Annotated in this window: 53 protein-coding genes and 1 tRNA gene (2 of these 54 running past the window's edge); 34 read left to right on the top strand and 20 right to left on the bottom strand. The window is 62.2% G+C overall.

Annotated elements, in window-relative coordinates; genetic code table 11:
* The 7 genes from A9D13_RS11635 to A9D13_RS11605 form a co-directional block, all read right to left on the bottom strand.
* Positions 1 to 313 carry the beginning of an NAD(P)(+) transhydrogenase (Re/Si-specific) subunit beta gene (locus A9D13_RS11635; protein WP_082922309.1) on the bottom strand. The gene continues 1208 nt to the left of window position 1, outside the view, so only the first 313 of its 1521 coding nucleotides appear in the window; its start codon is at positions 311 to 313; its stop codon lies beyond the left edge, outside the window.
* Entirely contained in the window at positions 310 to 624 is a 315-nt protein-coding gene (locus A9D13_RS11630; protein WP_066773658.1) for an NAD(P) transhydrogenase subunit alpha part 2, read from the bottom strand. Before A9D13_RS11630 ends, A9D13_RS11635 begins: the two co-directional genes overlap by 4 nt.
* 14 nt (positions 625 to 638) lie before the next feature.
* Positions 639 to 1793 (bottom strand): NAD(P) transhydrogenase subunit alpha, encoded by a 1155-nt coding sequence (locus A9D13_RS11625; protein WP_066773656.1) that lies wholly within the window; start codon positions 1791 to 1793, stop codon positions 639 to 641.
* Between the two features lie 82 nt (positions 1794 to 1875).
* A complete protein-coding gene (locus A9D13_RS11620) occupies positions 1876 to 2511 on the bottom strand; it encodes a CoA transferase subunit B (protein ID WP_066773655.1) in 636 nt (211 codons plus the stop codon).
* Position 2512: 1 nt separating this feature from the next.
* Entirely contained in the window at positions 2513 to 3220 is a 708-nt protein-coding gene (locus A9D13_RS11615; RefSeq protein WP_066773653.1) for a CoA transferase subunit A, read from the bottom strand.
* A 205-nt stretch (positions 3221 to 3425) separates the two neighbouring features.
* On the bottom strand, positions 3426 to 3953 hold the full coding sequence (gene mobA, locus A9D13_RS11610) for a molybdenum cofactor guanylyltransferase (RefSeq protein ID WP_082922308.1): 528 nt from the start codon (positions 3951 to 3953) through the stop codon (positions 3426 to 3428).
* A complete protein-coding gene (locus A9D13_RS11605; RefSeq protein ID WP_156522016.1) occupies positions 3953 to 6040 on the bottom strand; it encodes a transglycosylase domain-containing protein in 2088 nt (695 codons plus the stop codon). The genes mobA and A9D13_RS11605 overlap by 1 nt, the downstream gene beginning before the upstream one ends.
* A 160-nt stretch (positions 6041 to 6200) precedes the next feature.
* On the opposite strand from A9D13_RS11605, the gene A9D13_RS11600 reads away from it, so the two are divergent.
* A complete protein-coding gene (locus A9D13_RS11600) occupies positions 6201 to 8609 on the top strand; it encodes a DUF305 domain-containing protein (RefSeq protein WP_308420363.1) in 2409 nt (802 codons plus the stop codon).
* Between the two features lie 50 nt (positions 8610 to 8659).
* On the opposite strand, the gene A9D13_RS11595 is transcribed toward A9D13_RS11600, so the two are convergent.
* Positions 8660 to 9553 carry a LysR family transcriptional regulator gene (locus A9D13_RS11595; RefSeq protein ID WP_066773646.1) on the bottom strand — a complete coding sequence of 298 codons (894 nt, stop codon included), beginning with the start codon at positions 9551 to 9553 and terminating at the stop codon, positions 8660 to 8662.
* A 148-nt stretch (positions 9554 to 9701) separates the two neighbouring features.
* Here A9D13_RS11595 and A9D13_RS11590 point away from each other — a divergent pair, with 148 nt between their 5' ends.
* On the top strand, positions 9702 to 10607 hold the full coding sequence (locus tag A9D13_RS11590) for a transporter (RefSeq protein WP_156522015.1): 906 nt from the start codon (positions 9702 to 9704) through the stop codon (positions 10605 to 10607).
* Positions 10608 to 10631: 24 nt separating this feature from the next.
* Entirely contained in the window at positions 10632 to 12344 is a 1713-nt protein-coding gene (locus tag A9D13_RS11585) for a GMC family oxidoreductase (RefSeq protein ID WP_066773643.1), read from the top strand.
* Positions 12345 to 12349: 5 nt separating this feature from the next.
* On the opposite strand, the gene A9D13_RS11580 is transcribed toward A9D13_RS11585, so the two are convergent.
* Positions 12350 to 13243, bottom strand: coding sequence for a LysR family transcriptional regulator (locus A9D13_RS11580; protein WP_066773642.1), 894 nt, complete (start codon positions 13241 to 13243; stop codon positions 12350 to 12352).
* Positions 13244 to 13370: 127 nt separating this feature from the next.
* Here A9D13_RS11580 and A9D13_RS11575 point away from each other — a divergent pair, with 127 nt between their 5' ends.
* The 6 genes from A9D13_RS11575 (at position 13371) to A9D13_RS11550 (ending at position 20279) form a co-directional block, all read left to right on the top strand.
* Positions 13371 to 14813 carry an aldehyde dehydrogenase family protein gene (locus A9D13_RS11575; protein ID WP_066774094.1) on the top strand — a complete coding sequence of 481 codons (1443 nt, stop codon included), beginning with the start codon at positions 13371 to 13373 and terminating at the stop codon, positions 14811 to 14813.
* 44 nt (positions 14814 to 14857) lie between these two features.
* Positions 14858 to 15604 (top strand): SDR family oxidoreductase, encoded by a 747-nt coding sequence (locus tag A9D13_RS11570; RefSeq protein ID WP_066773638.1) that lies wholly within the window; start codon positions 14858 to 14860, stop codon positions 15602 to 15604.
* Between the two features lie 14 nt (positions 15605 to 15618).
* Positions 15619 to 16725, top strand: a complete 1107-nt coding sequence (locus A9D13_RS11565; protein WP_066773636.1) for an NAD(P)-dependent alcohol dehydrogenase — start codon at positions 15619 to 15621, stop codon at positions 16723 to 16725.
* Between the two features lie 23 nt (positions 16726 to 16748).
* A complete protein-coding gene (locus A9D13_RS11560; RefSeq protein WP_066773631.1) occupies positions 16749 to 18200 on the top strand; it encodes an aldehyde dehydrogenase family protein in 1452 nt (483 codons plus the stop codon).
* Positions 18201 to 18270: 70 nt separating this feature from the next.
* Positions 18271 to 19428: a CaiB/BaiF CoA transferase family protein gene (locus tag A9D13_RS11555; RefSeq protein ID WP_216635500.1), complete on the top strand. Its 1158-nt coding sequence runs from the start codon at positions 18271 to 18273 to the stop codon at positions 19426 to 19428.
* A 14-nt stretch (positions 19429 to 19442) separates the two neighbouring features.
* Complete coding sequence (locus tag A9D13_RS11550; protein WP_066773627.1) at positions 19443 to 20279, top strand: HpcH/HpaI aldolase/citrate lyase family protein; 837 nt, start codon at positions 19443 to 19445, stop codon at positions 20277 to 20279.
* Positions 20280 to 20294: 15 nt separating this feature from the next.
* Here A9D13_RS11550 and A9D13_RS11545 read toward each other — a convergent pair whose 3' ends face one another.
* Positions 20295 to 21668, bottom strand: a complete 1374-nt coding sequence (locus tag A9D13_RS11545; protein WP_066774092.1) for a nicotinate phosphoribosyltransferase — start codon at positions 21666 to 21668, stop codon at positions 20295 to 20297.
* A gap of 138 nt (positions 21669 to 21806) precedes the next feature.
* On the opposite strand from A9D13_RS11545, the gene pyrC reads away from it, so the two are divergent.
* Complete coding sequence (gene pyrC / locus A9D13_RS11540) at positions 21807 to 22847, top strand: dihydroorotase (protein ID WP_066773625.1); 1041 nt, start codon at positions 21807 to 21809, stop codon at positions 22845 to 22847.
* Between the two features lie 170 nt (positions 22848 to 23017).
* On the top strand, positions 23018 to 24355 hold the full coding sequence (locus A9D13_RS11535; protein WP_066773624.1) for an amidohydrolase: 1338 nt from the start codon (positions 23018 to 23020) through the stop codon (positions 24353 to 24355).
* A 74-nt stretch (positions 24356 to 24429) separates the two neighbouring features.
* On the opposite strand, the gene A9D13_RS11530 is transcribed toward A9D13_RS11535, so the two are convergent.
* Positions 24430 to 26874: a zinc-dependent metalloprotease gene (locus A9D13_RS11530; RefSeq protein ID WP_066773622.1), complete on the bottom strand. Its 2445-nt coding sequence runs from the start codon at positions 26872 to 26874 to the stop codon at positions 24430 to 24432.
* A gap of 493 nt (positions 26875 to 27367) precedes the next feature.
* Between A9D13_RS11530 and A9D13_RS20125 the strand changes: the two genes are divergently transcribed.
* From A9D13_RS20125 to A9D13_RS11495, 8 genes are all read left to right on the top strand, one after another.
* Positions 27368 to 27565 carry an SUMF1/EgtB/PvdO family nonheme iron enzyme gene (locus A9D13_RS20125; protein WP_082922305.1) on the top strand — a complete coding sequence of 66 codons (198 nt, stop codon included), beginning with the start codon at positions 27368 to 27370 and terminating at the stop codon, positions 27563 to 27565.
* Between the two features lie 462 nt (positions 27566 to 28027).
* A complete protein-coding gene (locus A9D13_RS11525) occupies positions 28028 to 28312 on the top strand; it encodes a hypothetical protein (RefSeq protein WP_066773620.1) in 285 nt (94 codons plus the stop codon).
* Positions 28309 to 28749, top strand: coding sequence for a periplasmic heavy metal sensor (locus A9D13_RS11520; RefSeq protein WP_229665241.1), 441 nt, complete (start codon positions 28309 to 28311; stop codon positions 28747 to 28749). The genes A9D13_RS11525 and A9D13_RS11520 overlap by 4 nt, the downstream gene beginning before the upstream one ends.
* A 7-nt stretch (positions 28750 to 28756) precedes the next feature.
* On the top strand, positions 28757 to 29350 hold the full coding sequence (locus tag A9D13_RS11515; protein WP_066773618.1) for an RNA polymerase sigma factor: 594 nt from the start codon (positions 28757 to 28759) through the stop codon (positions 29348 to 29350).
* A gap of 33 nt (positions 29351 to 29383) precedes the next feature.
* Entirely contained in the window at positions 29384 to 31219 is a 1836-nt protein-coding gene (locus tag A9D13_RS11510; RefSeq protein WP_082922303.1) for a copper resistance system multicopper oxidase, read from the top strand.
* Positions 31219 to 32229: a copper resistance protein B gene (locus A9D13_RS11505; protein ID WP_066773616.1), complete on the top strand. Its 1011-nt coding sequence runs from the start codon at positions 31219 to 31221 to the stop codon at positions 32227 to 32229. The genes A9D13_RS11510 and A9D13_RS11505 overlap by 1 nt, the downstream gene beginning before the upstream one ends.
* A gap of 586 nt (positions 32230 to 32815) precedes the next feature.
* Positions 32816 to 32959, top strand: coding sequence for a hypothetical protein (locus tag A9D13_RS20510; RefSeq protein WP_156522013.1), 144 nt, complete (start codon positions 32816 to 32818; stop codon positions 32957 to 32959).
* Positions 32960 to 33219: 260 nt separating this feature from the next.
* Positions 33220 to 34362, top strand: a complete 1143-nt coding sequence (locus A9D13_RS11495) for a tyrosine-type recombinase/integrase (RefSeq protein ID WP_066773612.1) — start codon at positions 33220 to 33222, stop codon at positions 34360 to 34362.
* A 33-nt stretch (positions 34363 to 34395) separates the two neighbouring features.
* Here A9D13_RS11495 and arsB read toward each other — a convergent pair whose 3' ends face one another.
* The 6 genes from arsB to A9D13_RS11465 form a co-directional block, all read right to left on the bottom strand.
* Positions 34396 to 35466, bottom strand: a complete 1071-nt coding sequence (arsB, locus tag A9D13_RS11490; RefSeq protein ID WP_066773610.1) for an ACR3 family arsenite efflux transporter — start codon at positions 35464 to 35466, stop codon at positions 34396 to 34398.
* Positions 35466 to 35963 (bottom strand): arsenate reductase ArsC, encoded by a 498-nt coding sequence (locus A9D13_RS11485; protein WP_066773608.1) that lies wholly within the window; start codon positions 35961 to 35963, stop codon positions 35466 to 35468. Before A9D13_RS11485 ends, arsB begins: the two co-directional genes overlap by 1 nt.
* An 8-nt stretch (positions 35964 to 35971) precedes the next feature.
* Positions 35972 to 36442, bottom strand: coding sequence for an ArsI/CadI family heavy metal resistance metalloenzyme (locus A9D13_RS11480; RefSeq protein WP_066773607.1), 471 nt, complete (start codon positions 36440 to 36442; stop codon positions 35972 to 35974).
* Positions 36442 to 36780, bottom strand: coding sequence for an ArsR/SmtB family transcription factor (locus A9D13_RS11475; protein WP_066773606.1), 339 nt, complete (start codon positions 36778 to 36780; stop codon positions 36442 to 36444). Before A9D13_RS11475 ends, A9D13_RS11480 begins: the two co-directional genes overlap by 1 nt.
* Positions 36781 to 36887: 107 nt before the next feature.
* The gene (locus A9D13_RS11470; protein WP_066773605.1) at positions 36888 to 37082 is read right to left on the bottom strand and encodes a helix-turn-helix domain-containing protein; all 195 of its coding nucleotides are present in this window, start codon (positions 37080 to 37082) and stop codon (positions 36888 to 36890) included.
* Complete coding sequence (locus A9D13_RS11465; protein WP_009802104.1) at positions 37079 to 37285, bottom strand: helix-turn-helix transcriptional regulator; 207 nt, start codon at positions 37283 to 37285, stop codon at positions 37079 to 37081. Before A9D13_RS11465 ends, A9D13_RS11470 begins: the two co-directional genes overlap by 4 nt.
* Positions 37286 to 37694: 409 nt before the next feature.
* Here A9D13_RS11465 and A9D13_RS11460 point away from each other — a divergent pair, with 409 nt between their 5' ends.
* The 5 genes from A9D13_RS11460 to A9D13_RS11435 all read left to right on the top strand — a co-directional run bounded on the left by A9D13_RS11460 (position 37695) and on the right by A9D13_RS11435 (position 45474).
* On the top strand, positions 37695 to 38483 hold the full coding sequence (locus A9D13_RS11460) for a type IV toxin-antitoxin system AbiEi family antitoxin (protein WP_082922302.1): 789 nt from the start codon (positions 37695 to 37697) through the stop codon (positions 38481 to 38483).
* 3 nt (positions 38484 to 38486) lie between these two features.
* On the top strand, positions 38487 to 39404 hold the full coding sequence (locus A9D13_RS11455) for a nucleotidyl transferase AbiEii/AbiGii toxin family protein (RefSeq protein ID WP_066773603.1): 918 nt from the start codon (positions 38487 to 38489) through the stop codon (positions 39402 to 39404).
* 62 nt (positions 39405 to 39466) lie between these two features.
* The gene (locus tag A9D13_RS11445) at positions 39467 to 41995 is read left to right on the top strand and encodes a tellurite resistance TerB family protein (RefSeq protein WP_082922301.1); all 2529 of its coding nucleotides are present in this window, start codon (positions 39467 to 39469) and stop codon (positions 41993 to 41995) included.
* 3 nt (positions 41996 to 41998) lie between these two features.
* Entirely contained in the window at positions 41999 to 43303 is a 1305-nt protein-coding gene (locus tag A9D13_RS11440) for an ATP-binding protein (RefSeq protein WP_066773598.1), read from the top strand.
* Complete coding sequence (locus tag A9D13_RS11435) at positions 43300 to 45474, top strand: DEAD/DEAH box helicase (RefSeq protein WP_066773596.1); 2175 nt, start codon at positions 43300 to 43302, stop codon at positions 45472 to 45474. Before A9D13_RS11440 ends, A9D13_RS11435 begins: the two co-directional genes overlap by 4 nt.
* Positions 45475 to 45502: 28 nt before the next feature.
* Here the strand turns inward: A9D13_RS11435 and A9D13_RS11430 are convergent, their stop codons facing one another.
* Positions 45503 to 45736, bottom strand: a complete 234-nt coding sequence (locus A9D13_RS11430) for a conjugal transfer protein TraD (RefSeq protein ID WP_066774085.1) — start codon at positions 45734 to 45736, stop codon at positions 45503 to 45505.
* Positions 45737 to 45758: 22 nt separating this feature from the next.
* On the bottom strand, positions 45759 to 46064 hold the full coding sequence (locus tag A9D13_RS11425) for a conjugal transfer protein TraD (RefSeq protein ID WP_066773594.1): 306 nt from the start codon (positions 46062 to 46064) through the stop codon (positions 45759 to 45761).
* Positions 46065 to 46237: 173 nt separating this feature from the next.
* On the opposite strand from A9D13_RS11425, the gene traA reads away from it, so the two are divergent.
* From traA to A9D13_RS21115, 7 genes are all read left to right on the top strand, one after another.
* On the top strand, positions 46238 to 49123 hold the full coding sequence (gene traA, locus A9D13_RS11420; RefSeq protein WP_066773592.1) for a Ti-type conjugative transfer relaxase TraA: 2886 nt from the start codon (positions 46238 to 46240) through the stop codon (positions 49121 to 49123).
* A gap of 10 nt (positions 49124 to 49133) precedes the next feature.
* Complete coding sequence (locus A9D13_RS11415; RefSeq protein ID WP_066773590.1) at positions 49134 to 49913, top strand: DUF6118 family protein; 780 nt, start codon at positions 49134 to 49136, stop codon at positions 49911 to 49913.
* Positions 49914 to 50456: 543 nt separating this feature from the next.
* Positions 50457 to 50693: a hypothetical protein gene (locus tag A9D13_RS11410; RefSeq protein ID WP_066773588.1), complete on the top strand. Its 237-nt coding sequence runs from the start codon at positions 50457 to 50459 to the stop codon at positions 50691 to 50693.
* A 92-nt stretch (positions 50694 to 50785) separates the two neighbouring features.
* Positions 50786 to 52060: a Na+/H+ antiporter NhaA gene (nhaA, locus tag A9D13_RS11405; protein ID WP_216635499.1), complete on the top strand. Its 1275-nt coding sequence runs from the start codon at positions 50786 to 50788 to the stop codon at positions 52058 to 52060.
* Positions 52061 to 52325: 265 nt separating this feature from the next.
* The gene (locus A9D13_RS11400; RefSeq protein ID WP_066773584.1) at positions 52326 to 52580 is read left to right on the top strand and encodes a hypothetical protein; all 255 of its coding nucleotides are present in this window, start codon (positions 52326 to 52328) and stop codon (positions 52578 to 52580) included.
* A gap of 68 nt (positions 52581 to 52648) precedes the next feature.
* Positions 52649 to 52849, top strand: a complete 201-nt coding sequence (locus A9D13_RS11395; protein ID WP_066773581.1) for a hypothetical protein — start codon at positions 52649 to 52651, stop codon at positions 52847 to 52849.
* A 185-nt stretch (positions 52850 to 53034) separates the two neighbouring features.
* Entirely contained in the window at positions 53035 to 53664 is a 630-nt protein-coding gene (locus A9D13_RS21115; RefSeq protein ID WP_082922300.1) for a DUF2061 domain-containing protein, read from the top strand.
* 148 nt (positions 53665 to 53812) lie between these two features.
* Here the strand turns inward: A9D13_RS21115 and A9D13_RS11385 are convergent.
* Positions 53813 to 53889: transfer RNA gene (locus tag A9D13_RS11385), tRNA-Arg, on the bottom strand.
* Positions 53890 to 54066: 177 nt separating this feature from the next.
* Here A9D13_RS11385 and A9D13_RS11380 point away from each other — a divergent pair.
* The 3 genes in view from A9D13_RS11380 to A9D13_RS11370 are tightly spaced (each overlapping or abutting the next) and all read left to right on the top strand, a layout consistent with a single transcriptional unit that may run on beyond the window.
* Complete coding sequence (locus tag A9D13_RS11380) at positions 54067 to 55518, top strand: TolC family protein (protein WP_172808152.1); 1452 nt, start codon at positions 54067 to 54069, stop codon at positions 55516 to 55518.
* Positions 55515 to 57296: a type I secretion system permease/ATPase gene (locus A9D13_RS11375; RefSeq protein WP_066773578.1), complete on the top strand. Its 1782-nt coding sequence runs from the start codon at positions 55515 to 55517 to the stop codon at positions 57294 to 57296. The genes A9D13_RS11380 and A9D13_RS11375 overlap by 4 nt, the downstream gene beginning before the upstream one ends.
* Positions 57293 to 57671: the beginning of an HlyD family type I secretion periplasmic adaptor subunit gene (locus tag A9D13_RS11370; RefSeq protein WP_066773576.1), read on the top strand. 920 nt of this gene lie beyond the right edge of the window; the window shows 379 of its 1299 coding nt (coding positions 1–379); its start codon is at positions 57293 to 57295; its stop codon lies off the right edge, out of view. The genes A9D13_RS11375 and A9D13_RS11370 overlap by 4 nt, the downstream gene beginning before the upstream one ends.

Genomic DNA, 57671 nt, shown 5'->3' with positions numbered 1-57671 from the left:
GCGCGATGACAAAACCGATGGTTCCGCCGATGGCGATGGCAATCGCGATCTCGATGATGCTGGCGTTGAAATGGGTGATGAGCGTGGTGATGACCGCGATCAGCATGCCGACCATGCCATAGCGGTTGCCCGCCCGGCTGGTCGCCGGACTGGAAAGCCCGCGCAGGGCGAGGATGAAGCATACGCCCGCGATCAGATAGGCAAGCGCAACCCACGGGTTCACGCCATGCGCTTCTGCGACATTGGCTGGCTCGGCAAAGCTGTAGCTACCATCTGGCGTCAGCACTGCGGCGGTCAGGAAACGGGTGATCATGCCTCGTCTCCTTCGCTCTTCTTGGGAGCGCGCGGCTCTTTCTTCTTGTACATCGCCAGCATGCGTTCGGTGACGGCAAAGCCGCCGAAGATGTTGACGCTGGCCAGCACCACTGCGACGAGGCCGAGCCATTTCGCGGTTTGCGCACCGGTGGATGCCGCCGCGATCAGTGCGCCGACGATGATGACCGACGAAATCGCATTGGTCACCGCCATCAGCGGCGTGTGAAGGGCCGGGGTGACCGACCAGACGACGTAATAACCCACGAAACAGGCCATTACGAAGATCGACAGGATCGAAATGAAGTCCATGGCTGTGTCCCCCCTCAGCCCAGAAGCCGTTCGTGGACGACCTTGCCGTCCTGCGTCAGCCTGATGGCCGTGCCGATTTCCTCGTCGAGCACGATCTCGCCCTTCTCCTTGTCCCAGAATGCCGAGACGAAGTTGAAGAGATTGCGCGCGAACAGGGCCGATGCGTCGGCGGCCAGATGCGCGGGCGTGTTCGAAAAGCCGATGATCTTCACGCCATGCTTTTCGACGATGACGTCGGGCTCGCTACCCTCGACATTGCCGCCTGCGGCGACGGCAAGGTCATAGATCACGCTGCCCGGTTTCATCGTGGCGATCTGCGCATCGCTGATAAGGCGCGGCGCAGGCCGGCCCGGGATCAGAGCGGTGGTGATCACGATGTCCTGCTTGGCGATATGGCTCGATACCAGCTCCGCCTGCGCGGCCTTGTATTCATCGCTCATCTCGGTGGCATAGCCGCCGCTGCCTTCGCCTTCGATGCCAGCGACCTTCTCGACGAAGATGGGCTTCGCACCCAGCGACTTGATCTGCTCCTTCGTCGCCGAACGCACGTCGGTCGCGGAAACCTGCGCGCCCAGACGGCGCGCGGTGGCGATCGCCTGCAGCCCGGCAACGCCCACGCCCATGACGAAACAGCGCGCGGCCTGCACGGTACCCGCTGCCGTCATCATCATCGGAAAGGCGCGGCCATAGGTATTGGCCGCGGCCAGCACCGCCTTGTAACCGGCAAGGTTCGACTGGCTGGACAGCACGTCCATCGACTGGGCACGGGTGATGCGCGGCATCAGCTCCATCGCCAATGCTTCATACCCTGCGGCAGCGTAAGCATCGGTGCGCGCCCGGTCGCGGAACGGATCGAACACGGCAGCAACCTTCGCGCCGGGCTTTGCGCCCGACAAAAGCGCCACATCGGGCGCGGCCACGCCGAAAATCCAGTCCGCGCCCGCCACGGTCGAGGCGAGATCGCCCACGACAGCGCCAGCCGCTTCATATTCGCTGTCAGGGATAGAGGCGGTAACGCCCGCCCCGCTTTCCACTCGTACCGTCGCGCCAAGACCGATCAGCTTCTTCGCTGTCTCCGGGCTCATCGCGACGCGTGTTTCGCCTGCCGCACGCTCCATCAGCGCGGCAATCACCGGTCCCGCAACCTGCGGGTCCCCACCTCCGTCCATGGGCATCCCCTCCCTCTCAATTCATGGGCGTTCACTATCTTTGTGCCCATGAGCCAGCTTCTAAGCCAGCCTATATTTTCTTTCAGCTGTCATAATGGGCAGTCGTCTTTTCTTTCACTTCCTCGGCCGTGACACCGGGCGCAAGTTCAACGAGCCTGAACGGGCTGTCGTGATCGGGCCGCTGGAACACGGCGAGATCGGTGATGATCATGTCGACCACGTTCTTGCCCGTCAGCGGCAAGGTGCATTCGGGGATGAACTTGGGATCGCCGTGCTTCGACGTGTGCTCCATCACCACGATGATCTTCTTGACGCCCGCGACAAGGTCCATCGCGCCGCCCATGCCCTTGATCATCTTGCCCGGGATCATCCAGTTGGCGATGTCGCCGTTCTGGTCGACCTCCATCGCGCCCAGCACGGTGAGGTCGATGTGCCCGCCGCGGATCATGCCGAAGCTGGTGGCGCTGTCGAAATAGGAACTCTTGTCGAGTTCGCTGATCGTCTGCTTGCCTGCGTTGATAAGGTCGGCATCCTCCTCGCCCTCATAGGGGAAGGGGCCGATGCCCAGCATGCCGTTTTCGGATTGCAGCGTCACTTCGACGCCGTCGGGAATGAAATTCGCCACCAGCGTCGGAATGCCGATGCCGAGGTTCACGTAGAAACCGTCTTCAAGTTCCTTGGCGGCGCGGGCCGCCATCTCGTCGCGGGTCCAAGGCATTTTATGCGGCGTCCTTCTTGCGGGTAGTCACGAATTCGATGCGCTTGTCATAGGGCGATCCCAGGATCATGCGCTGTACGAAGACACCGGGAAGGTGGATGCAATCGGGATCGAGCGATCCGGTCGGCACGATTTCTTCCACCTCGACCACGCAGACCTTGCCGCAGGTGGCGGCAGGCACGTTGAAATTGCGGGCGGTCTTGCGGAACACGACATTGCCGCTTTCATCCGCCTTCCACGCCTTTACCAGCGCGAGATCGGCGAAGATGCCCTCTTCGAGGATGTAGTCCTTGCCACTGAACTGCTTCACTTCCTTGCCCTCGGCCACCTGCGTGCCGACGCCGGTCGCGGTGTAGAAGCCGGGGATACCCGCACCGCCTGCGCGCATGCGTTCGGCCAAAGTGCCCTGCGGGCAGAACTCGACCTCCAGCTCGCCCGAGAGGAATTGCCGTTCGAACTCCTTGTTCTCACCGACGTAGGAGGAGATCATCTTCTTCACCTGCCGCGTGCGCAGCAGCATGCCGATCCCTTCGCCGTCGATGCCCGCATTGTTGGAAGCGAAGGTCAGGTCCTTCACGCCGCTTTCGCGCACGGCCGTCAAAAGCCGTTCGGGAATGCCGCAAAGGCCGAAACCCCCGCTCGCGATCAGGAGTCCATCCTTGAGCAGCCCATCAAGTGCTGCGGCGGCATCGGGGTAGAGTTTCTTCATGCGTGTGTCGGCCCTGCTCCAGCTCGGTGCACCGGGAAAGGGGCGGCTATGGGTGGCTGCCCGGTCGCGATGCATCCTCTTGCGTTCGATCTGTTCTGTTGATGGCGCCGTTTGCCGACGCCTTGGGCGAGCGAGTGCCCGCCATTGGCCCCTTTGTGGCGCATTCGGGGGCCGCTTCGCAAGGCAAAACCGGCGTTTTCGCGATTCAAGTTGAAAACCGGTTCATGTCTTGCGGCCGGTTGATATTGACGAGACCGGGCGGATCGGTAACCCGACGCGCGCCAATCAGATCGAGCGCGCCAACGATCCTGCGCCCGCCCCCGGCGATGTAATCTTCCACCGTCGCCAGCGACTCCACGGGCCAGAAAGCAATCAGGTGCTGGTCGGCAAAGGCTGCTGCGCCCGCGCCTGCCAGCATTGCCCGCAGATCTGCGGGCAGGGGCAACACGTCGACCGGCACTGTGATGACTGCGTCGAAGCCTCGCTCCGCCGCCAGATGCAGCGCCGCATTGATCCCGCCCATGGGCCCCAGCCCCGGTTCGGGCCGGTCGTCGACCCGCTCCATCGCGTTCCAGTCCCGGCCGCACAGGACCATGGCGTCGACCTGCGGGCCAAGCGCGGTCACCGCGTGTTCGATCAGTGGCTTGCCGTCATGCAAGGCCAGCGCCTTGTCGGCTCCGAAGCGCCGCCCCTTGCCCCCGGCGATCACCGCGCCCAGCAGTCGCAGCGCCATTATTCCCCCGCCCCGGCAGCGGCAGGTGCCGCCGGCTGGGGCGTGGTCGGCGGGTTCGGCGTGGCCGGATTGCCACGCGGCGGCGCGGGTTGGGCCGGAGGCGCAGGCTGGCCCGGCTGATCGACCGGGGGCAGTTCGCCTTCGCCCGGTTCGGGATCGGCGGGGTCTGCGAACACCCCGTCGGGCGGCGCTGGCAGGTCGAGATCGAGCGGCGGCAATTCGCCGGGCTCTCGCGCCAGCGGGTCGTCGCCGTCGATCGCGACAATGCCCATATCCTCTTCATCCGCCGACGCAGCAGGGGCAGGGCCGTCCGACGCGCGCCGCAGATCCTCAGCCCGGACCGGCAGCGGCAATTCCCCCAGCGTCACGCCGCGCATGAAGCTTTTCCATATCTGCGCCGGAAGCCCGCCGCCATGATTGCCCGGCACCGGCTTGTTATCGTCACGCCCGACCCAGACGGCAGTGACCAGATCGCCCGAAAACCCGATGAAAAGCGCATCGCGCCCTTCCTGCGACGTGCCGGTCTTGCCGAAGGTCGTTGTGTTCAGAAGCGCCGCACGCCCGGTCCCGCGATTGGCCGCATTCCAGAGCAGGTCGAGCATGGGGGCCCATTCGGTTTCAGGGTCGAGGCTGTTGGTGGGCGTCACCCCCTCACCTTCGACCCCATAGACCGTGACCGGATAGCGCCCCCCGGCAAAGGCGGCATAGGCGCCCGCCATCTCTTTCAGCGTGATGGATGCCGTGCCGAGCGCGAGGCTTGCGTCTTCCGGCAAGTCTCCCTCCACCCCCAGGTCGCGGGCGGTGTCGCGCACATCGTCAAGCCCTGCGCGGTCGGCGATGCGGATCGCGGCGGTGTTGCTGGAGATGGCGAAGGCCTGCCGCAGGGTCATGCGCCCGCGATAGCCCGAATAGGCGTTTTTGGGTTGCCACGAGCCGATGCGCACCGGCGCGTCGGTCACGATGTCGGAAGGCTTGGCCCCCTCGCGAATGGCGGCGAAATAATCGAACAGCTTGAACGTGGAGCCGGGCTGTCTTTCGGCCTGCGTGGCGCGGTTGAAGGCCTCGGGCGTATACTCCTTGCCGCCCACCATCGCCGCGACGCGCCCGTCCGCACGGATCGCGATCAGCGCGACCTGCGCATTGCCAAGGCCTGCGCGGGCGATGGCGCGTTCGGCGCGGGCCTGGATCTCGGGCTCCAGCGTGGTCTGGACCGTGCCTTCATATCCTTCGGGCAGGTCGGCGGCGAGCCAGTCGACAAACCAGCCTGCCTGATCGACTTCGCGCTCTTCCTCGCCCAGCCTGATTTCAGGGTCGGAGACCGCCTCGGCTTCGTCGGCCGTGATAAAGCCCGCATCCGCCATCGCGCCCAGCACGACGCCCATGCGTTCGACCGAAGCGGCGTAATCCACTGTCGGGGCGAGGCGCGAGGGCGCCTTCACCATGCCCGCCAGCATCGCCGCCTCGCCCAGCGACAGCTCTTCGGGCGTTTTCGAAAAATAGTGATGGGCCGCAGCGACCAGCCCGGTCTGCCCTTCACCGAAATAACAGTTTTCAAGATAGCGCGAGAGGATCGTGTCCTTGTCGGTCCAGCCCTCGACCCAGTCGGCGATCAGCATTTCCTTCGCCTTGCGGGTCAGCGTGCGGTCCTGCGTGAAGAATGCGTTCTTCACATATTGCTGGGTGATGGTGGACCCACCCTCGACCACGCCGCCGGCCTGCAGATTATTGAACATGGCGCGGGCCAGACCGCGGAAATCCACGCCGCCATGGTCATAGAAACGCCGGTCCTCGATCGCGAGGAACGCCTGCCGCACATGGGGCGGCAACGCGGCGGCATCGACCTCGGCCACGGGCCGTTCGCCGCGATGGGCGAGCTTTGAGCCGTCGGCGGCGAGGAAATTGATCCCCGCCTCACCCGGCGGTGCGCCGACTTTCCACGGCGGCGCGACCCAGACTTCCCACAGGAGCAGCACGATGAGCCCCGCTGCCGGAATGGTCAGCCATTTGGGCTGCGCGCGCAGCCAGTCCCACGCGCGGGCAGGAAGCGATCTCGTGCCGTAACCGGCGTTCAGGGATGTGGCGGTCATGCGCAGGATAACGCGCGAATGGAGGACGGCTTCATGGGAAAGAGGTTTCACAGCAAAAATTGGCAGCAGGCAAGCAGATGCGTCGAATGGCGCTTGACGCGGGACGGGCGGACCTCTTTGATCCGGTACCGAATGTAACCAGTTTCCGTTGGGGGATCACTTGAAGACCACACGCCTTTGCACTGCCGCTGTTTCGCTTGCCGCCCTGGCATTGACCATGCCCGCTTTCGCACAGGATGTGCCGCTGGTGCTTCCCGGCGCGCCGGGTGAGGCATCGACGACCCTGCCCGCATCCGAAGCAATCAAGGTGGCCGAAGCCAGCTATTCCCCCGATGACGTGAAGTTCATGGCCGACATGATCCACCACCATTATCAGGCGGTGGAGATGGTCGCGCTGGTCAAGGCGCGCACCAACAACAAGGACGTGCTGAACCTCGCCAGCCGGATCGAGGCCAGCCAGAACGACGAAATCGGCTTCATGCAGGGCTGGCTGAAGGAACGCGGCGAGCACGCGCCCGATCCTGCTGCGCATGCAGGCATGAACCATGCAAATATGGATCATGCCGCCATGGGGCACGACATGTCGGGCATGAAGCTGATGGCGGGCATGGCGACACCTGCGCAGATGCAGAAACTGGCCGCATCGAAAGGCACCGATTTCGACCGTGAATTCCTGACCCTGATGATCGCGCACCATAATGGCGCGCTGACCATGGTCGACAATCTGCTGGACCAGTCGGGTTCGGCCTATGACCCGGTGCTGTTTGACTTCACCAATGACGTGAAGAACGAGCAGAAGGCCGAGATCGAATCCATGGCGCTTGTGCTGGCGGGCCTGACCAATGATCCGCGCGCGCGTCTGGCCGCGGGCTTCCGCGATGCGGGCGAAGCGGCGATGAACATGGAGCTGGTCGCCGCCCTGCCGAAACCCGCCGGATTCTTCGACCCCGCCAACCCCGTCGGCCTGCCGCCCAAGAAGAAGGATGCCGACGGCAATCCCACCGACAGCTATGGCACGCGTGGGCCCCACCTCAATTTCATGAACAGCGACATGGCGTTTTCAGGCGACATGATGATCGCGGGCAATTTCCACGGCTTCAACATCTACCGGCTGGGCGAAAAGGGCGTGCCGCAGCTCGTCAGCTCCACCGTCTGCCCCGGCGGGCAGGGCGATGTTTCCATCGTCGGCGACACGCTGATCATGTCGGTCGAGCAGAAGCGCGGGCGCGTGGATTGCGGGCTTCAGGGCATCGACAGCGACGTGAGCGAGGACCGCATGGTCGGCCTTCGCATCTTCGACATTTCCGATCCCGCCCTGCCGAAACAGGTGGGCATCGTGCAGACCTGCCGCGGGTCGCACACCCATTCGGTGGTTTCGGGGCCGGACAAGGACAACAAGATCATCGTCTATGTCTCGGGCACCGCAGGCGTGCGCAGCGACAAGGAGATGAAGGGCTGCGTCGCCGGGCTTCCGGGTGACGAGGATACGGCCCTCTTCTCCATCGACGTGGTCGAGATCCCATTGGACGACCCGTCGAAGGCGCGCATCGTCGATTCCCCGCGCGTCTTTGCCGATGACAAGACCGGCCAGATCGCCGGGCTGTGGCGCGGCGGCGGGCATGGCGATGACAGCCAAGAAACCAGCCGCACCGACCAGTGCCACGACATCACCGTCTTCCCGACGCTGAAACTGGCGGCGGGCGCCTGTTCGGGCAATGGCATCATCCTCGACATCAGCGACCCGCGCGCGCCCAAGCGCATCGACGCCGTCACCGACAAGGGCTTTGCCTATTGGCATTCGGCCACGTTCAACAATGACGGGACCAAGGTCGTCTTCACCGACGAATGGGGCGGCGGCGGGCGTCCGCGTTGCCAGGTCTTCGACCCGAAGGACTGGGGCGCCGATGCGGTCTATGACATCAAGGATGGCAAGCTCGTCTACCAGAGCCACTACAAGCTGCCCGCCGCGCAGGGGGACAAGGAAAACTGCGTCGCGCATAATGGCTCAATCGTGCCGGTGCCGGGCCGCGATCTGTTCGTGCAGGCATGGTATCAGGGCGGCGTTTCCATCATGGATTTCACCGACAGCGCCAATCCGCAGGAAATCGCCTATTTCGACCGCGGCCCCATCGATGCCGACCGCATGGTGCTGGGCGGCTATTGGTCGACCTATTTCTACAAGGGCCACATCTATGGCACCGCCATCGTGCGCGGACTGGACGTACTCGACCTGAAGCCGAGCGAATATCTCTCGGAGAACGAGATTGCCGCTGCCTCGCTGGCGCAGGAGGAAGACGGCACCTTCAATCCGCAGCAGCAATATCCGGTGGCATGGCCCGACAGCCCGGTCGTGGCGCTGGCCTATGTCGACCAGCTGCGCCGCGCAGGCGCGGTTCCGGCGGCAACGCTCGATCCGCTGGCGTCGGCGCTTGAGGCGATGAAGGCGGGCAATGGCGACAAGCGCGCCCTGAAGGCGGCGGCAGCGCCGGTGGGCAAGATCGAAGTCGCGGCGCCCGATGCCGAGCGTAAGCAGGCGCTGATGGCGATGGTTGCCGCGCTGACCGCCTGATCCGCGCCGAGAAGGGGGGGGGGCGTTGCCGCGCTTCCCCCCTTTTCGGTTCAGTCCGCCTCGGCAAGCTCATGCAGGTGACGCGCCAGCGCATGGGCCGGCGATGTCGTAGGCGTATCGCGCGAGAGGCACAGCAGCATCCGGCGCGTCGCCCAGTCGTCCGACAGCGGCACCACGTCGAGCTTCATCGAAGCGGCAAAGCCGCGCGCCGCGATCAGCGGCAATATGCCATAGCCAAACCCTGCCTCCACCATGCGGCATACGCCATCGAAGCTGCGCACCTGCATGCGCAGGCGCAGCGCGATCTCGGCCCGCGCGGCCTGTTCGACCAGCAGGCGCGTCAGCGCCGTATTGCTGACGAGCCCTACGAAATCCTTATCCTGCACTTCGGCGAAACCGATCCTCTCGCGCCCCTCCAGCCTGCCGCGCGGGGCCAGAAGCGCCAGCCGGTCGCTGCGATAGGGCAGGGTCTCGTGATCGCCGGTCGGCGTATCGCCGATGACAATGGCCAGATCCGCGCGCCCCTCGTCCAGCGCGGCGATCGCCTCTGAACTGACGTTCTCCTCCATGTCGATGCGCACATCGGGGCGCAGTGCATTGAACTGGGCCAGATCGCGCGGCAGGAACTGGATGATCGCGCTGGGATTGGTCTGCACGCGGATCGTGCCGCGCATGCCGCCTGCAAAATCGGCCATTTCTCCCTCTATCACCCGCGCCTGGTCCAGGAGCAGGCGCGCCCGTTCAAGCAGCGCCGTCCCCGCAGGCGTAAGCGTCAGCCCCTGACGCGAGCGCCTAAACAGCTTTACCCCCATGCGCTCTTCCATCAGCGCGATGCGCCGCGACACGGCGGCAAGCGCGAGATTGGCCTGCTCCGCCGCGCCCGACAGCGTGCCGGTTTCAGCCGCGCGCACGAAAAGGCGCAAGGTGACAAGGTCTCTCAACATATCGTTGCCCCATAGCCCAATTTCACAAATTGCGAAATGAAGCTTGCCCAATTGTCGATATACGCAGCCGATTTGCCCGCCAATAACAAAATGCAAGCCGTGCCCCCGAAGAGGCAGCACGAAAAACATTTACATGGAGAGGTGACCTGTGCCCCTGAAGCAATCCGTCTATCGTTTCGCCAAGCGTGCAATGACTTGCGCTGCACTGACTGCCGGCACCATCGGCCTGTCGAGTGCTGCCAATGCGCAGGCGATCGACGCGGGCGACTATGTCCCCGCACCCGATGGCACGCAGCTGGGCCTCGTCTACCTCCAATACTCGAATGCCGGTTCGATCTACGCCAATGGCGAAAAGGTCGATGACGATGCCGAGCTGGAATCGATCGTCTCGATCTTCCGCTATGTCGGCTTTACCAAGGTTGCGGGCATGACCCTCGACTACCAGGTCCTGCAGCCTTTCGCCCATGTGAAGGCGGGCGGCTCGATCGCGGCCCTTGGTGAAACGACCGGCTTTGGCGACACGATCCTCGTCTCCACCCTCTGGGTGCACGAAAACCCGAATACGAAGACCTATATCGGCGTCACGCCCTATCTCTTCATCCCTACCGGCGAATATAGCGCGGACGAAGCGCTGAACGTGGGCGAGAACCGCTGGAAGGGTTCGTTGCAGGCCGTCATCAGCCAGGGCTTCGGCGATCATTTCGTGGCCGAGCTGGCCGGCGATGTCATGACCTTCGGCAAGAACGGCAAATACGGCCCGACCCGCGACACGATGAAGCAGGACACCATGTACCGCGTGCAGGGCTTTGCCCGCTACCTCATCGACGACAAGAACGAGATCAACGCGCGGCTGATGTATGTCGATGGCGGCGAAACCCGCATCAACGGCGTCACGCAGGGCAACAAGACGCAGACGACGTCGGTTCTGGGCACCTATCGCCGCACGCTGTCGCCCAAGTGGCAGGTCATGGCGCAGGCCGGCACCGATCTCGATGTCGAGAACGGCTTCCGCGAAGGCTTCCGCGGCCAGATCCGCCTGCTCCGCATCTTCTGATTTCGCATTTCTTGGGAGAGAAACATGCACAACATCCTCGATACGAAGCGCATCAACGAAGCGCTGCGCGACCACGCGGCAGGCAAGACCGACCGCCGCAGCTTCATCAGCCGCGCGATGGCGGCGGGCGCGGCTTTCGCCATGGCCGACGCGCTGTGGCTGGCAGGCGGCAAGGCCTGGGCGCAGTCAACGCGTGAAACCACCGCGCCCAAGGCTGCGGATTATATCGTGATCGGTGCCGGTTCCGCCGGTGCCACGCTGGCAGGTGAGCTTGCCAAGCGTACCGATGCCTCGGTGCTGGTGCTCGAAGGCGGTCTGTCGGACAACTCTCCCCTGATAACCGACCCCGCGCGCTGGCCCGAGGCTTTGGCCTCCCCCTTCACCAAGCATTACAACACCACCCCGCAGGCCCACGCGCAGGACCGCGTGGTCCCCTATCCGCGCGGCGAAGGCCTGGGTGGCTGCTCCTCGGTCAACTGCATGATCTACTGCCGCGGCGCAGAAGCGGATTATAATGACTGGGCCTATGACGGCGCCACGGGTTGGGAGTGGGACAAGGTCCTGCCCGACTACAAGGAACTCGAAGACTGGGAAGGCGGCGCGAGCGAGCTTCGCGGCGCAGGCGGCCCGCTTCACGTCACGCGCCCCGATCCGGCCAAGGGCCACGAAGGCGCTGTCGCCTTCATGGAGGGCGCGACCTCGCTGGGCTATCCCGAGACCAAGGACTTCAACGGCGGCCAGCTCGAAGGTCCGGCGTGGGTCAACATGACCGTCCACGCTGGCAACCGCCAGAACACCGCAGTCGCCTTCCTTCGCCCCGCGATCGAACAGGGCGCAAAGCTGCAGGTGCTGACCGAAGCGCCGGTCATGCGCCTCATCGTTGAGAACGGTCGCTGCACCGGCGTTCAGTACCTCCACAACGGCCAGCCGGTCACGGTGAAGGCGAGCAAGGAAGTCATCCTGTCCGCAGGCGCGCTGATCACGCCGAAACTGCTCACCATTTCGGGCATTGGCGAGGCTGCGCATCTCAAATCGCTGGGCATCGCGCCTCTCGTCGATCTGCCGGGCGTTGGCCAGAACCTGCAGGACCACGTGCTGGGCGCAGGCGTCAACTTTGAATCGAAGCACCCGGTGCCGCCGACGAACTACAATCATTCGGAAGTCTATTTCTGGTGGAAGTCGGACCCCTCGCTCACCGTGCCCGATATCAACGCGCTATACGTCAGCGTGCCTTTCGCCACGACCGAGCTGAACCTCCAGCAGACCAATGGCTATGCTATCCTGTGCGGCGTGATGCGCCCGAAATCGCGCGGCGCGGTCACGGTCACATCGTCCGACCCGCGGGTCGCGCCGCTGATCGACCCCAACTACCTGGCGGCCGAGCAGGACATGGTCGCGCTGAAGGCCGCGACCGAGCTGGCGCGCGAGATCGGCAATTCGGCGGCCTATAACGACATCCGCAAGGCCGAACTGCTACCCGGCGCGATGGCGGAAAGCCCGGAAAGCTACCGCGATTTCCTGCAGAAATCGGTGTCGACCTATTTCCACCCGGTCGGCACGGCGAAGATGGGCACCGATGCGATGTCGGTCGTCGATCCTGCCCTCAAGGTCTATGGCGTGGAAGGTCTGCGCGTGGCCGACGCCTCGGTCATGCCCTCGATCACCACGGGCAACACCAATGCCCCCTCGATCATGATCGGCTATCGCGCCGCGAAGATGATCGCCGGCGACATCTGATGGCGCTACTCGCCGACGGAGACGCAGCCCATGAAGTTGCGCACCGTCGGCGAGAGCGGCCCCGCCCTGCGGTGCGCCACCACCAGTTGCGCCTTGGGCCCGTCGCCCTTGATCCGTTTATAAACGACACCATGCGCGTGGAGCTGGTTCATCGAGGCCGGGACCAGCGCCACGCCCACCCCCGCCGCGACGAGATTGACCGTCGACGCCATCTGCGGCGCTTCCTGCGAGATGCGCGGCGAAAATCCTGCATTGCGGCAGGCCGCGATCATGGAATCGTAAAGCAACCTGCCATTGCTGCGCGGATAGAGAATGAACGGATCTCCCGCCAGATCGACGAGATTGACGCGCTTCGTCTCGGGCCCTGCCAGCCGATGCTTGGGCGGCAATGCGACCAGCAGCTCCTCGTCCGGCAGGCGTTTCACGATCAGGCCATCGGTTTCCCCCAAGGCCGGGCGCAGGAAGGCGATGTCGAGCGCGCCATCGGCCATCGCCCTCAGCAGCCGGGTCGTGTCCTGCTCGATCAGCCGGATCGAGAGTTCGGGATAAAGTTCGCGGAAGCGGCCAATGATGCGCGGCACGATCGGGTTGTACGAAGCCGAGCTGGTGAACCCGATCGCGAATTCGCCAATCTCACCCTTGGCTGCGCGCTGGGCTGCCGCCGCCGCCTGCTCCGCCGCCGCGACCGATGCCTGCGCCAGCGGCATGAACGCCTCGCCAGCTTCGGTCAGTTCCACGCCGCGCGTCATGCGGTGGAACAGCTGCACGCCCAGTTCCTTTTCCAGCGCCTTGATCTGCTGCGAAAGCGGCGGCTGGCCGATCCCCAGCTTCGCCGCGGCGCGGGTGAAATGCAGTTCCTCGGCAATGGCGAGGGCATAGCGCAGGTGGCGCAGTTCCATGACCGGTTATCCATATCTCAAACTAATCGAAAATGCCTGTTGCCTATATTGGATTGAATGACAACCCGCCGCTAGCCTGCTTGCAGACCAACAAGCCGCGAGAGTCGGCAGGAGGATGATTTTGAAAGTGGATTTCACCCGCAATTTCATTGCAGGCGCCTGGGTCGAGCCCAAGACCGCCACGATGCTCCCGGTGATCGAACCCGCGACCGGCAAGCAATTCGGCGAGATTCCCGACAGCACGCCCGATGACGTGGACATGGCGGTCAAGGCCGCGCGCAAGGCATTTGACGAAGGTGCCTGGGGCCGCACCACCGCGACCGAGCGGGGCCGCATGCTGACCCGCCTTGGCGACCTGATCCTTGCCAATGCCGCCGAACTTTCCGCGATCGAGGCGAAGGACACCGGCAAGCCCAAGAGCGTGGCCGATGCCGATATTGTCGCGCTGGCCCGCTATTTCGAATTCTATGGCGGCGCGGCCGACAAGCATCACGGCGAGACGATCCCTTATCTCACCGGCTATCACGTCGATGTCATCCACGAACCGCATGGCGTGACTGGCCACATCCTGCCGTGGAATTACCCTGCGCAGATGTTCGGCCGCACGCTCGCCCCTTCGCTGGCTGTCGGCAATGCCACCGTCCTGAAACCTGCCGAGGACGCATCGGCCAGCGCCCTGCGCCTTGCCGAGCTGGCATCCGAAGCCGGTTTCCCCGAAGGCGCGATCAATATCGTGACGGGCCGCGGCGCGGTTGCGGGCGCGGCCCTGGCTTCGCATCCGGGCGTGGACTTCATGTCCTTCACCGGTTCGCCGGAAGTGGGCCAGATCATCCAGAAACTGTGCGCCGATCACTACATCACCTGCACGCTGGAACTGGGCGGCAAGTCGCCGCATGTATTGTTCGCCGATGCCGATTTCGACGCGGCGATCCCCACCATCGTCAAGGCGATCATCCAGAATTCGGGCCAGACCTGTTCGGCCGGTAGCCGCCTGCTGGTCGAGCGCAGCGCCTATGATGAATTCGTCGCCCGCCTTGCCGAGGCCTTTGGCAAGGTCACCGTCGGCGCGCCGGCGATGGACAAGGATTGCGGCCCGATCATCACCGCGAAACAGCAGAAGCGCGTGCAGAGCTTCCTCGACAAGGCGCGTGAGGATGGCATCCCCGTGCTGGCCGAAGGCAGGCTGGCCGACGGCATTGCCGAAGACGGCTTCTATGTGAAGCCGACCCTGCTTGGCCCCGTGCCGCGCGATAATGTCATCGCGCGTGAAGAAGTGTTCGGCCCGGTCCTGACCGTGCTGCCCTTCGATGACGAGGCCGATGCGGTGAAGCTGGCCAATGACACCGATTACGGCCTTGTCGCCGCGGTGTGGACGCGTGATGGCGGCCGCCAGATGCGCCTGATGAAGGCGATCCGCGCAGGGCAGGTGTTCATCAACTGCTATGGCGCGGGCGCGGGCATCGAGCTGCCCTTCGGCGGCGCGGGCAAGAGCGGCCACGGACGCGAAAAGGGCTTTGCCGCCCTTCACGATTTCTCAAAGACCAAGACCGCGGTGTTCAACCACGGCTGATCCCCCTCCCTCCCTCAAGACCCCAATTACCCCCGGAGAGCATAATGGAACTGAATGGCAAGGTGGCCCTGATTACCGGCGCGGCCAGCGGCTTTGGCGAAGCGATGGCGCATCGCTTTGCAGAGCGCGGCGCGAAAGTGGTGATCGTCGACCTCGACCTCGAAAAGGGCGAAAAGGTCGCGGCTGACATTGGCGGCGGAAAAGCGATCGCCGTACGCGCCGACGTATCGAAGCGCGCCGACATCGACGCGGTGGTCGCCAAGGCGATCGAAACTTTCGGCGTGCCCGACATCGTCATCAACAACGCGGGCTATACCCACAAGAACCAGGCCGCGCTGGAAGTCGATGAAGAGACCTTCGACCGCGTGCTGTCGGTCAATATCAAGGGCATCTACCAGATGGTGCAGGCCGTCGTTCCGGCGATGCGCGACAATGGCGGCGGCGTGATGCTGAACGTCGGTTCCGTCTCGGGCATCCGTCCGCGTCCCGGCCTGTCGTGGTATGCAGGGTCCAAGGGCGCGACCAATGTGCTGTCAAAGGCGCTGGCGGTCGAATTCGCGCCGATGAACATCCGCGTCAACGCCATTGCCCCCGTCATGGGCGTGACCGGCATGCTGGAGGATTTCATGGGCATGCCCGACACGCCGGAAAACCGCGCGAAATACATGGAATCGATCCCACTGGGCCGTCTGTGCCAGCCCGATGACGTGGCCGAGGCCGCGCTTTACCTTGCCACTGCCGACTACATCACCGGCGTCGAATTGCCGGTCGATGGCGGCCGCTCGGTCTGATCGGAGGGACGCTCATGTCATATGAAGGAAAGGCCGCGATCGTCCGCGGCAAGGGCCAGGAACTCTCGGTCGAACCGGTGAAATATTCCGGACCGCAGGCCGACGAAGTCATCGTGCGGATCACCGCCACCGGCGTGTGCCACACCGACATGGTCGTGCGCGACCAGGGCTATCCGGTGCCGCTCCCCCTCGTGCTGGGCCATGAAGGCGCAGGCGTGATCGAGGAAGTGGGCGCGAATGTCACCACGCTTGAAAAGGGCGATCACGTCGTGCTCGCCTTTGGCTATTGCGGGCGCTGCGACAATTGCAAATCCGGACTGCCGGGTTACTGCGCGGAATTCTACGACCGCAATTTCAAGGGCGCGCGCATGGATGGCAGCCAGGCCATCTGCGATTGCCACGGCCATAACCTTGGCAGCGCGTTTTTTTCGCAGTCGAGCTTTGGCACCTTCGCCGTCGCGACCGAAAGGAACGCGATCAAGATCCGCAAGGACGTACCGCTGGAACTGATGGGCCCGCTGGGCTGCGGCATTTCCACCGGCGCTGGCGCGGTGCTGAACGCGCTTAAGCCGCATGCCGGTTCGTCCATCGCCGTGTTCGGCGCAGGCTCGGTCGGGCTTTCCGCCGTGATGGCGGCCGCCGCCGTCGGCTGCACCACCATCGCTGTCGTCGACCTGCATGACGAACGCCTTGAACTCGCCAGGGAACTGGGCGCGACCCACGTGATCAATGGCGGCAAGACTGACGCGGTCGAGGAAATCCAGAAGCTGTCGGGCACCGGCGGCGTTGATTTCTCCCTTGAATGCACGGGCGTGCCCAAGGTGCTGGAACAGGCGGTGGGTGCGCTGAAGATCCCCGGCACTTGCGGGCTGATCGGCGCGGCGGACCTGGGCGTCGGCGCGAACCTCGACATGAACACGCTGCTGTTCGGGCGCACCGTGCGCGGCATTATCGAGGGCGATAGCGTCCCGCAGGTCTTCATCCCGCAGCTGATCGAATTGTGGCGCGCAGGGAAGTTCCCCTTCGACAAGCTGACCAGGTTCTACGCGCTGGAAGACATCAACAAGGCCATTGCCGACAGCGAGAGCGGCGCAGTGCTCAAGCCCATCGTGCGGCCCTGAACGACATAATTGGGAGAATATCCATGACCACCGAAAACATCGACCGCGTAAGCGTCGATTTCACCGGCCCCTACAAGCTTTCCATCGGCGGCAGGCTGGTCGAGACGAACCAGACCTTCGATGTCTTCAACCCCGCCACCAATGAAGTGCTGGCGCAAGCCCCCGAAGGCAGCGCGGAGCAGATGGAAGAAGCCATCGCCGCCGCCAAGGCCGCCTTCCCCGCATGGGCCGCGATGGACGCGGACGAGCGCGGCGCGCTGATCGAGACCTATGCCGACGCGCTGGAAGCACACAAGGACGAGCTGATCACGCTCCTCACGCTCGAACAGGGCAAGCCGCGCCATTCGATGGCGACCGGCGAAGTGGAAGCCGCGATTTTCTGGGTCCGCGAAGTGGCCAAGCGCCGCCTGCCGGTCGAGGTGATCGAGGACACCGACGATCACGTCGTCGAGATTCATCACACCCCGCTGGGCGTTGTCGGCGCGATCACGCCGTGGAACTTCCCGGTCCTGCTGGGCCTGTGGAAGGTCGCCCCCTGCCTCGTCACCGGCAATACCATGGTGATGAAGCCCTCGCCCTATACCCCGCTCACCACGCTGCGTTTCGGTGAAATCGCGCAGCAGATCTTCCCGGCGGGCGTTCTGAACATCGTGTCGGGCGGCAATGAACTCGGCGCGCAGATGACCGAGCATCCCGCGATTGCAAAGATCAGCTTCACCGGCTCGACCGCGACCGGCAAGAAGGTGATGGCGTCGGGTTCGTCCAACCTCAAGCGCATCACGCTGGAACTGGGCGGCAATGACGCCGCCATCGTGCTGGCCGATGCCGACTGGGAGCCGATCGTCGAGACGCTGTTCTGGGCCGCCTTCGGCAATTCGGGCCAGTGGTGCATCGCGTCGAAGCGCGTCTATGTCCACTCCTCGATCCACGCCGATTTCGTGAAGGCGTTCGTCGAATATGCGAAAAGCGTGAAGGTCGGCGACGGCATGGACCCGGAAACCGGGCTTGGCCCGATCCAGAACAAGATGCAGTACGAAAAGCTGCAGAGCCTGTTCGATGACGTAAAGGCCAATGGCTACAAGGTTCCGCTGGGCGGCACCATCGACACCAGCCTTGCGGGCAATTTCGTGCCCGTCACCATCGTCGACAACCCGCCCGAGGACAGCCGCATCGTCAAGGAAGAGCCGTTCGGCCCGATCCTGCCGATCATCGCCTTCGACGATGTCGAGGAAGTCATCGCCAAGGCGAATGACAGCGAATTCGGCCTTGCCGGCAGCGTCTGGGGCCGCGACCGCGATGCCGCCATTGCGGTGGCCAAGCGTCTGGAAACCGGCACCGTCTGGGTGAACGAGATCCACATCCACGGCATCGACATCCCCTTCGGCGGGCACAAGCAGTCGGGCATGGGCGTGGAGAACGGCGCGGAAGGCCTCGCCGAGTTCACCAACACCAAGACCTATATGTTCCACAAGTGAGTTACCGGCTTGTCGCCCCGCCAATACTGGGACGGCGGGGCGGCATTTGCCGGGCACATGAAATCATAGAATGACGAGGGAGAACGGGATCATGCGCCCGCTCGAAGGGATCACTGTTGTCAGCCTTGAACACGCCATCGCCGCGCCTTTCGCGACGCGCCAGCTGGCGGATCTTGGCGCGCGGGTCATCAAGGTCGAACGCCCCGGCAAGGGCGATTTCGCCCGCGGTTATGACGAACGGGTCAATGGCCTCGCTTCGCATTTCGTCTGGACCAACCGGTCGAAGGAAAGCGTCGCGCTGGACCTGAAAAGCGAGCAGGGACAGGAAGCCCTGCGCCGCCTTGTCGCCAGGGCCGACGTGCTGGTCCAGAACCTTGCGCCCGGCGCGGTGGGCCGCATGGGCTTCGATTACGACACGCTGGCGAAAGAGCACCCCGGCCTGATCTGCTGCGATATTTCTGGCTTCGGGCAGGATGGGCCCGACCGCGACCGCAAGGCCTATGACCTTTTGATCCAGGCCGAATCCGGTTTCCTCTCGATCACCGGCACGCAAGATCAGGTGGTAAAGGCGGGCTGCTCCATCGCCGATATCGCGGCGGGCATGTATGCCTATACCAATATCCTTGCCGCCATTATCGAGCGCGGGAAGACCGGCAAGGGCCGCCGCATCGACGTGTCCATGCTGGAAGCCATGGCCGAATGGATGGGCTTCCCCCTCTATTACGCCTATGAAGGCGCATCGCAGCCGCCCCGCAGCGGCGCGTTTCACGCCACGATCTATCCCTATGGCCCCTTCCCCACCAGCGATGGCGAGGTGATGTTCGGCATCCAGAACGAACGCGAATGGGCAAGCTTTTGCCAAACCGTGCTGAACCGCCCGGAGCTTGCCGAGGACCCACGCTTTTCGCCCAATTCCGCCCGATCCGCCAATCGTGAGGAACTGGCCGCCATTTTGGCTGAAACGCTCGACCACATGACCAGCGACGATCTGGTCAGGGCGCTGGACGAAGCCAGGATCGCCAACGCCAAGGTCAATGACATGGCGGGCCTATGGCACCACGGCCAGCTGCAGGCGCGCGACCGCTGGCGCGAGGTGCAGACGCAGGCTGGCGTCATCGCCGCATTGCTGCCGCCGGGGCAAAACGATGCACGGATGGACCCGATCCCCTCGCCCGGAGAGCATACGGACGCTATCCTCGCCGAGATCGGCCTCAAGGCAGAGGCATGAGGAGAGGTTAGTTCATGGCAGACAGACAGAGCGTCGCCGCGCGCATCGCGGCAGCGCGCCATTTCCTGTTCGTACCGGGCAATCGCCCCGAACGTTTCGACAAGGCCGTGTCCAGCGGCGCAGACGTCGCGATCTTCGATCTTGAAGACGCGGTTCCCCCCGATGCGAAGGACGAGGCGCGCGGACATGTCCGCGCCTGGCTCGACGCATCGACGCCTGCCGAAAACGGCAGCGCGATGCTGCGTATCAATCCCCCGGGCACGCCTTGGTTCGCGCAGGACCTTGAGCTGGCAAATCACCCCAATCTGGCTGGGGTGATGCTGCCAAAGGCAGCCGCCGGCTCGGTCCTGTGCGAATGCGCTGCCATTGCGCCCATCGTCGCGCTGCTGGAAACGGCAGAGGGCATTGCGACCATGCATGAAGTCGCCGCGACCGACGGGGTGGAGCGGCTTGCCTTCGGCACCATCGACCTCGCGCTCGACATCGACATGGCGGCCAGCGACCGGCAGCTCGATCCGCTGCGCCTGCAACTTGCCATCGCCAGCCGCGCGGCAGGGATCGCGCCGCCGATCGATGGCGTGACCCCCGATTTCCGCAATCCCGAAGCGAATGAGGAAGCCATGCGCGCCGCCCGGACCATGGGTTTCCGCGCCAAGATGGTGATCCACCCGGCACAGCTTGCCCCGGTGGAAGCAGCCCTGCGCCCGTCGGAAGAGGAAATCACCCGCGCCCGCCGCATCGTCGAGGCGGACAAGGCCGCAGGCGGCAGCGCCGTGGCGCTGGATGGCGCGATGGTCGACCGCCCCATCGTCGAGCGGGCCTATCGCCTTCTGGCCGACGCCGAACGCTGATCAGCGCGGCGTGCGTCAGCCATTGGCGCGCGCCCGCACCTCGTCAAAACTGTGGCGAACCAGTAATTCGCCGTCGCGCCATACCGGCTGCAGCAGATCGTCGGCAGGGTCGCTTTCATCCGCCCTGACGGCGGTCATGCGGCCATCCTTCATCACCACCGCCTGCACGCCCGCCTTGCTGCCCTTCGTCGGATCGGTCGCGGGGCGTTTCGATACGTCGTGCCATTGGCCGCCCGCGTCCTGCATCGCATTGGCTTTCAATGCGAACCGCAAGGAATCGCGATTGACCTTTTGCAGCAGCCCGCCGCCCATGCCGAACGCGATATTGTCGATGGCATAGCCTGCCGCGATCAGTTCCTCGACCAGCTGGGCGATGGTGGCAGGCGTCATCCCGTCGCCCTGAATCACGCGGACATGCGGGTCCAATACACGATAACCCTTCGCGTTCACGCTGCCGCCGAAGTGGCGCCACAGATCCTCGATCACGCGGATCGGGACATCGACCGGATCGCCGCTGTCGGGCCGCGCGACCAAAGTGCCTTCATGCGCCAGCACCCTGTCCTTTAATTCCCCGCCCCAAATCGCATTCACCGCGTGGGTCAGGTCATAGCTGTCGGACACCACGGCGACGATGCCGCCAAAGGTCTCGATCATATTGGCATAGGCTTGCGTCTCGCGCTCGCGGCCCCAGCTCGTAATCGTGCTGTGTTCGGCAGCGGGGATCGAAAAGCCCGGCATCTCCGCCCCGTAATAGCGGCGCGCCGCCATGATCCCCTCCAGCGTGTCGGTCCCGCTGAAATTCACCAGATGCGCCATGCCGCCAAGGGCTGCGCTCTCCCCGCTCGACACGCCCCGCGCGCCGAAATCGTGGAGCTTGAAGGGGAGCTGCGCGTCCGGCTCCTCGCTGGTCTTTTGCAGGCCAGAGGCGATCACCTGCCGCACCTCGCGGCTGATGGTGGCGACCGTCGTCGGATACCACACCGCGCGCAGCAGGGCGGTTTCGACAAAGGTCGTCAGCCAGGGCATGCGCGGATCGGTATTGCGGATTTGCAGCATGGGCACGCCGGTCGGGACCAAGGTCCCTTCGGGCAGCGCCGTGATCTCCAGCGGCAGGAACCCGCCGTGATCGGTGACGATCGCCTCCCAGCCCGCGCGGTTGAACGGCACGCCATGCGCGCTGAGGATCGCTTCGGCCTCATCAATGTCGGCGCGGGTCACCGGCTTGCCGAGATAGTCGATCAGAAACGGCTGCAGCCCGAAGAACACCGCCTCTTCCGCGATGCCGCCTTTGCGCGCCTCGGCATAGGCGCTGATAATCCGCGCTTCGGGCGGATATTGCAGGAAATGGCTGTGCTTGTAGCTGTCGGTGGCAAGGATAAGGTTCGTCATGGCCGCCATTCCTCACGAATTGACCGGGCTTGCAAGGGGGAGCGAGGCAATTGCCGAACTCTCGGCCCTTGGCATCGCGCCGTCGCCCCCGCTGCAAAGCATGTCGACGCCCGCGCGGCAAATGGCTAGGGGAAGCGCATGACCGACGCGATCACCATCCGCCGCCCCGACGACTGGCATGTTCACCTGCGCGATGGCGCGATGCTGGAAGCGGTTGCGCATTATACCGCGCGCCAGTTCGGCCGGGCGATCATCATGCCCAATCTCACCCCTCCGGTCACGACGGTCGCAGCGGCAGAGGCCTATCGCCAGCGGATCATGGATGCTGTCCCCGAAGGCATCGACTTCACCCCGCTCATGACCTGCTACCTCACCGACAGCATCGACCCGGCCGAAATCGCGCGCGGCCACGCGGCGGACGTCTTCACCGCGGCGAAACTCTACCCCGCCAATGCCACGACCAATTCGGCGCACGGCGTGACCGACATCCGCAAGCTGACCGGCGTGCTGGAAACGATGCAGGAAATCGGCATGCCGCTCCTCATCCATGGCGAGGTGACCGATGGCGATGTCGACATCTTCGACCGTGAGGCGGTGTTCATCGAACGCACGCTGGCCCCGCTGGTGCGCGATTATCCGGCGCTGAAGGTGGTGCTCGAACATATCACCACCGCCGACGCGGTCGAATTCGTGAACGATGCCAGCGACAATGTCGCGGCCACGATCACCCCGCAGCACATGATCATCAACCGCAACGCGCTGCTGGTCGGCGGCATGCGTCCGCATAATTTCTGCCTGCCCGTCGCCAAGCGCGAGCAGCACCGGCTTGCCGTGCGCAAGGCAGGCATTTCGGGGTCGGCCAAGTTCTTCCTCGGCACCGACAGCGCGCCGCACGAGATATCCGCCAAGGAAAGCGCCTGCGGCTGCGCGGGCATTTTCAACGCGCCCTACGCCATCGAAACCTATGCGCAGGTGTTCGAGGATGAAGGCGCGCTCGACAAGCTGGAGGCCTTTGCATCGCTGAATGGCCCGGCGTTCTATGGCCTGCCAGTGAACGAGGCGACGATCACGCTGGAACGCGCCGAAAATCCCGTTCCCGCCACACTGGGCGAAGGCGAAACCCGCGTCGTCCCGTTCCACGCTGGGGAAACACTTCGCTGGAAGCTGGCCGCGGCCTGACCAGAGATAATGTGCGGTCAGTGCAGGAAACCGAGCATTCCTGCAAAATTGGCCTGAACATTGCCGTTTTCCGTCATGCTTTGCTGCTGACGCAGCATATTTCGATGGCTAAGCTGCCCCCGGATCATGGGTAGCTTGCAACGGGCGGTCGTGCCCGGGGGGACATCGAGATGAAGACGCGACGGCTGGTACCACTGCTGGCAACGATTCTGGCGGCTCAGCCCGTTCAGGCCGCCCCATCGGATCGCGACCCCAAGGCCGAGCTGACCGCGATCGACACGATCTTCGATGGCAACTTCCCGGCGATCAAATCGCTATACGAGGATATTCACCAGCACCCCGAAGTCGGCTTTCGCGAAGAACGCACCGCCGCTCTGCTTGCCGAACATATGCGCCAGCTGGGATTTACCGTGACCGAAAAAATCGGCGGCACCGGGATCGTCGCGATCTATGAAAATGGCGATGGACCGACCGTGCTGGTGCGGACCGAACTTGACGGGCTGCCGATGGAGGAGAAGACCGGGCTGTCCTATGCCAGCCGATATACGCAGGACGTGGACGGCAAGGCGACGCCGACCATGCATGCGTGCGGCCATGACATTCACATGGCATGGTGGGTTTCGACCGCACAGACCCTGTTGGCGATGAAAGACGAATGGCGCGGCACGCTGATGTTCATCGGCCAGCCCGCCGAAGAGATCCTGAGCGGGGCGTCGGCCATGCTGGACGACGGGCTGTTCACGCGCTTTCCCAAGCCCGATTACGGCTTTGCCGCGCATGTGATGCCGGGGCCGGTCGGGCTTGTCACCTTCAAGGAGGGGGTCAGCACTTCTGCCGCCGATAATCTGAAGATCACCTTCCACGGCAAGGGTGCGCATGGTTCCATGCCCTCTGCCAGCATCGACCCCATCGTGATGGGCGCGCATTTCGTCAGCGACGTGCAATCGATCAGGGGCCGCGAAGTCGATCCCGGCGCGTTCGGGGTGATAACCGTGGGCAGCTTCCAGTCGGGTTTTGCGCCCAATATCATCCCCGACAGTTCCCAGCTCCTGCTCACGCTGCGCTCACACGATCCCGATGTGCGTCAGCAATTGCTGGACGGAGTGAAACGCACCGCCATGGCCGCCGCCGCAATGGCCAAGGCACCGGAACCGACCATCGAGTATTTGAACGGAGCATCCGCGGTTTCGAACGATGTCGCGCTGACCGGTGCGATTGCGGCTGTGCTGAAACAGGCAAAGGGTGACGGCGTGGTGCTGGAACCCGAATACAAGCCCGCCGGATCGGCGAGCGAGGATTACTCGGAGGTCGTTGCGGCCGGTGTCCCATCGGTCTTCATGGGGATCGGCGGCATCCCGCCCGAAACGCTTGCGAAATACAAGGCCGAGGGCAAGCCGGTCCCGGTCAACCATTCCCCCTTCTTCGCGCCCGATCCCGAAGGCGCGATCCGCAGCGGGACCGAGGCGCTGACGCTGGCGGTTCTGTCAGTTGCAGGAATCGAACCCTGATCTGACTGCCCGGCGGGCGGGAAATCCGGTTCCGGCCGCGCGGAGGGACGCGCGGCCGGGTAAAGCGCAGGAGATCAGAGCGGCGGTCCGGGCGGTCCGGGATAGCGCGAACGCGGCTCCTGGCCCCATACGGGCATGATCTTCTCTGGCGCTTCGGGTGACTGGAGGTAACGGTCGATCTGCCGCGCCGATTCCCGATAAAACGCAGCGGTCAGAGCATCGGGCGCCTTGCGGCCCGAAAGTTGCTTTGCCAGCTGGTCCAGCCGGTCGAGCACGAAATAGCGCGCGGCGGGCGATGTATCCTCGTCCGCGCCCAGCTTCATCATGGCGAGCATGGCGACATTCTGCGTCACGCGCAGCAGCGCCTGATCCTGCGCCGAGCCCGACGGTTTCACGTCCCAGCTATGCGCGATGACGGTGTCGACCATCTGGGGGAAGGTCAGCGTGTCGGGCTTTCGCGCCGCCAGCGCCATCATGCGAGAGGCGCGGTCCCCGTCGAACAGTGGTTCCAGCACCTGCGCTGCCAGAATACGCGCGGCCTTCAGCTGGTCGAAAACCGCATCGTCCGACATGTCTTCATGGTTGTCATCGGGGTCTGTCACCAGCTGCGCCAGCAAATCCTCGGGCATGGCAAGATGGGAGGGGGCGATGATATCCATCAGCTGGCCAAGGATCTCGCGCTGGGTCGCGGCGGGAACGAACTCGGTCGGGGTCAGGCCATTCTCCTTGTCCTTGACCACGATGTTCTGGAACTGCCCGCCGATGTAACGCAGACCGTATTCGATCGCGTATTGCTCATGCAGGTAGATCATCCACAAGCGCATATCGCGCAGATTGCCATATGGCTCCCCGGACTTGAGCATGGCGGGACCAAAGCTGGACAGCGCGATGTCGCGCACCGCGCCCATGTTCTCAAGCTCCGCGACCGGGTCCAGCCCGTCGACATACCATGCATAGCGCGGGTCGCTGCTGGGCGTGTACAACACGCCCCTGGCCCGCATGTCGGCGATGATCGCGTCGAGCCCCGCTTCCTCCTGCCCCGCCGCAAAGGGAGTGTAGGCATATTCGACCATGTAGTCGTCATAGGCCCCGACCGAGGTCATGAAGCTTTGCGAAAGATCGAGCTTGCCGTCCTTTACCGTCACGCGCGGGACCGGATATTCCATCACGCTGGAACGATCGTTCATATTCGCGTTCCAGTTGTGCCCGAAGCCCAGTGTATGCCCCAGCTCATGCGCGGTCAGCACCGCCTGGCGCAGCAGCACCATGTCGCGCTGCCCCTTGGGCATGGCGGCGAACCCGTCTGCGTCCAGCAACAGGCTGGGATCGGCGACGGTCAGCCCGCTGCCATCGGCAGGCAGGCCGCCGCTATAGGCATCGAAATAATTGGCGATGGTGCGGATGCGATAGGTGTCCATGTGGGTCTTCGAGCCCAGCACCTCTCCGGTGCGCGGATCGATGAAGGCCCCGCTGGAAGAAAAGCCGCGCTGGTCGCGCTGAATCCACAGCACATAGGCATAGCGGATATCCATCGGGTCCATGTCGGCGGGCGCGTCGCGCGCCTCGATCGCATTGATGAAACCGGCCTTTTCGAAAGACTTGTTCCACCACAGCAGCCCTTCCTTCATCGCGTGGCGGATCGGATCGGGAATGGCGGGGTCGAAATAATAGACGATCGGCTCCACCGGCTCGCTCATCGCGGCGCCGGGGTTCTTCTTTTCCAGCCGCCAGCGGCGGATCCAGTTGGTGACAGGGGAATCGTCGAAGTCCTTGGAGAAATCCTTGAACTCGATCGAACCCACGCCGATGCGCGCATCGGCCTCACGCGGGGTATAGCCGGTGGGCGCCTTCAGGAAGGAATGGTGGACGCGCATGGTGAAGATGTCGGGCGCGGGCATGACTTCCGACAGGGCCTTGCCGGGGGCAGAGGAAGTGAAGGTCGCGACCGTTTCGATCTCGGTATTTTCCGGGAATGCCTTCATCCGTTTCGGGTAAAAGGCGCTTTTCGCCGGGTCGAAACGGAAATCGCCCTGCTTCGAACGCTTCAACCGGCGCGATACATAGCCCGCGTCGCGCATGAACAAGGGCGTGCCGTCGACGACGACCTTGCCGCCTGCATCCGAAACGACCGGCAGCACGGCCAGTACCGAGCTGGGAAAGGAATCGCGCACCCCGTCTTTCAGGGCCTGACTGCCGCCGGTGGCGCGGTAATCCATGTTCATCTGGTTCACCAGCACCCGGTCGCCCGATCGTTCGAAATGAACGACCGCGGTATAGATGACACCCCGGTCGAAACCGGCCTGCACCGACCCCGGATTGGTCGCGGCCGAAACGTAATAGAGCACGTCCTCGTCAAAGGCCGGGATTTCGAGGAGGACCTTGCCGTCCGCCGCATCCCAGTAAAACGGGACATAGCCGTCCGTTTTCGGCAATCCGGCAATCATGCCGGATGGCGCGGCCAGCGCCGGTGCCGGGCCAGGCGCGGTAAACGCCAGCGCCGCGCCGCCTGCATACAGCAATGCCCTGCCAAGACCCCGATGACCGCAACGCCCAATTCGTCCCATGCAAACCGCCCCAAGTTTTCGATGCTGGATGCAGCAACTATATGAAAAGGAGGGCGGCGAATCCGATCAAATTTGAGCATGGACGCACAAGGCCTTGACGCATTGCGTCAATAACTTCGGATTTTGATACAATTTTCGCCATTGGCCGTTTTAGGCGAGCCGCCATTTCGCAGGGCTGCGGTTTCCGCCGACCAAACGCGCCATTCCGCCCCGGCTGCAAAGATTATCGGCGGGCGAGGAAAATTAGCGCAAGCATGACAATACTCTGTCGCCATGCTGCGCGATGGGCTCTTTTGTACACTGCGTTCGATCCATTCGGTCATTTTCTCGACTTCAATCCTGCCCTGTTCCCCGTCAGCACCAGTGGCACAGAATTGTGGTTGTGATTTAAGGAGGATTTGGGCTTCGTCGTAGTGACGAAGGAACGAAGTTAAAGCCCAAATCCTCCTTGAAAAAATCGCCTGCCAAGGCCCGTGCTGAGCGGCTGGTGAATGACATCCTTCGGCAGACCAGAAGGGTGACCAAGGGCGGCTCGCATCTTTGTGCCGAAAATTACTGCCAGAGATACCGACCTGCCGCACGGCAGGGTCAGCCTTTTGACAGCTCTACCAGCCATATCGGTTTCAGATGCGTGGTAAGAGGATAGGGCCAGGTCGTGACCTTGCTTTAAGCGATAAGATCAGCCGTTCGTGTCCGAAGTGCATATGGGCAACGAAAGACCTCACCATAATGCGCGTTCGACGCGGATCCGCCCATCTGTCGACGGATCATCGAACCATGCTTGATCTCGCAGGCCTGCGACCTTGCCGCGTCGTTTCCGGCGGGATGCGGGTGAACGGCGCCCCCTGCGCGGGAGCCGCCTGCGCCCGCGCCAGCTGCGCAGGCTCCGCGATAATCGTTGCCGCGGCCATGGCCAGCGCCATCATCCTGTTCATCCGTGACAATCCTTTCAGGAGGAAAGGGTATGCCTGGAAAGCCACCCCGGCATCCGGTCCGGTTTGACTTGTGCATCGCGCCATTTACGCTCGCCCCCCGGCACCTCTCACGAATTTTTTGAGGGGCTTGGGCTTCGCTGGCGTAAGACGGGGTAAAGGCGGATCTGAACATCATGCACGACGACAAGCGACTGGATATGGCCCTGAGCGGCGTGGGCGACGCGCAAACCCCGACCATGCCCGACGGGTTCATGGACGGCGTGTGGATGCGCGTCGGCCAGATGGAAGAGGCATCGGCAGCCCGCCGCCGCCTTGCGTTGATGGGCGGGATGACGGTCATCGGCCTTGGCGCGGGCTTTGGCACCATCCATGCGCCCGCCTACGCCGAAATGGCCGATGTGCGTCTGGTCGACGGCGCGGATTTCTCGCCCGCTGCCTTATTGAACGTCGAACCGTGAAGTTTGGCCCGCTCCAGCTTTTGATGGCGCTCGTGCTCGCGATCGCGGCGGGCTGCCTTGGCGCCTTTGCCGCGAGCGAATGGCGCGAGCCGGCAAAGGCCCAGACCCTGCACGCCTATGTGCAGGAGGAATTCGACCTTGATGCCGAGCAGCAGGCCCGGCTTGACGCGCTGCACGCCGACTTCGCGGTAGAGCGCAAGCAGATGGAACTGGCGCTGCGCGCGGCCAACAGCCGCCTTGCCGCGGCCATGGACGAAGAAAAGGAATATGGGCCGAAGGTCGCCATGGCCATCGACGAGGTGCATGCCAGTATGGGCGATTTGCAAAAGGCGACGGTGCGTCACGTATTTGCCATGCGCGCGCTTTTACATGCCGACCAGCAGCGCCTGTTCGACCGGCGCGTCGCCGCTTCCCTCACCAGCGAACCGGACGAATGAGCCGCCTGTGCAAGCGGGCCAGGCCACGGACGAAAGTGATCTTGCAAGGAAGGTCGTAGCAGGCAGCAGGCCTGCCTTCGACCGGCTGGTCGCGCCGCATGTGCCGCGCCTCCTCGTACTGGCAAGGCGCATGCTGGCCTCTGCCGAGGATGCCGAGGATGCCGTGCAGGGCGCGCTGGCATCCGTATGGCTGGCGCGGGCGCGGCTCGACCCTGACCGGCCGATCGCCGCTTTTCTCACCACCGTAACGCTGAACCGCTGCCGCGACCGCCTGCGCCGGCGCAAGGCATCGGCGCTGATCCGCCTGAACTTTTCCGACGCAGCGGACGCCGATGCAGCGGACTTTGCCAATCCAGCCGACAGGGCCCCGAGCGACCGGCCCAGCGCCGATGTCGAACTGGCCGACCGCGAAATGCTGGCAAGGGTCCGCAAGGAGATCGAGCGCCTGCCGGTCAAACTGCGCGAGGCGCTGGTGCTGGTCACCATGGACGGTCGCAGCCAGCGCGAGGCGGCGCAGCTTTTGGGCGTTTCGGAAAAGACGATCGAGACCCGCGTCTATCGCGCGCGCAAGCGATTGCGGGAAAGAACCGATTTTTCCTGAGGGACATTGCCGCCCGCTGCGTAAGCAGGGGGCATGAGCACGATTGCAACACGCGAAACCCTCCCCCTCGACCGCCGTAAGTTCCTGATGCGCAGTGCCGGTGCTGCCAGCCTGATCGGCACGGGCCTTGCCATGCCCGCATGGGCGCGCGGGGTGCATGGCGGCGGCGCGATGGCGCGCAAGGGCAGCGATATTCTTTCGGGCAAGCAGCTGACGATGAAAGTCGCCGACAGCGCCTTTGCGACCGGTGGCCGCACCGGCCCCGCCGTCACGGTGAACGGCACCCTCCCCGGCCCGCTCCTCAGGCTGACCGAAGGGCAGAACCTTGTCGTCGACCTGCTCAACAACAGTTCCATGGCGACGTCGATCCACTGGCACGGGTTGCTGGTACCTTTCCAGATGGACGGGGTGCCCGGCGTGTCGATGGCCGCGGTGGAGCCGGGGGAGAGCTTCCGCTACGAATTCCCGATCCGGCAGGCGGGCACCTATTGGTGGCATGCGCATACGCTGCAGGAACCGATGGGCCATTACGGGCCGATCATCATCGACCCCGCTGGCGGTGATCCGCACCGGGTCGACCGTGACTATGTGGTCATGCTGACCGACTGGTCGCCGCTGGATCCACATGCGCTGATCAAGAAGCTGAAAGTGGGCGAAGCGCCTTTCAACTTCCAGAAGACCACCGCGACCGACGATTACCCGCTATCGGGAGCCGACCGGCGGATGTGGGCGAAAATGCGGATGATGCCGACCGACATCTCTGACGTGTCGGCCCCGCTCTACAGCTATCTGATCAACGGCCACGGACCGAAAGACGATCTGCGCTTTGCCTTCAACCCGGGGGAGCGGGTCCGTCTGCGCTTTATCAACGGTTCGGCCATGACCTTTTTCAATGTCCGCATCCCCGGCCTTGCCATGCATGTCGTCGCTGCCGACGGGCAGGACGTGCGCCCGGTCGAGGTCGATGAATTCCAGATCGGCAATGCCGAAACCTATGACGTGATCGTCGAACCGACGGGCGCCGATGCCTTTGCCATCGTGGCCGAGGCGATGGACCGTTCGGGCATGGGCGTCGCCATGCTGGCAAGCAGCGAAGGCGCTCGCGCCGCTGTCCCTCCCCTGCGCGATCCGCCGCTGCTGACGATGGCCGACATGGGGATGAGCCACGGTTCATCGGGCCCTGAAATGGACCACGGGGCAATGGACCACGGGGCAACGGATCACGGGGCGATGGACCACGGCGCAATGGCGGGCATGGATCATTCGACCGGCACCGAATCCTCTGGGATGGACATGGGTTCGATGTCGATGCGCGACACCTCGCTTCTGCCGCCGGATGTGAAGGTGGGGCCCGGGATCGACATGGTGTCGATGAACCCGGTTGACCGCATGGGCGATCCGGGGATCGGCCTTGGCGATATCGAGCACCGTGTCCTCAACTACCGGCAACTGGTCGCGGCGCGCATGAACACCGACATGCGCCGCCCGACACGGATGAAGGAGATCCACCTGACCGGCAATATGGAGCGGTACATGTGGTCCTTCGACGGCAAGAAATTCTCTGCCGTGACCGACGATCCGCTCCGCTTTGCCTTTAACGAGCGGGTGCGGGTGAAGCTGGTGAACGACACGATGATGGCGCACCCCATTCATCTCCACGGCCATTTCTTCGAGCTGGTGAACGATGCGCCGCATGGGCATCAGCCGCTGAAGCACACGCTCATCGTCCAGCCCGGCGGCAGCGCCCAATTCGACCTGACGGCCAATGAACCGGGCGACTGGGCGTTTCACTGCCACCTTATCTACCACATGCATAACGGGATGTTTCAGGTCGTCACCGTCCGCCCGCTGGACGCAGGAGCGGACTGATGCGCAAGACGATCCCGATCGGCGCCGCCCTGCTGCTGGCCAGCGCCCCCGCCGCCGCCGCTGCGCAGGACCACGATCATGCGGCGCCTGCCCCTGCTGCCGACGACACCTGCCCCATGCCCGACCACGCCGCGATGGGCGAAGGCGCAATGGACCACGGGGCGATGGATCACGGTGACATGAGCGCATGTAGGTCCGAGGCGGACGAGCAGCTGATGGACCACTCGGGGATGAATCATTCAACCATGGCCGGCGAAGCGCCGATCCCGCAGACCCCTCCCCCGCCCGAAGCGTTCGAAGGCCCCGCCCATGCCGCCGACGCCATCGTCGGGGCCGAGAAGATGGCAGCCTCGCGCGCGGCGGTAGCCCGCGAGGTGAGCGGGATGAACCTGCTGTGGATCCAGGGCGAGCGCGCCGAATATCGCGCGCGGGAAGGGTCCGACGGCTACCTCTGGGACATCCAGGGCTATTACGGCGGCGACATCGACAAGCTCTGGGTCAAGAGCGAGGGCGAAGGCAATTTCGGCGAAAAGCCGGAATCGGCTGAAGTGCAGGCGCTATGGAGCCACGCGATCGGCCCGTGGTGGGACCTTCAGGCCGGCATCCGGCAGGACCTGACGGGACCGGAGCGCACCCATGCGGTAATCGGCCTGCAGGGTCTTGCCCCTTACCTGTTCGAAGTCGATGCCGCCGCCTTCATCTCGACCAGGGGCGATGTGACCGCCCGGATCGAGGCGGAGCTGGATCAGCGCATAACCCAGCGCCTGATCCTGCAACCGCGCGCCGAGATCGGACTGTCCGCGCAGGATATTCCCGAACTCGGCGTCGGTGCCGGTCTCGACACGGTAGAGGCGGGGCTGCGGCTGCGCTATGAAATCACGCGCCAGTTCGCGCCCTATGTCGGGATCGAGCAGGAATGGAAAATCGGCCATGGCGCAGATTACGCCCGCGCCGCAGGCGAAGACCCAAGCGCGACCAATTACGTGGCCGGGATCCGGTTCTGGTTCTAGGCTCAACACCCTTCGATTGGCATGCGCCACGGCTGACCGTTGAGCAGATCTTTCCCATTAGAATTTTAGTTGGCAAAGGATTTTCAACGCTAAGCGAACCCCAGGAATTAACGCGGCAAGCTTTGCGCGCAGGCGGCCTGAACGGTCGTGAGCAAGTGCAGACAGATATGCTAGCTCATGATTATCTGCAGAATTGAGCTCCCGTTGCAATTTTCCGAAGCGCCATGCGCTCGCTCATAGATTTCCAATACACGCTGCAAATCGCTCGAAGTGGCCGACCGACATATCGTCGAGAGTCTTCGCGCATCCATATTTCATGGCAAACCGAGACGACAACTCCGGCCACACGACGGTCGAGACAAGGTCATAGAGCGGTGTCAACACGACATCATCACCCGCCTTGTCAGCAGACTGAAGTTCTTGGCATGCGCATCGGCAATGCCATTGATCAAATTGAAGAGCGCTACATGGATCAGCTTCAACACCCCAGCCTTTGGATCTGACGCGGCGTGCCGGCTTTCCGCAGGAAGGCCAAAGCGCCGCCAAGCTGATCAGGCGAAGCGTATCTGCGCTAGCTCGTGCCGAAATGGGAGCATCGAACTGGATCGAGGGTGGCATCATGCTGGGCCATTTTCAGCCCGATATTTCTGATCGATATGCGCCCTATTCCGCAGCCTATCTGGTGAACGCGCTGACCTTTACACAGCGCCTCATCGACCGGATCGAATAGATGGTTCCCGGAGCCTTCACCGGAGCATCACCGGAAACTCCAGCGGCTGATGATCAAGAATCAGCGTAAGCCCTTGAAAAATATGGCGCACCCGACAATGCTAAAACTTCTGTCGCAGGCAGTGTCGGGACGTCCCTAACCACTCTGTAAAATCAGGGATTTGTCTTCTACCGTGTTCACGGTTGATCGCCCCCGTTTGCCCGTATTTCGTGTCCCATGTGGGGTCGAAAGTTGGAACAATTTTATGGTGTGTATAACCTATGGCACTGACAGCATTGAAGGTGAAGAACGCCAAGCCCGGTCGCTACGTTGATGGCCGTGGTTTGTGCCTCTTCGTGAAGGAAAGCGGCTCGCGCAGCTGGGTCTTGCGGATGCAGCACAACGGCAGGCGGCGCGACTACGGATTGGGATCAGCACTCGATGTGACGCTTACCGAGGCGCGGGACGCCGCAGCCGCATTACGCCGCCAGGTTCGCGCCGGGATCGATCCGGTTGCCGAGCGACGGAAGTCGCGCAAGGTAGTGCCGAGCTTCGAAACCGCAGCGCGCGAATGCTACGAGGCGTTGAAGGGCGGCTGGAAGAACCAGAACTATCGAAACTGGATTTCCAGCATGGAAAACCACGTCTTCCCGCTGATCGGCAGGAAGCCCGTCGATCGGGTGGACAACACCCACGTCGTCGAGGTGCTCACGCCCATTTGGCTCGAGATCCCCGACACCGCCCGCAAGATTTTGCAGCGCATCGGGGCCGTGCTCGACTTCGCGCATATCAAGGGATGGCGGGAAGAAGAGGCCGCGCTGCGCTCTGTCCGCAAGGGATTGCCGCGCCAGACCGACAAGGTCGAACACTTCAAGGCCATGCCCTATGCAGAGATTCCGGCGTTCATGAAGGAACTGGCGACAGCATCACCCACTACGGGCCGCGATGCCTTGCGTTTCACCATCTACAACGCCGTGCGGTCGAGCGAAACGCGCAAGGCCGTCTGGACCGAAATCGACCTCGACAAGGCGGTCTGGACCATCCCCGGCGAGCGCATGAAGGCAAAGGAAACCCATGTGGTACCGCTCTCTAAGGCAGCGGTTTCCATTCTGCGTCGGCGCTGGAAACTGCGCACGAGCGACGATGGCCTCGTCTTCTCGAACAATGGCGAGAAGCCCATCAGCGACATGACGATGACCAAGCTATTGCGCGATGCAGGGATCAAGGGCGCAACCGTCCATGGTTTCCGCTCCGCTTTCACCGATTGGGCAGCGGAGAAGACCGACTTCCCCAAGGAGGTGGCGGACAAGGCCTTGGCGCACAAGCTGAGCAATCAGGTCGAAGCTGCCTATCGCCGCACCGACTTTTTTGACAAGCGGCGCGAGCTGATGGCGAGGTGGGCGGAGTTTCTCGGTCAGAGGTAGGTGGATGCGCCCATCGGAATGGGGAGATCGCGCTCAGCCCGTGGGAAAGCTGGCCCGTGTCCGGTTTGCAATCGCGACCAGTGACAACATCACCGGCACTTCAACGAGCACCCCCACGACTGTCGCTAGCGCAGCGCCGCTTCCAAGGCCGAAAAGGCCGATAGCCACCGCCACGGCGAGTTCGAAAAAGTTGGACGTGCCAATCAGCGCGCAGGGTGCAGCGACCGCGTGCGGCACTTTCAACGCCTTTGCCCAGCCATAGGCGATAAGGAAGATACCATAGCTCTGGACGATGATCGGCGCGGCGATGAGAGCGATTAGCAGCGGTCGCGCGACGATGGTTTCGGCCTGGAAGCCAAACAGCAGCAGCACCGTCAGCAACAGGCCGATGATCGAGAGCGGCTTCAGGCGTCCGGTGAACTCGGACACCGCCGCTTCATCGCCGCCATGCGTCGCGAGCAGCCGGTGACGCACGAAAGCACCTGCAGCGAGCGGGACGACCACGTAGAGCGCGACCGAGAGGAGTAACGTCTCCCACGGCACCGAAATGTCGGTCACGCCCAGCAGCAGCGCGACGATGGGAGCGAAGGCAACGATCATGATGAGATCGTTCGCTGCAACCTGCACCAGTGTGTAGGCCGGATCGCCCTTGGTCAGCTGCGACCACACGAACACCATCGCGGTGCATGGAGCCGCACCCAGCAGGATCAGTCCGGCGATGTATTGCTGTGCGTCGGCAGGCGCGATGACGTCGGCGAAGACGACCTCGAAGAACAGCACGCCCAGCGCCGCCATCGTGAACGGCTTGATGAGCCAGTTCACCACCAGCGTGATGATGAGACCCTTGGGCTTGTCGCCGACGCGGCGCACCGCGCCAAAGTCGACCGCGACCATCATCGGAAAGATCATCGCCCAAATGAGCACCGCGACGACGAGATTGACGGAGGCATATTCGATGGCCGCTAGCGAGTAGAACAATTCCGGGGCGATATTGCCGAGCGCAATCCCGACAAGGATCGCCCCGCCGACCCAGACCGACAGCCATTTCTCGAACAGACCCAGACCCGCCGCGCGGGAGTCGATTTCCGCGGCCGCCGTAGTCACTACTTGTCCGCCTCAAGGCCAATGGATTGCAGCTTTTCGCGCAGAGCGATCTGCTCCAGGCTGGCAAGCGGAAGTGCCAGCATCAGGTCGATGCGCCGCTTCAGCATCCGGAAGGCATCGAGAAAGGCCGCTGCCTTCTCGGCATCGCTACCCTCGACCGCCGCCGGATCGGGGATACCCCAATGCGCCGAGGTCGGGCGACCCGGCCAGACCGGGCAAGTTTCCGCCGCCGCGCTGTCGCAGACGGTGAAGATCAGGTCGAACTCCGGCCCATCGGCGAACTCGCTCCAACTCTTGGAGCGATATCCCTCCACCGGATAGCCCAGGGTCTTGAGCGTATGGATCGCCCAGGGGTTCACCTTGCCGGTCGGATTGCTTCCCGCGCTATAGGCCTTGAATCGGCCTTCACCGTCATGGTTGAGGATCGCTTCACCCAGAATCGAGCGAGAGGAATTGCCCGTGCAAAGGAACAGCACGTTCAGCGGTTGATCGGACATGGGTAGCCTCAGCAGCAGGAAGTCTTGGCCTGAGCCAGTTGCGGTGCGCAGCAGGCGCTCAATGCGGCGTTAGCCGAGGCGAGCCGGTTGAGATCGGGACTGCCGCCATAGGTCGTGCTCTCGCCTTCGGTCAGGAAGGCTTCCCACACCACACCATCGGGATCGGTAATCCAGCTCTTTTCCGACTGCGCGTAGCAACAGGTGGTCGCGCCCTCTTCCAGAACGGGACGGTCAGCAGCTTTTAGACGGCCATAGACCTCTTCGAGTTCGGCTTTGTCCTCGACCTGCAAGCCGACATGCTCGATGCCTTTGGTCGCGTCCTCGCGCATCGAAATCGCGAAGTTGATGCGGGGGTCATCGAGCATCCACTTGGCATAGTCGGCCTTCACCACGGTAGGTTCAGCACCGAACAGGCTTGAATAGAAGGCAATGGACTTGTCGATGTCGGTCACGCCGACATGAACGTGGAATCGCTTCATCAGGCGCTCTTTCGTTGAGGAGAAGGAAGGCAGTCAGCATCCTCGGAACAGGACATGCCGCCGCAGCAGTTTTCGGTGAGGTAGCCCATCAGGCCATTCATCGCGGCATAGTCCGCCGAATAGATGATCGAGCGGCTTTCGCGTCGCTGGGTGACCAGCCCCGCATTGGCAAGCTGAGCCAAGTGAAAGCTCATTGAAGAAGGAGGCACGTCGAGCTTCTCAGCCAGCACCCCGGCGGCGACGCCTTGCTCCCCTGCCTGCACGAGCAGACGGAACGCGGCGAGGCGGTGCTCCTGTGCCAAAGCGGACAAGGCTCGGATAAAACGGTCGGCTTGCATTGATCACTCCAATGATTCGACAAATATCGAAATATGGAATGAAGCGAGCTTGGTCAAGCCGCATATTTGCATTTGGCCAGCAGGGATTGGCGAATTTGCCGGTGGTCTCAGCTATCGACACGCTGGCGGTCAATCAGACCGTGAAGGCTGGCGGTGGTGATGCGCGTTGCCTTGCCAATCTTGACCGTTTCGAGTTCGCCGTTCGCGATCAGCTCGTAGAGCTTCGTGCGACCTATGCCGATCATGCGGGCAGCGTCATTGATCCTGATGCAGATTGGTTCGATGGGTTGATGGTCGCTCATTCCGCCGGTTCCTCTTCACGATAGTGAGCGGGATCGGCGATCCAGCGATTGATTGCTGACTCGTGCCAGCCCGCGCCGTGGATGCTGATCTTCACTTGCGACGGGAACGTGCCCTCAGCGATCTTGCGATAAATGGTGGAGCGGGAAAGGCCGGTGCGGTCGAGCACGGTCTTGAGGCGGATAATGCGTTCGGTATTCGACATGGGGCATTCTCAATTTGATACTGGCGGCCCCTCACCGGAACATAATGAGAACTTTTCAACGCAACTCAAGGATCAGTCTGAGTTGGAATTCGGGCAATTCTTCAACGATCCGCATGACTTGAACCGTATATGGACGGTCCGAGACCTCTACGGACAAGCCGCTTCTTTGCCTTCGATGCTGAGAATTTTTTCGTTCGACGCGATTTTGCGACTGACACGCGCGGATTCGCGACGATAACGACGGATTTGCGCGTCAGCTTTGCCGGATTTTGCGCGCGAATCATGTCTTCTTTTGCGCAGTCAGCTTGGCTACGCGGTTTGAATCTTTTCAAGAACGCTAAGTTCAACTTAGTATTTTCAGGCTATTTCAAACTAGACACAAGTTTACACAAGTGGCAAAACACTAAGTATGGCTACGCGTTTGGACAGCAAGCTAAACCAACTCCAGCAGGAGCTTCCGGAAGGACTTCTGGTCGACGCCGCCTGGCTGGAGGCCAATGGCTATTCGTCCGCGCTGCGCAGCCAGTATGTAAGTTCCGGCTGGCTGGATAGCCCAGCGCGACGGGTCTATCGCCGTTCACGCGGGCCTATGACCTGGCAGCAGGTCGTGATCTCGCTCCAAACCATGCTTGACCTTCCACTGACCGTTGGCGGCCGCACCGCGCTCGAACAGCAAGGCTATGCCCACTACCTTTCGGCAAACGTCCAGACGGTTCACCTTTACGGACCGACACGACCGCCAACCTGGCTGGAAGATTTGCCGCTCGACGTGACATTCGCATGGCACAACAGCTTGCGCCTGTTTCCGGCGGATGCCGACACGCCGCCATTGCCAAGCCCCACCATGTATAGTGCCGCTGGCGCGCAATTGCCTGTTCGCTATTCGAGCAAGGAACGCGCCGTTCTCGAATTGCTCGATGAACTGCCCAAGCATGAGAGCTTTCATCAGGTCGATGCCTTGATGGAAGGTTTGAGCGATCTCAGCCCACGCCGCCTGCAAACCCTTCTCGAAACCTGCTCCAGCATAAAGGTGAAGCGGCTGTTCCTGTTCTTTGCCGACCGGCACCGCCATGCGTGGCGACCGAAACTCGACCTGGCCAAGATCGATTTGGGTTCCGGCAAACGGGTTCTGGTGAAGGGGGGCAGGCTCGATCCGCAATACGACATCACGGTGCCTGCCGATCTTGGAGGGCAATAAGAAATGGCCTTCCAAGACGCCTATCGGCAGCAGGTTGCCCTCCTGATCCGCACCATCCCGTTCGTAGCGCAGGAGCAATGCTTCGCGCTCAAGGGTGGCACGGCGATCAACCTCTTCGTGCGCGACTTGCCGCGCCTCTCGGTGGATATCGACCTGACCTACTTGCCGGTCCAGGATCGCGCTTCATCACTCGCAGCTATCGACGCGGCGATGGTGCGGATCAAGGAGCGGATCGAAGGCGGGATACCGGGCGCGGCGGTTGCCCCATCGCGATCCGCAGGCGACAACATCATCACCAAGCTAATCGTCCGCTCCGAAGGCGTTCAGATCAAGATCGAGATCACGCCTGTCTTGCGCGGCACCGTCTACGATCCCGTGGTCATGAGTGTAGTGCCTACAGTCGAAGACACATTCGGTTTCGCCGAAATGCCGGTCGTTTCCTTCGCCGATCTCTATGCGGGGAAGATCATGGCGGCGCTGGACCGCCAGCACCCGCGCGACCTGTTCGACGTGCGAGGCCTGCTGGCAAATGAAGGTATAAGCGACGAACTGCGGCGCGCATTCCTCGTCTACCTCATCAGCCACAACCGCCCGATGGCCGAAGTGCTCGCTCCGACCCGCAAGCCACTGGCCGAGGAATTCGAGCGCGGATTTGTCGGCATGACGCAAGAGAATGTCGAGCTTGCCGATCTGGAGGCTACCCGCGAGGCACTCGTCGCCACAATGGTTGGCGAGATGCCAGACGCGCACCGCCAGTTCCTGATCGGCTTCAAGCGCGGTGAACCGGACTGGGAACTTCTCGGCACACCGGAAGCAAGGCACTTGCCAGCAGTCTTGTGGAAGCAGCGGAATCTGGAAAAGATGCTGTCTGAGAAGCGGAAAGAGCTGATTGAGGTTCTGGAGAAAGTACTTCTCGGCTGACCGATTATGCGCTTGGCGAAAATCAGCGTGACCTCTCATCCGCAAAATGGCAGGCAGTGCGTATGTCGATTGTCTGGAAAATCATCCGCATTATCGGGCTTTACGTCGTCTCTTTCTTTGTTTGCGTAATAATCGCGGCAATTGCATTAGACAGTTTACCCGATGCGCTTGAAGCATTGTTCGCACTCCTCGCGCCTATTGCTTTCATCTGGTGGTACGAAAAGCGTCGCGCAACCAAAATCTCAGAGCGAGAGATACTCGCAAATAGCCCTGTCCCGCTGGGGAGAGAAGACGAACAACTGAGCCAACTCGGAGCATACCAGCCGCGACAGAATAATGCCGAGCTTATCCGGGTCGGGCAGCACGCGAGAGCCGAACTTGAAGCGGCGGCGGAGCGAAGGGCCGCTGAAAAGCAGACCCGGCAAAGCCAAGCGAACCAATTTCTAAATCAGCATTCGAAGCCCAACAAGCCGAAGGAAAAGCCACTGGCAAGGCCGCAAGGTTGGGTGCGCAAAGGGCAATCCGTCACCATTGCAGATCGCACCATCGATGGGATGGTTTACGTCGGCACCCCTCCACGGATTGGCTCCTCATACTATGGTGAGAGTTGTCGAGCGTATATCGACCCATCATTATCCGTCGCGCGGTCCGGGTCGGACAAGAATGGCGATAACATGTCATATTGGCCGGGGTACTCGAGCATTCCTGCCGTGTGCAGGGCCACCTATCTCGACTGGCTGGCTGGTGGTCGCCAAGATGGGACGATCAATCCCGGCTACATGTTTCTGTTCTTCTATGGTCTGGAGCGCAGATTTCTGGTCGATCAACCACCCGACGACGAGAAGCAGGAAATAGTTTCAGAGGTTGAACGCCTGAAAGTTCTTTTCGCCGATAACTACTCCGCCCAAAGGTATCTCGGTGAGTTCCTCGACATCGCGCGTATCATGGCGATGGGCGGCATCTCCTTGGACGATGCGACACTCAAGCAGGCGATCCTTGAGAACCGTAGCTGGGACTTGCCATTTTCGCTGAAGTTCGCGCTCGGCGGCATGATCGCTGAAGGCAAAGCCTTCGATGCCGAATGGCTGCATCTCTGGCTGCATTGCCACCCAGAGCGACGCCTTCGCACTCCAGCCGAGCGTTGCGGTGACGAATTCAAGGCACTTTTCAAATTGAAGTTCGACGCGCTTTATCCTGATGGCTTGAAAGTTCGAACGCCTCGCAAGCTTCTGAAAATGGACTATCGTGCTGCATCCAGCGAGTTCAATTGCTCGGTCAATCTCACGGCGGGAGATGGCGGAGATGTGGCAATCCCCGACGTTACTGATTTGCGGTCGCCGGTGCAGAAGGCGCAGAAGATCGCAGATGAGGCTATGGATGAACTGGACAAGTTCAGCCGATATCTTGGACGAAATCCAGATGGCCGTGGGAGCATTGAAGCACAGGCGCTGTTACCTGCTGAGCTTTGGGGTCTGTTCCCGTCAGAAGAGTTGGAAGAACTCAAGGACTGGGCGCGCGAACAAGTAGCCGCAGGCGGGTTGGTCCCAGCACTTGATGTGATCTCGCGCCTAGAAGGAGAAACGCCGGAGAAGCTCGGCAAGCGGAACCTGACTGGCGCAGCGGATGCACTCGCCCGTATCGGATTCGGTATGGCTCCAGACCCAAGATTCTCGCTGCGCGGACCGAAGATCGACGAACCTGTTGTGATCTTCGAACTCGGCGAGCCGGTCGAACAGCTTGAAGACGTCTCCCCGGCCTATCGAACCGAATTGTTCGAACTAGCGCTGGCGACCTTCGTCGCACATGCCGACAGCAAAATTGTTGAAGCCGAACGCAGAGCACTCCGTGAAAAAATCGACGCTGTTGGCGGCCTGACTGAGCTTGAAAGAAAGCGTCTCCACGCCAACCTCGAATGGTATCTCGATGTTCCGCCAGACATGTCATGGCTGCGCAGCAAGCTGAAAGATGCGGACGCTGAGCATCATCTAGCCCTGCGCGCGGCAGTTGTCGCGATAGCGCACGCTGACAGCGTGATTCAGTCTGAAGAAGTGGCTTGCATCGAGAAGATCTACAAGGCTCTGGGGATCGATGCTGGCCTCGTTTACGCCGACCTCCATGCTGGCGACGTGCCAGACGGCCCTGTTCGGGTCAAAGCCGCCGAAGCTGAAGCACCAGGCGAAAGAATACCGGACGAGCCGAAAGCCAAAGCCGCTTCGCTCAATGCAGCGCGTATTGCCGCTATTCGAAATGACACCGAGCGCGTTTCAAGCGTTCTGAGCGAGATTTTTTCGACCGACGAAGACGTGAGCGACGAGGTCACCGCAGCACATGCTCTTCCATCATCAATGGCTGGCCTCGATCCTAAGCACGCGTTGCTTGTGGAGCAGATAATCGAGCGCGAACACTGGACCGATGAAGAGTTTGACGAGATCGTCGGTAAGCAAGGGCTCATGCCCTCTGGCGCGCTTGAGGTAGTCAATGAGTGGGCTTTCGATAAATTCGATGAAGCATTGCTCGATGAATATGACGGGTATGACGTATCGCCGGACATAGCCGATACGTTGAGAGCCGAGATGGCAAAGGGGGATTAATTCATGTCGAGACTGAAGCCGCGCGAACGCGACGCTATTGTTCAGGCGCTACGCGCGGGGGTTGTTCCCAAATTGGGACTTCGGCACATCCAGGTCGGACGAGCGCGTGAGATCGAAGAACTCGTCAAGGACATGGACCGGATCGCCGATGGCGGTTCAGCCATTCGTTTCATCATCGGCGAGTATGGCTCCGGCAAGACCTTCTTCATGAACCTGATCCGGCTTGTGGCGCTCGAAAAGGGACTGGTCGTCATGTTTGCCGACCTTGCCCCGGATCGACGCATCCACGCGACCGGCGGGCAAGCACGGGGCCTCTACGCGGAGATGGCGCGAAATCTTGCCACCCGGACCAAGCCAGATGGTGGTGCATTGTCGAATGTGGTCGAACGCTTTGTCAGCCAGGCCCAGCACGATGCCGAGGCGCAAGAACAATCGACAGATGACATCATTCGCCAGCGCCTTGCCCATTTCGAGGAACTGACCGGAGGTTTCGACTTCGCGCAGGTGATCCGCCGGTATTGGGAGGGGCACGAAACCGGCGATGAAGAGCTGAAATCGGCAGCGATCCGATGGCTGCGCGGCGAATTTGCTACGAAAACCGATGCTCGCAAGGCTCTGGGTGTTCGCACAATCGTCAATGACGCCAGCGTCTACGATCACCTCAAACTGATGTCGGCATTTGTTTGTGAAGCGGGCTACAAGGGCCTGCTCGTTGGCCTTGACGAGATGGTCAACCTTTACAAGCTGACTTCATCGCAAGCCCGCAATGCCAACTATGAGCAAATCCTGCGCATCCTGAACGACGTTCTGCAAGGAAGCGCGGAGAACCTTGGGTTCCTCATGGGAGGAACGCCGGAATTCCTCATGAATACGAGGCGCGGCCTCTACAGCTATGAGGCCCTCCAATCTCGCCTCGCAGAGAACACCTTTGCGCGTGAGGGACTGGTCGATCTCTCCGGGCCGGTCATTCGACTAGCCAGCCTTACGCCCGAAGATTTGTTCGTGCTTCTGGCCAACATTCGCGCCGTTATGCAGGGCGATGAAGCAATCCTGCCAGACAACGCCTTGGAAGCGTTTATGGCACACTGTTCGGACAGGATCGGGGAGGCCTATTTCAGAACCCCCCGGAACACGGTCACGGCATTCGTGAATCTTCTGGCGGTGCTCGAACAAAACCCCGGCGTCGAATGGTCGGACCTCATCGAAGAACTCGACGTGGCGGAGGATTCTGGTGACGACATGAGCGACGTGGATGAGAGCGTTGGCGCTGTTCCCGAGAGCGACGAGCTAGCCAGCTTCCGACTGTGAGCGCGGCATTCGACAAGCTGGCTCGACCAATCCAGAAATGGACACGTCAGCAAGGCTGGAAGGAATTGCGCGATATTCAGGCGCGCGCAACTCACGTGCTTATGGACGGCAATCGTGACCTGATTGTCGCGGCCAGCACCGCCGGAGGTAAGACTGAAGCCGCATTTCTCCCACTACTGTCCCAGGTGCTCGATGAACCCTGTGAGGACTCCGGATTTGATGTTCTGTATGTCGCACCGCTGAAGGCGCTTATCACCGATCAGGCGCGGCGACTTGAAGAAATTTGTCGCGATACAGACTTGCCTATCACGCCGTGGCATGGCGACGTTTCGTCATCGGTGAAGGCTAAGGCTACCAAGCGACCGAGGGGCGTGTTGCTAATCACCCCGGAGTCTCTTGAAGCGCTATTCATTCGACGCGGATTGGAGATTCCGAGGCTGTTTGGCGCAACGCGCGCAGTCATTCTCGATGAATTGCATTCGGTCCTCGACAGTGAGCGCGGCATCCAGATGCGTTCGCTTCTCACGCGCCTCGAAATTGCTCTAAAGAGACCTATTCGCCGGGTTGGTTTGTCGGCCACACTCGGAGATATGGAGCTGGCGAAGGCTTATCTTCGTCCTGACAGCCCAAGTGAAGTCGAACAGGTCATTGCCGAGGGCGGATCAGCCGAATTGCAGCTCCAGCTCCATGGCTACGTTGCTGGCGACAAGGACGATGAAGGCCCTTCGGCGACGGATGCCATTGCGCAGCATCTATTCGAAAATCTGAGAGGCAGCGACAATCTTGTCTTTGGCGGTGCGCGTCAGGCAGTTGAAATCTACTCAGATCGGTTACGCGCACTTTGCGAAAAGGAACACCTGCCGCAGGAGTTTTACCCACACCACGCCAGCCTATCGCGCGAGCATCGAGACTTCGTCGAACGTCGCCTGAAAGATGGTACTGCGCCGACAACTGCCATCTGCACTTCCACGCTGGAACTGGGAATTGATATTGGCGATGTGACCTGTGTCGGCCAGATTGGCGCACCGTTCAGCGTAGCATCGCTCAGGCAAAGGCTTGGCCGATCAGGGCGGCGACCGGGCAAGCCAGCCATCCTTCGACAATACGCAGTCGAGGCGAAGCTTACGCCGACGAGCAATTTCTCGGACCGTCTTCGCCTTGGGATGGTGCGGGCCATAGCGATGATCGAATTGCTTTTGGAAGGCTGGTGTGAACCGCCGCAACGCGAGGCCCTTCACCTTTCGACCCTCGTTCACCAAATCCTCTCAGTGATCGCCGAGCGAGGCGGAATACGTGCGCAGCAACTCTACGGGATTCTCTGCCAGATCGGACCATTCCGCCAGGTCGATACCCAGTTGTTCCTGGATGTTTTGCGAGCACTCGGGCAACCTGAGGTCGCGCTCATTGAGCAAGCCAGCGATGGCCTTCTGTTGCTTGGTGCCAATGGCGAAAAGTTGGTCGAGCACTATAGCTTCTACGCCGTATTTCAGACACCCGAGGAATACCGGCTGATTTCCGGCGGTAAGGAGCTTGGGACACTTCCCATCGACAACATGATCGCGCCGGGAATGCTTCTCATTTTTTCGGGCAGGCGCTGGCTGGTGCAGGAAGTTCTCGCCCGGGATCGTGTCATCCTGGTTGCACCGGCGAAAGCCGGAGTGCCGCCCATCTTTGGGGGCGACCCTGGCAACATCCATGACCGGGTGATCCAGCGTATGTTCGATGTTCTGGAGGGACAAAAGCGCCCGATCTACCTTGATGCGACTGCGCTGGAGCTACTCGACGAGGCACGCAGCAATTACGGCCAACTACTATTTGACCCCGGAACGATTGCCCAGCTCAGCGACAACGCTGCTGTCATAGCGACGAAAACGGGTTCCGTTCGGACAACGACCTTGGCACTCGCCCTTCGGGCGAGCGGCTTTACCGTGCAGACACACGACGGGTTTCTCGAAGTGTTCGGTAAGGACGAGAGTCCGGAGTTGATCGACGCACTTTCTGCTCTCGCAGATGGCAAAGAGGTGGACCTATTTGCGCATTCGCCGAACTTGTTGTTCGAGAAATTCCATCCGCATCTGACAGAGGAATTGCTGCAGAAAGATGCTTTGTCCGCTCATCTAGATGCTAGCGGATTGGCAGAGTTGACCCACGCAATTTTAGGACGCGATTAGCGTGCCAATTGCCGTTCGGACCGCGCTGCTATCCATCATTCGATTGCTCCGCCTCGAACGCCCGCTTTCCCTTGCGCCGGAATAGCAGCAGCGCCTGCGCGCCGTCAGGCCCGCGCAGCTTAGCGGCGACGGTGAGGAAAGCGCCGTAGAGCGCGGCGCGGTCATCGTCGGTAAGGTCGACCAGATCGGCCTTGGCGACCAGGCCGCCAAGCTCGATCAGTTGCCGAGTCCGCTCACGACGTTTGACCTGCCACTCGCGCATGTCGGTTCTTGCCTTCGCCGCTTCAAGCCGGTGCCGCGCCGCCATCGAGCGGGAGAGTGCCTTCCGGCTGCTGGCGAGGTCCGCTCGAAGTGTCGCGTGACTTGCCCTGAAAGAATGCCGCGCCGCGCTTGCGCCAGCCCTCCCCGATTGCCTTGTCGGAGTTGGCAGCAGCATCAAGCAGTGCGCCTGCAAGGGTTTCGGCATCGAGCGTGTCGGCTCCGGTTGCCATGACCAGCGCGCCGAGGTCGCGCACGCGGCGTTCCTTCAATTGCTTGGCCTTGTCGGCAAGTGCCTTCAGTTCCGAATCAAAATCTCGGGGTTTGCGCATGGGTTGTCTCCATCGTTGGTGTGATGGAGCCATGATAATCTTGCCTGTAATCCAATGCAGTAAGGTCGCCGGGACAGTGTGAAACCGCCTAGTCCCGATCAGGATTTTATCATGAGAGGGCGCGCTTATACGTCGTGCCGACGTGGCGTTTGGAGTGTAACTGGATTGCCGACATGGCAATCTTTCACTTCAGCGCAAAGGTTATCGGAAGGTCGAGCGGACGCAGTGCCGTTGCGGCTGCGGCCTATCGCGCTGGCGAACGGTTGCACGATGAGCGCATCGACAGAACCCATGATTTCACCAACAAGGCAGGCGTTCTTCATTCCGAAGTGATGCTGCCTAAAGGCGCGCCAGAGGCCTTCACGGATCGCGCCAACTTGTGGAACGCGGTCGAAGCTGCCGAGAAGCGCAAGGATGCCCAGCTATCCCGCGAAGTCGAGTTCGCGCTGCCACGCGAGTTGTCGAAGAAGGACAACATCAAGCTGGCGCGCGAGTTCGTGAAAGCCGAGTTCGTCGAGAAAGGCATGATCGCCGATCTCAATGTCCATTGGGATATCGGCGAAGACGGCAAGGCCAAGCCGCACGCGCATGTCATGCTAACGATGCGCGAGGTCACGAAAGACGGCTTTGGCGCAAAGGTTCGCGACTGGAACAAGACCGCGCTGATCGAACAATGGCGCGAGCGCTGGGCCGATCATGTGAACCGTGCGCTGGCGGAACGCGACATCGACGCGCGGATCGATCATCGCAGCCTGGAGGCGCAGGGCATTGCGCTGGAGCCGCAGGACAAGATCGGCCCCGCAGCCTCGCGCATTGGCGGGCGAGGACTGGAAGCCGAGCGGATCGAGGAACACTGTGCGATTGCCCGGCGCAACGGCGAGCGCATCATCACCAATCCGGCGCTGGCACTGGATGCCATTACGCACCAGCAGGCGACCTTCACCAAGCGCGATCTTGCGGCCTTCGTTCACCGGCATAGCGACGGCAAAGAGCAGTTCGATGCTGTTTACAATGCCGTGCGTGCGTCGCCCGAACTGATTGCGCTGGGCAAGGATGGACGCGGCCAGGACCGCTTCACTTCGCGCGCCATGATCGAGAGCGAACAGCGCCTGCATCGTGCTGTTGATATGATGGCCGCGCGCACGAAAAACAGCGTCAGTGATGTCCAACGAAACGCCGCATTCGCCAGCGCCGCGAAACGTGGTCTGGTTCTCTCCGGCGAGCAGAAATCCGCCTTCGAGCACGTCACCAACAGCAAGGGTCTTGCGGTTGTCGTTGGCTACGCCGGGACCGGCAAGAGCGCCATGCTGGGCGTTGCACGCGAAGCGTGGGAAAGCGCAGGCCTAACCGTGCGAGGCGCAGCCCTGTCCGGCATTGCCGCCGAGGGGCTGGAGAATGGCTCCGGCATCGCATCGCGCACTATCGCCAGCCTTGAGCATCAGTGGGAAAAGGGACGCGAGCAGCTCACGTCCCGCGACGTGCTCGTGATCGACGAAGCGGGCATGGTCGGCACACGCCAGATGGAGCGCGTGCTCTCCCATGCCGCCAAAGCCGGGGCAAAAGTTGTCCTGGTCGGCGACCAGCAGCAGCTTCAGGCTATCGAAGCAGGCGCGGCGTTCCGGGCGATCCACGAACGCCACGGCGGTGTCGAGATCAGCGAGGTCCGCCGCCAGCTTTCCGCGTGGCAGCAGGACGCGACCCGGCACCTCGCAACGGGTCGCACGGGCGAGGCAATCCGCAGCTACGAGGAACGCGGCATGGTCCATGCCGCCGACACCCGCGAAGCTGCGCGCACGGCCCTGATCGAGCGGTGGAATCGGGAACGCCAGAACAGCCCAGACGAAAGCCGTATCATCCTCACCCACACCAATAACGAGGTGCGCGAGCTGAACCAGATGGCGCGCGAAAGGATGCGTGCAGTGGGCGCGCTGGGGGCCGATGCTACGATCAAGGCGGCACGCGGCGACCGGCAAGTTGCTTCGGGCGACCGCATCATTTTCCTGCGCAACGAGCGCGGGCTTGGCGTCAAAAACGGAACGCTGGGCACGGTCGAGAACGCAAGCGGCCAAAGCATGAGCGTGCGCACCGATGATGGCCGCGAAGTTATCTTTGACACTAAGGATTATGCCCATATCGATCATGGCTACGCCGCCACGATCCATAAGGCGCAGGGCATGACTGTGGATCGCGCCCACGTGCTCGCCACACCGGGTATGGACAGCCATTCCGCCTATGTCGCCATGTCACGGCATCGCGACGGGTTGGCCCTTCACTATGGCCGCGATGACTTTGCCGACCAGTCGAAACTTGTCCGCACGCTGAGCCGCGAGCGCGGGAAGGACATGGCGGGAGACTACAAGCCCGAGCAGGCCTTCGCCGAACTGCGTGGCATCAGCTTCCGCGAGCGGGTTATAGAGATGGTGCGGCAGGTGCCCGAACGGGCCAAGTCCATCTTCGGAAACTTCCGTCCGCAAGCCCGACAGCTTGAGCCGCTTCCGGCAAAGGCGAACACGCACAACGACCAGCGCCGCGCGGTCGAACGCTACGCCCGTGCGCTTGGCGATATCGGAACGATGCAGGCCCAGGGCTTGCCCGTGCTCCCGCACCAGAAGGATGCGCTGGATAAGGCAGGACAGGCGCTTGAAGCGATCCGGCCCCATGCCGCTGTCGATCTCGCCAAGGCGCTGGATCGGCGGCCTGAGCTGATTGCAGAGGCCGCAGGTGGGCGCAGCCAGGAAGCCATGCGCGCCATGAGCCAAGAGGCCGCTGTGCGCACCGATCCGGCGCTGCGATCCGAGCGTTTCGTCAGCGACTGGCAGGGTTTGAGCACGACACGCAAGCAGCTTGAGCAGCAAGGTGACCGCGCAGGTGCAGCCCGCGTGTCGGCTAAGCAGAACGAGTTGGCAAAAACGCTTGAACGCGATCCGCACGTCGAAGGCCTGCTGCGCGGCAAGGCGCGCGAACTCGGCATCGATCCCAAGCCCGAACGCAGCATCGCCAACGAACTCACCGCAACCCTCACCCGCGAGCGCACCCGCGCTTTCGACATGGGCATCTAGGAGAAACGACATGAAAGACTACCACATCGAAGACGTGCAACTGGACCTCGAAGTCGAGGAACCAAGCGCCCCGCACCAAGAACAAAAACCGGAACCGGATGCAGCGGAAGAATCCGACGCGGCAACGGAAGCCTTCGCCCGCCTCGAAGGCGAAATGGCGATGGTGCGCCATACCGTCCAGAACATGGCCAGGGAGCGAGCCGACATCGTCATCCCGGACTACACGGCTACGCTAGGCCAGATGGCAGGTCAGTTGGATCAGATATCCGGCAGTCTGACAGCCATGGGCAACAAGCCCGCCATCGAGCTGACGCCGGAAGACATCGCGGTTCAGATTAAGCGCGCCTCGCTCGACATGCTGCGCGACAGCAGCGACCTGTTCCGGCAGGGTCGCAAAGATCTGGACATCGCAACTGGTCGGCTCGCTGCAATTGTCGGGCGTGTCCGCACCGAGGCCGAGCAGAAGCGTCAGACCTGGCGCTTTGCAGGCGTCGGGCTGGTTGCCGGTATCCTGCTTTGGTCGATCCTTCCCGGCACCATCGCCCGCGCCATGCCCGAAAGCTGGCACTGGCCTGAACGGATGGCGCGTAAGGCTGTTGGTGAGCCGACCATCGTGGAGGCGGGCATTCGGTTGATCCGGTCACAGAATCCCGAGGCGTGGGAAGAATTGGCTGCGGTGCAGAGCATCCTCAGCGCAAACCGCGAAGCCTTGGATCGTTGCCGTGAGCGGGCCCGGAAGGCGGAACGCGCGGTCAGATGTTCAATCGATGTTTTCACAAAACATCCGTAAGTCTAGCCTTAGCACATACATGCTCAGTCTGATGGCTAGCGATCCGATAGGGTAATTCGACTCAATTCGCGCAAATATCTCTATAATGCGCTTGTAGTCGTGGCCTGCCGTAGCCATCTATAACTCAGCTACCAGTCGCAATCGACGGTCACCGCTTCCATGACCGGAAGCCCTTTCCTTCAGTTCCGCCTCCTAGTCGCTCCGCAGTCAATCTCGACGTGCGGGTTTTGTGGGAATAGGAATATGACGTATAACACTAGCGTTGCCTGTGCCGAACCGCCCGCCAGTTCAAACAAATGTCCGGGGCGCGCAGTACCGCAACTATTCTTTGTAAATGCAAACGCATATTCGAGCGCGGCGAGCGTTCGAAAGCACGTTGGCATGCTCATGCGGCGCGAGGTGTCGCTTTGAACGCTCGGCGTAGCGACGGACCCAGCTATTTGGCGGGGCTCTTTCCAGTCATATTCCTCGGCGCAATATTCTGGTGGTTCTCGCAGTGAAAACTCGGCGAGTGCTTTCCAAGACGGAAAAAAGGAAACTGCAATGGAAGCACAAGAAACCGAGCTTGAGCGCAGGGTGCTTGCACACGCCCGTATTCTGCAAGCACTAATCCGGCATCTTGCGGAGGACTCTCCGGAAGTCCTTTCGCGCCTCAAGAAAGCGTTTGGTCCGTGCCATACACTCGGAGAGTACGAGCATAACTACAGTTCCACTGAGCAGTATGGCGAAATGTTTGTCCGCGCTATCGAGCAGGACATTGCGAGGGCGCAAACACGCTGACTGGGTAATACCAGTCGGGATGCGTAAGGAACCAGGTCATCGCTGACGACAATGATCATCCGGGGAGTTTTCCGCGAGAGATTGCCGACCGGGTGACAGGGCCTTTCGCCCGTTTTCTGAAGATCGAGGCGGCCGCAGGCGGACTGCTGCTCTGCGTTACCATCATCGCCCTCGCTCTCGCTAATTCGCCGTGGTCAACGCAGTACCTGGATCTTTGGGAAACACCGATTGGTCTCCGATGGGGTCAACTTGATGTCACCCGCTCCTTGCTTCACTGGATCAATGATGGGTTGATGACCCTATTCTTCTTTGTCATCGCCCTAGAGCTCAAGCGAGAACTGGTTCTGGGCGAGCTCCGCAATCCGCGGGCCGCTGCATTGCCATTTTTCGCAGCGCTAGGCGGGATGCTGGTGCCCGTCGTGATTTACATAAGCATATTGGATGGGCAGCCGGGAGTTACCGGATGGGGAACCGTCATGGCAACCGACACAGCATTTGTGATCGGAGCGCTGGCGCTATTTGGGAAGGCCATTCCGGCCAGCCTTCGAATTTTCCTGGTATCCCTGGCGGTCTTCGACGATGTCGGGGCGATCATGGTGGTTGCCATCGCCTATGGCGACACAGTTGATCTTGGCGCGCTGGCTCTTGCTGTTGGCTGCCTGAGCATCGTCTATTTCATGGCCAGGATCGGCATCAGGAGCATTCCGATGTTCTTCATTGTCGGTTTCGCCGTATGGCTGAGCTTCGACGCTTCTGGTCTCCATGCCACAATTGCCGGTGTTATTCTCGGATTGATGACGCCTGCCCGCGCGTGGGTGGGGGACGAGCGCATGAGGACGCTTCTCGGCAAGGCAACGGATCACCCGAGGGGCGAGCATTGGAGCGGGAACACAACGGAACGTAGCGACCTACAGACAGCGGGACGAGCGATCGAAGAAGCGCTTTCACCGCTGGAACGGCTCGAAATCATGCTTCTCCCCTGGGTAGGGTTTGCGATCATGCCCGTTTTCGCCTTGGCCAATGCGGGGGTCGAATTTTCAGGCATCACCCTGAACGAGCCGGTATTGTTGGCGATTTTCGCTGGACTAGTCATAGGCAAGCCGTTCGGTGTCTTGCTCTTCTGCTGGATAGCAGTCCGCCTCCGGTTGGCGAAATTTGGCGCCGGTCTCGATTGGGGCTTTTTGGCAGCCGGTGCGATGCTGACTGGGATAGGGTTTACTATGTCAATCTTCATTGCGGATTTGGCATTTGTCCCCACGCTGATCCCGGCTGCCAAGGCCGGAATATTCGCTGCTTCTGCGGCAGCTGCAATAGCGGGGCTACTGATGCTGCTGCGGCGTGTCGTACGTAAGCCAGCCACGATCTAGTTCACTTGCGACAATCATCGTCCTGACGGATTCTTTGGCCAAGCCGCAGAAAACTTCCTACCTTCCTGCGTCGCCAGGCAAGTCTCAGCAAAAATTCCCGCCTCGTCCTTGTAAACAGCGACTCCGATCTCCATTTAATGTTTAGCTACCAGTCGCAATCGACGGTCACCGCTTTCACAATCGGAAGCCCTTTCCTTCAGTTCCGCCTCTTAGTCGCAGCCGGGTCAATTCTGGCGCGCTGCACACTCGTTCGAAGGAATGACAAATGACACATTATGGCAAGATCAAGAGCTACGACAGCAGCTCGGGCACCGGCTCAATCACCCCTGAAAAGGGCGGCGACGCGCTCCGCTTCAAGAAGGCAGACCTGCAGCAGCAGGGCCAGGTGCCGAAGGTCGATGAGCGTTTCAGCTACGACACGAGTGAGGTCGATGGCGGTAAGAAGAGCGCCGTAAACCTGCAGCACCAGCAGGGCGACGGCCAGAGCCAGAAGGAACAGGCGCGCGCCCAGCAGGGCTGACGCCGACAGCGGAGCCGGGGATCAACACCCCGGCTTTCGCTCAATCCCTCCCGTAAGGATTCTTTGCCATGCCGATGAATCAGTTTCTTTTCGATCACCAGCTTGCGGCAATGAGAGCCGACCGTTCGGGCTCGGCTGAAGAACGCAAGGAAGCCTTCGAGGCGATGGCAGGTCGTGCGAAACGGATCGCAGAGTGGCGAAAGGCGAATGGCCTTTCAAACCTGGGTTGGCCTCGTGACGTGCACCCCGACAGCCACAAGGATGGATGACATGAGCATCGTGCAAACCGTCGCAACTCCCGACCAGCCTGGAACCGGTGAATGGGAAAGTGAAGGCGGTTCCCTTGAACCGCAATCTCCTCCATCGCTACCCGAAGGGATCATCGCTGTGACCTCGGTCCACTATCGTGTTGGACCATACTCATACTCAAGGCTTGAAGACGCCCTGGCGGAGCATGGCCGCCAATCAGCCACGTGAGCCGTTCGCAACAGCAACGTGCGATCAATCACGAGCGGCGCTGCCGATAATGAGAGAACCTCCACAGAAACCGTTCTTCGGGCCTGAGACGCCCAAGCTCGATCCACCGGAGAGGCCGAACATCAAGCCCTGGCGTTCTATTGCCAAGGCAGTTTCCTGGCGCGTCGTTGGCACAATCGACACGCTCATCCTGTCCTATCTTCTCATTACATATCTTGGGCCGATGTTTGGCGCGCCAGTCGCTCAGGCCGATGCCCTCGAAACGGCGAGCTATATTGCGATCACCGAGGTTGCGACGAAGTTCATCCTCTATTTTCTGCATGAACGCGCGTGGTCGCTCACCGGCTGGGGCATAGTCTTTCGCAAATCCAGACATCGCGAGACGATGCGCCGAACTACCATCAAGACTGGCCTTTGGCGTCTAATTGCATCTCTCGACACTTTTGTCCTTGCATGGTTCTTCACCGGAAGCGTGGCGACAGCAGCGTCGATTGGTGGCCTGGAAGTCTTCACCAAGCTGGTGCTTTACTTTTTTCACGAACGGATCTGGGTGCGGCTGCCATTCGGTCTCGAACATCGTCGCGAAAAAGCGCAGGCAAGAGCCTAGGCGATATTTTCTGCCACAGGCCGCAGAGCATCCCGGATTGCCCCAGCAAGTGCCGGAAAAGCCCGCACATTGTGTGGGGTCAATCGTAGGAACGCTTTCTACAACTCTGCCATAATCTGTTTGAAAACAACGCACTGAGGCAGTTGACTGGCGCACCCGACAGGATTCGAACCTGTGGCCTCTGCCTTCGGAGGGCAGCGCTCTATCCAGCTGAGCTACGGGTGCTTACCGATCGGCCATCTGGCCGTGCTGGGCGGATGGCCGCTTAGCAGCCGGACAGGCGGCGCGCCAGAACTTTCGCGCATCGCTTTCGGTCCTGAAACGATACGACCAACCGGTTTCGATTGAGATTACCCTGATGGCCCGCTACCCCTGAAGCCTGAGGATATGGGGTTGCTCAACATGTTTCGAATTATGGGGCTCGCAGGGACGGCCAGCCTTGTCGCATTGTCGGTTCCCGCGCATGCTCAGCAAGGGGACGAGCCTGCTCTGCCTGCCGTCGCGGCAGAGCCGATGGCGCAGCAGGCGGGCGATCCGCTGTTGTCGCTGGCCGATCGCGCCGGTCATCGGGGCGAATTCCGCGCTGCCGTGGCAGGGGCCGTCGCACGCAATGCGCGGGTGCGCGGGGCTGATGCGATGGTAGATGCCGCCGATGCGGTGCGGGACGAGGCGTGGATGGGCTATGTCCCCGACGTGCAGGTCGGGCTGCAGGCCCGCCGCCAGATCGCGCGCAAGTTTTCCGGCCAAATCGGCACGCAATACGAACAGACCCTCTCACGAGATCGTACCGATGCGAGCTTCTCCGTCCGGCAGACCTTTTTCGATTTCGGGGCGACCACGTTCCGCATCTATGCCGCGGGCAATCGCCTGCGCGCCGCTGCCGCGAACCTCGATTCCACGCGTGACCAGGTGGCTCTGGCCGTCATCGGGGCGTGGTACGACGTCTTTGCCTATCGCACGCTGCTGGCGCTTTCAGATGATTTCATCGCCGAGCAGTCGGGTTTCCTAACCGATCTTGAAACGCGCATTGCGCAGGGCGTCGCGGCAGAGGGCGACATTGCACGGGTGCGAAGTTCGCTCGCGCTCGCCCGCAGCAACCGGGCGCGTTACGCGCGGCAGGCCGCAACGGCAGAGGCGATGTATGAAGAGATGACCGGCCTTCCCGCGCCTGCCGGCCTGCAGCGCGCGCCCGAACCGGCAGCGCCGGCGGTCACGGCGGAGATGGCCGCCTATCTCGCCCGCCGCAGCCCTGCCGTGCAATCCGCAGAGGCGCAGGCCCGCGCCGCGCGCCGCGACGCGCAGGCGGCCAAGAGCGACCGCTACCCCACTTTCGACGGCGGGATCGAGGGCGGCCGCTATGGCATTGCCGAGGATCGCTATCACGGCGATTACGACATCCGCGCCACCTTCAACATCCGGCAAAGCTTTTTCACCGGCACGATCCCCCGCGCCCGTCAAGCGAGCGCGCAGGCCCGCGCCGCCGCCGCGCAGGCCGAGGCCATTTCGGACGAGGCCGCGCGCAAGGCCGCCGTCGCCTGGGCCGATCTGGAGGGGCTGGACGCAGAGCTTGCCGCCCTTTCGGAAAATTACATCGCCAGCCGGCAGACCCGCGACGTGCTGGCCGAACGCTTCCGCGCCTCGCGCGGGGACCTGTTCGACGTGATGCGCGCTCAGGACACCTTTTTCTCCATCGCCGCCCGCTATGTCGAGGTGCTGAGCGAGCGCGACGCCGCGCGCTATGCGCTGCTGGCGCGCACCGGGCGGCTGTCCGACGCGCTCGGCCTTGAACAGGCGTTGCCCGCCATGGCGGATGACGGCGATGCATCCGACGGAAACTGGTCCCCCGATTTATGAGTGATACGACGAACGACCTCGACATCCGCGGCCGCGAACCGCGGCTTGCGCCCTGGCTGGCGCAGCCGATGCGCGCCAATCGACCGATCTATCTGCGCGTGGCGCTGGCGGCGCTGTTCATCAACCTGTTCGCGCTGACGACCAGCCTGTTCACCATGACGGTCTATGACCGGGTGCTGCCGAATAATGCGACCGAATCGCTGATCGCGCTGTCGATCGGCATGGGTTTCGTCATCATCTTCGACATCGTGCTGAAACTGCTGCGCGGCTATTTTACCGATTTCGCGGGGGCGCGGGTGGATCGGTCCATCGGTTCCAGCGTGTTTGGCCGCCTGCTTTCGCTGCGGCTGGAAAACCGCAAGGGATCGACCGGCGCGCTGACCGGATTGATGCGAGAGCTTGAGACGCTGCGCGATTTCTTTGCCAGCGCGACCATCGCCTCCATCGTCGATGTGCCGTTTGCGCTGATCACGCTGGCGCTGATCTTCGTGATCGGCGGGCCGGTCGTGCTGGTGCCCATATGCATCATCCCGCTGGTCATATTGTCAGGCTGGCTGCTGCAGCCAGTGCTCGACCGGCTGTCGGCCAAGGCCATGAAGGACGGGCTTGGTAAGCAGAGCGTGCTGGTGGAAACGATCGGCGGGCTGGAAACGGTAAAGGCCAGCGGTGCCGCACCCATGCTGGAACGGCGCTGGGACGCGGCGCTTCAGGATCATGCGTCGGTCTCGATGCGGCAGCGGCTGGTGTCGAACCTTGCCGTCACTTTGGCGCAGGCAGGCCAGATGATGAGCTATATCGGTGTGGTCATCGTCGGTGTCTCGCGCATCGAGACGGGCGATCTGTCGATGGGCGGGCTGCTCGCCTGCTCCATCCTTGCAGGCCGCGCGGTCGCGCCGCTGACACAACTGACGCAGCTTTTATCGCGCATGGCCGCCACGCGGACCGCCTATGCCCAGATCGACCGCATGATGCAGGCTGAGAGCGAGGACAATGACGAGCGCCGCCTCGACCCCGGCGCGATGCGGGGTGAGCTGGAACTGCGCGACGTGTCCTTCACCTATCCCGGCGGGGCCAAGGCGCTGGACGGCGTATCCTTCCGCATCGAACCGGGTGAAAAGGTCGCGATCATCGGGCGCGTCGGATCGGGCAAGTCGACCATCGCGCGCCTGCTCCTTGGCCTCTATGCCGCGGAAGAGGGCGCGGTGCTGGTCGACGGGACCGAGGTGCGCCAGTTCGAACCGCATGCCTTGCGCGCCCGGATCGGTTCCGCGATGCAGGAAACCGTGCTGTTTTCGGGGACGGTGCGCGACAATATCACGCTGTCGCGCCCCGGCATCGACGACGATGAAATGCTGCGCGCCGCGCGGCTGTCGGGCACGCATGAATTCATGGCCGCGATCCCCAATGGCTATGAACGCCTGCTCGCCGACAGGGGCGAAGGGCTGTCGGGCGGGCAGCGCCAGTCGATCGCCATGGCCCGCGCCCTGGCCGGATCGCCGCCGGTGCTGCTGCTGGATGAACCGACATCTGCCATGGACACGCAGGGCGAGGCGCAATTGCTCGACCGGCTGGAGGCGGAGATCGCGGACAAGACCATGGTCGTCATCACCCATCGCACCCCGTTTCTGCGGCTGGTCGACCGCGTGATCGTCGTCGACCGTGGCAAGATCATTGCCGATGGCAAGCGCGACGCGGTGATCGCGCGGCTGCGCGGACCGGCGGCGGCGCAGGACGGCAATATCACCACGGCCGCGCTGCAGGCGGGAGGGAAGTCATGACCGCTCTTCTGGAAGATCGCATGGCCGAACTGCCCCCGGCCAAGGCTGCGAACTGGCTGCTTTATGCCGTGTGCGGCTTTGTCGCCGTGTTTCTGCTGTGGGCCGCGTTCGCGCAGCTTGACGTGGCCGTGCGCGGGCAAGGGCGCGTGGTGCCGTCATCGCAATTGCAGGTGGTGTCGAACCTTGAAGGCGGGATCATCGAAAAGATCCTCGTCCAGCCCGGCGAAGTGGTGAAGGAAGGCGATGCGCTCGTCGCGCTCGACCCGACGGAGACCGGCAGCACCCTGTCCGCCGCGCAGGCCAGCACGGCAGCGCTCGATGCCAAGATCGCCCGGCTTGAGGCCGAGGTTCAGGGCCGCGCGCCCAATTTCCCGA

Source organism: Croceicoccus mobilis (genome assembly GCF_001661965.1).
Taxonomy (GTDB): domain Bacteria; phylum Pseudomonadota; class Alphaproteobacteria; order Sphingomonadales; family Sphingomonadaceae; genus Croceicoccus; species Croceicoccus mobilis.
The sequence above is the reverse complement of the archived record's forward strand: the minus strand, read 5'-3'. Positions and strand labels throughout refer to the sequence as shown.

Excerpts from the sequence above, each read along its gene's own strand:
- A9D13_RS11630 (WP_066773658.1), bottom strand. The coding sequence starts at position 624 with ATGGACTTCATTTCGATCCTGTCGATCTTCGTAATGGCCTGTTTCGTG.
- A9D13_RS11625 (WP_066773656.1), bottom strand. The coding sequence starts at position 1,793 with ATGGACGGAGGTGGGGACCCGCAGGTTGCGGGACCGGTGATTGCCGCG.
- A9D13_RS11620 (WP_066773655.1), bottom strand. The coding sequence starts at position 2,511 with ATGCCTTGGACCCGCGACGAGATGGCGGCCCGCGCCGCCAAGGAACTT.
- A9D13_RS11615 (WP_066773653.1), bottom strand. The coding sequence starts at position 3,220 with ATGAAGAAACTCTACCCCGATGCCGCCGCAGCACTTGATGGGCTGCTC.
- mobA (WP_082922308.1), bottom strand. The coding sequence starts at position 3,953 with ATGGCGCTGCGACTGCTGGGCGCGGTGATCGCCGGGGGCAAGGGGCGG.
- A9D13_RS11605 (WP_156522016.1), bottom strand. The coding sequence starts at position 6,040 with ATGACCGCCACATCCCTGAACGCCGGTTACGGCACGAGATCGCTTCCT.
- A9D13_RS11595 (WP_066773646.1), bottom strand. The coding sequence starts at position 9,553 with ATGTTGAGAGACCTTGTCACCTTGCGCCTTTTCGTGCGCGCGGCTGAA.
- A9D13_RS11585 (WP_066773643.1), top strand. The coding sequence starts at position 10,632 with ATGCACAACATCCTCGATACGAAGCGCATCAACGAAGCGCTGCGCGAC.
- A9D13_RS11580 (WP_066773642.1), bottom strand. The coding sequence starts at position 13,243 with ATGGAACTGCGCCACCTGCGCTATGCCCTCGCCATTGCCGAGGAACTG.
- A9D13_RS11570 (WP_066773638.1), top strand. The coding sequence starts at position 14,858 with ATGGAACTGAATGGCAAGGTGGCCCTGATTACCGGCGCGGCCAGCGGC.
- A9D13_RS11565 (WP_066773636.1), top strand. The coding sequence starts at position 15,619 with ATGTCATATGAAGGAAAGGCCGCGATCGTCCGCGGCAAGGGCCAGGAA.
- A9D13_RS11560 (WP_066773631.1), top strand. The coding sequence starts at position 16,749 with ATGACCACCGAAAACATCGACCGCGTAAGCGTCGATTTCACCGGCCCC.
- A9D13_RS11555 (WP_216635500.1), top strand. The coding sequence starts at position 18,271 with ATGACGAGGGAGAACGGGATCATGCGCCCGCTCGAAGGGATCACTGTT.
- A9D13_RS11550 (WP_066773627.1), top strand. The coding sequence starts at position 19,443 with ATGGCAGACAGACAGAGCGTCGCCGCGCGCATCGCGGCAGCGCGCCAT.
- A9D13_RS11545 (WP_066774092.1), bottom strand. The coding sequence starts at position 21,668 with ATGACGAACCTTATCCTTGCCACCGACAGCTACAAGCACAGCCATTTC.
- pyrC (WP_066773625.1), top strand. The coding sequence starts at position 21,807 with ATGACCGACGCGATCACCATCCGCCGCCCCGACGACTGGCATGTTCAC.
- A9D13_RS11535 (WP_066773624.1), top strand. The coding sequence starts at position 23,018 with ATGAAGACGCGACGGCTGGTACCACTGCTGGCAACGATTCTGGCGGCT.
- A9D13_RS11525 (WP_066773620.1), top strand. The coding sequence starts at position 28,028 with ATGCACGACGACAAGCGACTGGATATGGCCCTGAGCGGCGTGGGCGAC.
- A9D13_RS11510 (WP_082922303.1), top strand. The coding sequence starts at position 29,384 with ATGAGCACGATTGCAACACGCGAAACCCTCCCCCTCGACCGCCGTAAG.
- A9D13_RS11505 (WP_066773616.1), top strand. The coding sequence starts at position 31,219 with ATGCGCAAGACGATCCCGATCGGCGCCGCCCTGCTGCTGGCCAGCGCC.
- A9D13_RS20510 (WP_156522013.1), top strand. The coding sequence starts at position 32,816 with ATGGGAGCATCGAACTGGATCGAGGGTGGCATCATGCTGGGCCATTTT.
- A9D13_RS11495 (WP_066773612.1), top strand. The coding sequence starts at position 33,220 with ATGGCACTGACAGCATTGAAGGTGAAGAACGCCAAGCCCGGTCGCTAC.
- A9D13_RS11485 (WP_066773608.1), bottom strand. The coding sequence starts at position 35,963 with ATGTCCGATCAACCGCTGAACGTGCTGTTCCTTTGCACGGGCAATTCC.
- A9D13_RS11480 (WP_066773607.1), bottom strand. The coding sequence starts at position 36,442 with ATGAAGCGATTCCACGTTCATGTCGGCGTGACCGACATCGACAAGTCC.
- A9D13_RS11475 (WP_066773606.1), bottom strand. The coding sequence starts at position 36,780 with ATGCAAGCCGACCGTTTTATCCGAGCCTTGTCCGCTTTGGCACAGGAG.
- A9D13_RS11470 (WP_066773605.1), bottom strand. The coding sequence starts at position 37,082 with ATGAGCGACCATCAACCCATCGAACCAATCTGCATCAGGATCAATGAC.
- A9D13_RS11465 (WP_009802104.1), bottom strand. The coding sequence starts at position 37,285 with ATGTCGAATACCGAACGCATTATCCGCCTCAAGACCGTGCTCGACCGC.
- A9D13_RS11460 (WP_082922302.1), top strand. The coding sequence starts at position 37,695 with ATGGCTACGCGTTTGGACAGCAAGCTAAACCAACTCCAGCAGGAGCTT.
- A9D13_RS11455 (WP_066773603.1), top strand. The coding sequence starts at position 38,487 with ATGGCCTTCCAAGACGCCTATCGGCAGCAGGTTGCCCTCCTGATCCGC.
- A9D13_RS11445 (WP_082922301.1), top strand. The coding sequence starts at position 39,467 with ATGTCGATTGTCTGGAAAATCATCCGCATTATCGGGCTTTACGTCGTC.
- A9D13_RS11440 (WP_066773598.1), top strand. The coding sequence starts at position 41,999 with ATGTCGAGACTGAAGCCGCGCGAACGCGACGCTATTGTTCAGGCGCTA.
- A9D13_RS11430 (WP_066774085.1), bottom strand. The coding sequence starts at position 45,736 with ATGCGCGAGTGGCAGGTCAAACGTCGTGAGCGGACTCGGCAACTGATC.
- A9D13_RS11425 (WP_066773594.1), bottom strand. The coding sequence starts at position 46,064 with ATGCGCAAACCCCGAGATTTTGATTCGGAACTGAAGGCACTTGCCGAC.
- traA (WP_066773592.1), top strand. The coding sequence starts at position 46,238 with ATGGCAATCTTTCACTTCAGCGCAAAGGTTATCGGAAGGTCGAGCGGA.
- A9D13_RS11415 (WP_066773590.1), top strand. The coding sequence starts at position 49,134 with ATGAAAGACTACCACATCGAAGACGTGCAACTGGACCTCGAAGTCGAG.
- A9D13_RS11410 (WP_066773588.1), top strand. The coding sequence starts at position 50,457 with ATGGAAGCACAAGAAACCGAGCTTGAGCGCAGGGTGCTTGCACACGCC.
- A9D13_RS11400 (WP_066773584.1), top strand. The coding sequence starts at position 52,326 with ATGACACATTATGGCAAGATCAAGAGCTACGACAGCAGCTCGGGCACC.
- A9D13_RS11395 (WP_066773581.1), top strand. The coding sequence starts at position 52,649 with ATGCCGATGAATCAGTTTCTTTTCGATCACCAGCTTGCGGCAATGAGA.
- A9D13_RS21115 (WP_082922300.1), top strand. The coding sequence starts at position 53,035 with ATGGCCGCCAATCAGCCACGTGAGCCGTTCGCAACAGCAACGTGCGAT.
- A9D13_RS11380 (WP_172808152.1), top strand. The coding sequence starts at position 54,067 with ATGTTTCGAATTATGGGGCTCGCAGGGACGGCCAGCCTTGTCGCATTG.
- A9D13_RS11375 (WP_066773578.1), top strand. The coding sequence starts at position 55,515 with ATGAGTGATACGACGAACGACCTCGACATCCGCGGCCGCGAACCGCGG.